At 72.3% G+C, this 55914-nt stretch carries 54 protein-coding genes (2 of these 54 only partly in view); 38 read left to right on the forward strand and 16 right to left on the reverse strand.

Features of this window, described 5'->3' with window-relative positions; genetic code table 11:
- A protein-coding gene (locus ACIQGQ_RS10415) for a helix-turn-helix transcriptional regulator (protein WP_402393122.1) crosses the window boundary here: on the reverse strand, window positions 1–319 show its 5' portion. The gene continues 665 nt to the left of window position 1, outside the view; 319 of the gene's 984 nt are visible here — the first part of the coding sequence; it begins with the start codon at window positions 317–319; the stop codon falls past the left edge of the window.
- Between the two features lie 140 nt (window positions 320–459).
- Between ACIQGQ_RS10415 and ACIQGQ_RS10420 the strand changes: the two genes are divergently transcribed.
- Together ACIQGQ_RS10420 and ACIQGQ_RS10425 are read left to right on the forward strand one after the other, a co-directional pair.
- Window positions 460–795 (forward strand): hypothetical protein, encoded by a 336-nt coding sequence (locus ACIQGQ_RS10420; RefSeq protein WP_402393124.1) that lies wholly within the window; start codon window positions 460–462, stop codon window positions 793–795.
- Complete coding sequence (locus tag ACIQGQ_RS10425; protein ID WP_352275733.1) at window positions 792–1112, forward strand: (2Fe-2S)-binding protein; 321 nt, start codon at window positions 792–794, stop codon at window positions 1110–1112. The genes ACIQGQ_RS10420 and ACIQGQ_RS10425 overlap by 4 nt, the downstream gene beginning before the upstream one ends.
- Before the next feature lie 137 nt (window positions 1113–1249).
- Here ACIQGQ_RS10425 and ACIQGQ_RS10430 read toward each other — a convergent pair whose 3' ends face one another.
- A complete protein-coding gene (locus tag ACIQGQ_RS10430) occupies window positions 1250–1654 on the reverse strand; it encodes a pyridoxamine 5'-phosphate oxidase family protein (protein ID WP_402393126.1) in 405 nt (134 codons plus the stop codon).
- A 220-nt stretch (window positions 1655–1874) separates the two neighbouring features.
- On the opposite strand from ACIQGQ_RS10430, the gene clpB reads away from it, so the two are divergent.
- From clpB to ACIQGQ_RS10445, 3 genes are all read left to right on the forward strand, one after another.
- On the forward strand, window positions 1875–4460 hold the full coding sequence (gene clpB, locus ACIQGQ_RS10435; RefSeq protein ID WP_402393129.1) for an ATP-dependent chaperone ClpB: 2586 nt from the start codon (window positions 1875–1877) through the stop codon (window positions 4458–4460).
- A 391-nt stretch (window positions 4461–4851) separates the two neighbouring features.
- Entirely contained in the window at window positions 4852–6111 is a 1260-nt protein-coding gene (locus ACIQGQ_RS10440) for an MFS transporter (protein WP_402393132.1), read from the forward strand.
- Between the two features lie 83 nt (window positions 6112–6194).
- Window positions 6195–6770 carry a YbjN domain-containing protein gene (locus ACIQGQ_RS10445; RefSeq protein WP_402393135.1) on the forward strand — a complete coding sequence of 192 codons (576 nt, stop codon included), beginning with the start codon at window positions 6195–6197 and terminating at the stop codon, window positions 6768–6770.
- 77 nt (window positions 6771–6847) lie between these two features.
- On the opposite strand, the gene ACIQGQ_RS10450 is transcribed toward ACIQGQ_RS10445, so the two are convergent.
- Window positions 6848–8017: a pyridoxal phosphate-dependent aminotransferase gene (locus ACIQGQ_RS10450; RefSeq protein WP_402393137.1), complete on the reverse strand. Its 1170-nt coding sequence runs from the start codon at window positions 8015–8017 to the stop codon at window positions 6848–6850.
- 143 nt (window positions 8018–8160) lie between these two features.
- Here ACIQGQ_RS10450 and ACIQGQ_RS10455 point away from each other — a divergent pair, with 143 nt between their 5' ends.
- The 16 genes from ACIQGQ_RS10455 to ACIQGQ_RS10530 all read left to right on the forward strand — a co-directional run bounded on the left by ACIQGQ_RS10455 (window position 8161) and on the right by ACIQGQ_RS10530 (window position 25113).
- Window positions 8161–8493, forward strand: a complete 333-nt coding sequence (locus ACIQGQ_RS10455; protein ID WP_402393140.1) for a hypothetical protein — start codon at window positions 8161–8163, stop codon at window positions 8491–8493.
- A gap of 303 nt (window positions 8494–8796) precedes the next feature.
- Window positions 8797–9318 (forward strand): DUF2617 family protein, encoded by a 522-nt coding sequence (locus ACIQGQ_RS10460; RefSeq protein ID WP_385203305.1) that lies wholly within the window; start codon window positions 8797–8799, stop codon window positions 9316–9318.
- Between the two features lie 178 nt (window positions 9319–9496).
- Window positions 9497–11095 (forward strand): polyamine aminopropyltransferase, encoded by a 1599-nt coding sequence (locus ACIQGQ_RS10465; protein WP_402393142.1) that lies wholly within the window; start codon window positions 9497–9499, stop codon window positions 11093–11095.
- A gap of 83 nt (window positions 11096–11178) precedes the next feature.
- Window positions 11179–12120, forward strand: a complete 942-nt coding sequence (locus ACIQGQ_RS10470; protein ID WP_402393145.1) for a carbon monoxide dehydrogenase — start codon at window positions 11179–11181, stop codon at window positions 12118–12120.
- A 75-nt stretch (window positions 12121–12195) separates the two neighbouring features.
- Complete coding sequence (locus tag ACIQGQ_RS10475; RefSeq protein WP_402393147.1) at window positions 12196–12996, forward strand: aldose 1-epimerase; 801 nt, start codon at window positions 12196–12198, stop codon at window positions 12994–12996.
- 71 nt (window positions 12997–13067) lie between these two features.
- Complete coding sequence (pyrE, locus tag ACIQGQ_RS10480; RefSeq protein ID WP_136326594.1) at window positions 13068–13607, forward strand: orotate phosphoribosyltransferase; 540 nt, start codon at window positions 13068–13070, stop codon at window positions 13605–13607.
- 198 nt (window positions 13608–13805) lie between these two features.
- The gene (gene fbaA, locus ACIQGQ_RS10485; RefSeq protein ID WP_402393151.1) at window positions 13806–14837 is read left to right on the forward strand and encodes a class II fructose-bisphosphate aldolase; all 1032 of its coding nucleotides are present in this window, start codon (window positions 13806–13808) and stop codon (window positions 14835–14837) included.
- A gap of 96 nt (window positions 14838–14933) precedes the next feature.
- A complete protein-coding gene (locus ACIQGQ_RS10490; protein WP_402393153.1) occupies window positions 14934–16109 on the forward strand; it encodes a MalY/PatB family protein in 1176 nt (391 codons plus the stop codon).
- Window positions 16110–16232: 123 nt separating this feature from the next.
- The gene (locus ACIQGQ_RS10495; RefSeq protein ID WP_402393156.1) at window positions 16233–17816 is read left to right on the forward strand and encodes an MFS transporter; all 1584 of its coding nucleotides are present in this window, start codon (window positions 16233–16235) and stop codon (window positions 17814–17816) included.
- A 46-nt stretch (window positions 17817–17862) separates the two neighbouring features.
- Window positions 17863–18276: a DUF3151 domain-containing protein gene (locus ACIQGQ_RS10500; RefSeq protein ID WP_366288988.1), complete on the forward strand. Its 414-nt coding sequence runs from the start codon at window positions 17863–17865 to the stop codon at window positions 18274–18276.
- A 215-nt stretch (window positions 18277–18491) separates the two neighbouring features.
- On the forward strand, window positions 18492–19340 hold the full coding sequence (locus ACIQGQ_RS10505) for a tryptophan 2,3-dioxygenase family protein (protein WP_402393158.1): 849 nt from the start codon (window positions 18492–18494) through the stop codon (window positions 19338–19340).
- Entirely contained in the window at window positions 19333–20541 is a 1209-nt protein-coding gene (gene kynU / locus ACIQGQ_RS10510; protein WP_402393160.1) for a kynureninase, read from the forward strand. Before ACIQGQ_RS10505 ends, kynU begins: the two co-directional genes overlap by 8 nt.
- Before the next feature lie 95 nt (window positions 20542–20636).
- Complete coding sequence (locus ACIQGQ_RS10515; RefSeq protein WP_402393162.1) at window positions 20637–21521, forward strand: alpha/beta hydrolase family protein; 885 nt, start codon at window positions 20637–20639, stop codon at window positions 21519–21521.
- Between the two features lie 232 nt (window positions 21522–21753).
- The gene (locus ACIQGQ_RS10520) at window positions 21754–23097 is read left to right on the forward strand and encodes a sensor histidine kinase (RefSeq protein WP_402393454.1); all 1344 of its coding nucleotides are present in this window, start codon (window positions 21754–21756) and stop codon (window positions 23095–23097) included.
- Window positions 23094–23783, forward strand: a complete 690-nt coding sequence (locus ACIQGQ_RS10525; RefSeq protein ID WP_402393165.1) for a response regulator — start codon at window positions 23094–23096, stop codon at window positions 23781–23783. Before ACIQGQ_RS10520 ends, ACIQGQ_RS10525 begins: the two co-directional genes overlap by 4 nt.
- Window positions 23784–23883: 100 nt before the next feature.
- Window positions 23884–25113: a cytochrome P450 gene (locus tag ACIQGQ_RS10530; protein ID WP_402393168.1), complete on the forward strand. Its 1230-nt coding sequence runs from the start codon at window positions 23884–23886 to the stop codon at window positions 25111–25113.
- Window positions 25114–25176: 63 nt separating this feature from the next.
- Here the strand turns inward: ACIQGQ_RS10530 and ACIQGQ_RS10535 are convergent, their stop codons facing one another.
- The 3 genes from ACIQGQ_RS10535 to ACIQGQ_RS10545 all read right to left on the reverse strand — a co-directional run bounded on the left by ACIQGQ_RS10535 (window position 25177) and on the right by ACIQGQ_RS10545 (window position 28151).
- Window positions 25177–25506 carry a hypothetical protein gene (locus tag ACIQGQ_RS10535; RefSeq protein ID WP_402393171.1) on the reverse strand — a complete coding sequence of 110 codons (330 nt, stop codon included), beginning with the start codon at window positions 25504–25506 and terminating at the stop codon, window positions 25177–25179.
- Between the two features lie 78 nt (window positions 25507–25584).
- The gene (locus tag ACIQGQ_RS10540) at window positions 25585–27231 is read right to left on the reverse strand and encodes an ABC transporter permease (protein WP_402393172.1); all 1647 of its coding nucleotides are present in this window, start codon (window positions 27229–27231) and stop codon (window positions 25585–25587) included.
- Window positions 27228–28151 carry an ATP-binding cassette domain-containing protein gene (locus ACIQGQ_RS10545; protein ID WP_402393175.1) on the reverse strand — a complete coding sequence of 308 codons (924 nt, stop codon included), beginning with the start codon at window positions 28149–28151 and terminating at the stop codon, window positions 27228–27230. Before ACIQGQ_RS10545 ends, ACIQGQ_RS10540 begins: the two co-directional genes overlap by 4 nt.
- 242 nt (window positions 28152–28393) lie before the next feature.
- Between ACIQGQ_RS10545 and ACIQGQ_RS10550 the strand changes: the two genes are divergently transcribed.
- On the forward strand, window positions 28394–28840 hold the full coding sequence (locus tag ACIQGQ_RS10550) for a MarR family transcriptional regulator (protein WP_366289156.1): 447 nt from the start codon (window positions 28394–28396) through the stop codon (window positions 28838–28840).
- Window positions 28841–28927: 87 nt separating this feature from the next.
- On the opposite strand, the gene ACIQGQ_RS10555 is transcribed toward ACIQGQ_RS10550, so the two are convergent.
- Together ACIQGQ_RS10555 and ACIQGQ_RS10560 are read right to left on the reverse strand one after the other, a co-directional pair.
- Window positions 28928–30319, reverse strand: a complete 1392-nt coding sequence (locus ACIQGQ_RS10555) for a hypothetical protein (protein ID WP_402393177.1) — start codon at window positions 30317–30319, stop codon at window positions 28928–28930.
- A gap of 48 nt (window positions 30320–30367) precedes the next feature.
- Window positions 30368–31222, reverse strand: coding sequence for a diacylglycerol kinase (locus ACIQGQ_RS10560; RefSeq protein ID WP_402393179.1), 855 nt, complete (start codon window positions 31220–31222; stop codon window positions 30368–30370).
- Between the two features lie 186 nt (window positions 31223–31408).
- Between ACIQGQ_RS10560 and ACIQGQ_RS10565 the strand changes: the two genes are divergently transcribed.
- From ACIQGQ_RS10565 to ACIQGQ_RS10590, 6 genes are all read left to right on the forward strand, one after another.
- Window positions 31409–32692: an adenylosuccinate synthase gene (locus ACIQGQ_RS10565; RefSeq protein WP_402393182.1), complete on the forward strand. Its 1284-nt coding sequence runs from the start codon at window positions 31409–31411 to the stop codon at window positions 32690–32692.
- A gap of 71 nt (window positions 32693–32763) precedes the next feature.
- The gene (locus ACIQGQ_RS10570) at window positions 32764–33450 is read left to right on the forward strand and encodes a response regulator transcription factor (protein ID WP_402393185.1); all 687 of its coding nucleotides are present in this window, start codon (window positions 32764–32766) and stop codon (window positions 33448–33450) included.
- A gap of 5 nt (window positions 33451–33455) precedes the next feature.
- Window positions 33456–34970 carry an ATP-binding protein gene (locus ACIQGQ_RS10575; RefSeq protein ID WP_402393187.1) on the forward strand — a complete coding sequence of 505 codons (1515 nt, stop codon included), beginning with the start codon at window positions 33456–33458 and terminating at the stop codon, window positions 34968–34970.
- 111 nt (window positions 34971–35081) lie between these two features.
- Window positions 35082–35534: a hypothetical protein gene (locus ACIQGQ_RS10580; protein WP_402393190.1), complete on the forward strand. Its 453-nt coding sequence runs from the start codon at window positions 35082–35084 to the stop codon at window positions 35532–35534.
- A 135-nt stretch (window positions 35535–35669) separates the two neighbouring features.
- The gene (locus ACIQGQ_RS10585; RefSeq protein ID WP_402393458.1) at window positions 35670–36572 is read left to right on the forward strand and encodes a glycoside hydrolase family 19 protein; all 903 of its coding nucleotides are present in this window, start codon (window positions 35670–35672) and stop codon (window positions 36570–36572) included.
- Between the two features lie 322 nt (window positions 36573–36894).
- Window positions 36895–37785 carry a glycoside hydrolase family 19 protein gene (locus ACIQGQ_RS10590; RefSeq protein WP_402393193.1) on the forward strand — a complete coding sequence of 297 codons (891 nt, stop codon included), beginning with the start codon at window positions 36895–36897 and terminating at the stop codon, window positions 37783–37785.
- Between the two features lie 95 nt (window positions 37786–37880).
- On the opposite strand, the gene ACIQGQ_RS10595 is transcribed toward ACIQGQ_RS10590, so the two are convergent.
- Window positions 37881–39392, reverse strand: coding sequence for a helix-turn-helix domain-containing protein (locus ACIQGQ_RS10595; protein WP_402393460.1), 1512 nt, complete (start codon window positions 39390–39392; stop codon window positions 37881–37883).
- 433 nt (window positions 39393–39825) lie between these two features.
- Between ACIQGQ_RS10595 and dnaN the strand changes: the two genes are divergently transcribed.
- Window positions 39826–40947, forward strand: a complete 1122-nt coding sequence (gene dnaN, locus ACIQGQ_RS10600) for a DNA polymerase III subunit beta (protein WP_402393195.1) — start codon at window positions 39826–39828, stop codon at window positions 40945–40947.
- Window positions 40948–40989: 42 nt separating this feature from the next.
- Window positions 40990–41823: a phosphotransferase family protein gene (locus tag ACIQGQ_RS10605; RefSeq protein ID WP_402393197.1), complete on the forward strand. Its 834-nt coding sequence runs from the start codon at window positions 40990–40992 to the stop codon at window positions 41821–41823.
- Between the two features lie 255 nt (window positions 41824–42078).
- On the opposite strand, the gene ACIQGQ_RS10610 is transcribed toward ACIQGQ_RS10605, so the two are convergent.
- On the reverse strand, window positions 42079–42513 hold the full coding sequence (locus tag ACIQGQ_RS10610) for a GNAT family N-acetyltransferase (RefSeq protein ID WP_402393199.1): 435 nt from the start codon (window positions 42511–42513) through the stop codon (window positions 42079–42081).
- Between the two features lie 66 nt (window positions 42514–42579).
- A complete protein-coding gene (locus ACIQGQ_RS10615; protein ID WP_402393202.1) occupies window positions 42580–43401 on the reverse strand; it encodes a S1 RNA-binding domain-containing protein in 822 nt (273 codons plus the stop codon).
- Window positions 43402–43687: 286 nt separating this feature from the next.
- On the opposite strand from ACIQGQ_RS10615, the gene ACIQGQ_RS10620 reads away from it, so the two are divergent.
- Window positions 43688–44062 carry a VOC family protein gene (locus tag ACIQGQ_RS10620; RefSeq protein WP_402393204.1) on the forward strand — a complete coding sequence of 125 codons (375 nt, stop codon included), beginning with the start codon at window positions 43688–43690 and terminating at the stop codon, window positions 44060–44062.
- A 73-nt stretch (window positions 44063–44135) separates the two neighbouring features.
- Here ACIQGQ_RS10620 and ACIQGQ_RS10625 read toward each other — a convergent pair whose 3' ends face one another.
- The 3 genes from ACIQGQ_RS10625 to ACIQGQ_RS10635 form a co-directional block, all read right to left on the reverse strand.
- Window positions 44136–46124, reverse strand: coding sequence for an Ig-like domain repeat protein (locus tag ACIQGQ_RS10625; protein ID WP_402393207.1), 1989 nt, complete (start codon window positions 46122–46124; stop codon window positions 44136–44138).
- A 174-nt stretch (window positions 46125–46298) separates the two neighbouring features.
- A complete protein-coding gene (locus ACIQGQ_RS10630; protein WP_402393209.1) occupies window positions 46299–46535 on the reverse strand; it encodes a DUF397 domain-containing protein in 237 nt (78 codons plus the stop codon).
- On the reverse strand, window positions 46532–47368 hold the full coding sequence (locus tag ACIQGQ_RS10635; protein ID WP_402393212.1) for a helix-turn-helix domain-containing protein: 837 nt from the start codon (window positions 47366–47368) through the stop codon (window positions 46532–46534). Before ACIQGQ_RS10635 ends, ACIQGQ_RS10630 begins: the two co-directional genes overlap by 4 nt.
- Before the next feature lie 155 nt (window positions 47369–47523).
- On the opposite strand from ACIQGQ_RS10635, the gene ACIQGQ_RS10640 reads away from it, so the two are divergent.
- Window positions 47524–47931: a hypothetical protein gene (locus ACIQGQ_RS10640; RefSeq protein WP_402393215.1), complete on the forward strand. Its 408-nt coding sequence runs from the start codon at window positions 47524–47526 to the stop codon at window positions 47929–47931.
- Window positions 47932–47949: 18 nt separating this feature from the next.
- Here the strand turns inward: ACIQGQ_RS10640 and ACIQGQ_RS10645 are convergent, their stop codons facing one another.
- Complete coding sequence (locus tag ACIQGQ_RS10645; RefSeq protein ID WP_402393217.1) at window positions 47950–49872, reverse strand: protein kinase; 1923 nt, start codon at window positions 49870–49872, stop codon at window positions 47950–47952.
- Window positions 49873–50104: 232 nt separating this feature from the next.
- On the opposite strand from ACIQGQ_RS10645, the gene ACIQGQ_RS10650 reads away from it, so the two are divergent.
- The 3 genes from ACIQGQ_RS10650 (at window position 50105) to ACIQGQ_RS10660 (ending at window position 53060) form a co-directional block, all read left to right on the forward strand.
- A complete protein-coding gene (locus tag ACIQGQ_RS10650; RefSeq protein ID WP_366289049.1) occupies window positions 50105–51460 on the forward strand; it encodes an aspartate aminotransferase family protein in 1356 nt (451 codons plus the stop codon).
- Between the two features lie 143 nt (window positions 51461–51603).
- On the forward strand, window positions 51604–52299 hold the full coding sequence (locus ACIQGQ_RS10655) for a GntR family transcriptional regulator (protein ID WP_402393220.1): 696 nt from the start codon (window positions 51604–51606) through the stop codon (window positions 52297–52299).
- A 110-nt stretch (window positions 52300–52409) separates the two neighbouring features.
- Window positions 52410–53060 (forward strand): hypothetical protein, encoded by a 651-nt coding sequence (locus tag ACIQGQ_RS10660; RefSeq protein ID WP_366289164.1) that lies wholly within the window; start codon window positions 52410–52412, stop codon window positions 53058–53060.
- A gap of 36 nt (window positions 53061–53096) precedes the next feature.
- Here ACIQGQ_RS10660 and ACIQGQ_RS10665 read toward each other — a convergent pair whose 3' ends face one another.
- The gene (locus tag ACIQGQ_RS10665) at window positions 53097–53933 is read right to left on the reverse strand and encodes an SLATT domain-containing protein (protein ID WP_402393222.1); all 837 of its coding nucleotides are present in this window, start codon (window positions 53931–53933) and stop codon (window positions 53097–53099) included.
- A gap of 348 nt (window positions 53934–54281) precedes the next feature.
- Here ACIQGQ_RS10665 and ACIQGQ_RS10670 point away from each other — a divergent pair, with 348 nt between their 5' ends.
- From ACIQGQ_RS10670 to ACIQGQ_RS10680, 3 genes are all read left to right on the forward strand, one after another.
- On the forward strand, window positions 54282–54617 hold the full coding sequence (locus ACIQGQ_RS10670) for a YbaB/EbfC family nucleoid-associated protein (protein WP_352275815.1): 336 nt from the start codon (window positions 54282–54284) through the stop codon (window positions 54615–54617).
- Between the two features lie 53 nt (window positions 54618–54670).
- Window positions 54671–55270: a recombination mediator RecR gene (gene recR, locus ACIQGQ_RS10675; RefSeq protein WP_366289060.1), complete on the forward strand. Its 600-nt coding sequence runs from the start codon at window positions 54671–54673 to the stop codon at window positions 55268–55270.
- A gap of 159 nt (window positions 55271–55429) precedes the next feature.
- A protein-coding gene (locus tag ACIQGQ_RS10680) for a DUF5063 domain-containing protein (RefSeq protein WP_402393224.1) crosses the window boundary here: on the forward strand, window positions 55430–55914 show its 5' portion. 175 nt of this gene lie beyond the right edge of the window; only the first 485 of its 660 coding nucleotides appear in the window; its start codon is at window positions 55430–55432; its stop codon lies off the right edge, out of view.

The raw sequence follows: 55914 nt of genomic DNA on the forward strand, positions 1-55914 counted from the left end.
GCGGCCCCACGGTGCTGATGTCCATGAACGGCTCGAACGATTCCGTCAGCTCGACCGAGTGCCTGCGCCGCTCCAGGATCTCGCGCTCTATGGGGTGCAGATGCTGCGCGAGAGCGGTGGACGGCGGAACGGGGCGGAGCCAGGTCGGGTCGTCCGGATCGGGATGAAGCAGCGCGAACTCCATGAGGCAGGGAGCCGGTTCCACTTCGACGCGGGCGATCCGTCCCAGTCGCAAAGCGCCGGCGTAAAGGCGTGCTCCCGCATCGCACAGTTCGGTGATCCCGTGAGGATGTGTCGGCTTTGCGTCACTTGTGGTCATATCGTCACCCCCCAGGTTCCTGAACATGCAAGAACATGATGCATCCACTTGGTGGTGCTCGCGTGCTCAGGTGAGACATCGTCTTAAGTGCGGGGGAGAAGAATCCACAAGTGAGGACGAAGCCGACTATGTATAAGCGAATGCATCGCTCGGCGCTTGCCGTCTCGTTCGTCGCGGCCCTGGGGATCGGGCTGCTGGGCGGCAGCGACATTGGCTGGAGCGAGGACCGTGCCGCCGGCGGCGACATCGGCTGGACCGTCCAGGCCACCGACATCGGTTGGGTCGCGCCTGCCACGTCGTCCGACATCGGCTGGGTCTCGCCCGCGGGGTCGTCGGACATCGGCTGGGTCTCGCCCGCGTCCGACATCGGCTGGGTCTCCCCTGCGAAGTCGTCCGACATCGGCTGGGTCGCGCCCGCCACGTCGTCCGACATCGGCTGGGTCTCCCCCTCCGTCACGGCCCGTACGAGCGCATGACCATCCCGCCGGACGACCGGACCTTCCGACGGGAGATGGCCACCGCCTACCGATCGGGCTGGCACTTCATCGACCTCGTCACCGCCGTTCCCCACCGTGGCGACTCGTTGATGGTCACTCTGTTCGGCGACCCGATCGTTGTCGCACGCGAAGAAGACGACGAAGTACGCGCCTACCGGTGTCTCCGCAAGCCGCGTGGAGCTCCGCAGCCCGTCCGCTGCGCGATCCGGTACGACATGATCTTCGTGAACCTCGACCGGCGTGACCACCAGCTGTTCGAGCCAGAGACTATTTCCGCCACCCCCCGCAGTGCCTGAGCGATCCCCCGTCGTTCCATGTCGCTCAGTCACTCCCCCACACAACGGCGCCATCGTGACCTGAACACGATGGCGCCGTTGTGCTTTTCCCGGACGGCTCCCGGACGGGTCCGGGGCGCCCCGGGGTACCGGGCCGGTCAGGCCCTGCCGAGCGCCCGGTCCACGGCGATCTCGATGACGATCCGCTCCGGGTTCGGCCTCGGCGTACGCCCGTAGCGCTCCGTGTAGCGGCGCACCGCCTCGGCCACCGCCTCCGGCTCCGTGCGCACCGTCGCGCGCCCCTCCAGCGTCGCCCAGTGGCGCCCCTCGATCTGGCAGACGGCGACCCGTGCCCCGTCCGGGCCCGCGGCCAGGACGTTGCGGGCCTTGCGGGTGTTCCGGCCGGTGATGATCCGTGCCAGCCGCGCCTCGGGGTCGTACGTCACGCCCACCGGCACCACGTGCGGGGTGCCGTCGGGGCGCGGCGTGGTCAGGGTGCACACGTGCCGCGCGCGCCAGAAGGCGAGGTACTCGGGGCCGGGGTTCGTCACGTCGACTGCCATGGGGCAGACCCTACGGCCCGCCGCCCCGGCGTTCCCGGCCGGGCGGGGCGGGCTGCGGTGGCGGGTGGCCCGTGCGGCCGGTTCACTCGGAACAGCGGAACCGTCCGGTACGGGCACGGAAGGCCCCCGAAACAAGTTGAGTGGAGTGGACTCAACATTCACTTGAGTGGGGTAGACTCAACTTTACGCACGCTGGTCGAGTCAGGAGGAGAGAGCGCACGTGGACGCCGAGCTGACCAACAAGAGCCGGGACGCCATCAACGCGGCCACCACCAGGGCCGTGAAGGACGGGCACGCCGATCTGACCCCGGGGCACCTGCTGCTGGCGCTCCTCGCGGGTGAGGACAACGCGAACATCACCGATCTGCTCGCCGCCGTCGACGCCGACCAGATCGCCGTGCGGTCCGAGACCGAGCGGCTGCTGGGCTCGCTGCCCAGCGTCACGGGATCGACCGTCGCCCCGCCGCAGCCCAACCGCGAACTGCTCGCCGTCGTCACGGACGCCGCGGAGCGGGCGCGGGACCTCGGCGACGACTACGTCTCCACCGAGCATCTGCTGATCGGCATCGCCGCCAAGGGCGGCCGTGCCGGTGAGATCCTTGCCGGTCAGGGGGCCAGTGCGAAGAAGCTGCTGGACGCGTTCGAGACGAGCAGGGGAGGACGACGGGTGACCACACCCGACCCGGAGGGCCAGTACAAGGCGCTGGAGAAGTTCGGCACGGACTTCACCGCGGCCGCGCGCGAGGGCAAGCTCGACCCGGTCATCGGGCGCGACCAGGAGATCCGCCGGGTCGTCCAGGTGCTGTCCCGCCGTACGAAGAACAACCCGGTGCTCATCGGCGAGCCCGGCGTCGGCAAGACGGCCGTCGTCGAGGGCCTGGCCCAGCGCATCGTCAAGGGCGACGTCCCCGAGTCGCTGCGCAACAAGCGGCTGGTCTCGCTCGACCTCGGCGCGATGGTCGCGGGCGCGAAGTACCGCGGCGAGTTCGAGGAGCGGCTGAAGACCGTCCTCTCCGAGATCAAGGAGAGCGACGGCCAGATCATCACCTTCATCGACGAGCTGCACACCGTCGTGGGCGCGGGCGCCGGCGGCGACTCCGCGATGGACGCGGGCAACATGCTCAAGCCGATGCTGGCCCGCGGCGAGCTGCGCATGGTCGGCGCGACGACGCTCGACGAGTACCGCGAGCGGATCGAGAAGGACCCGGCCCTGGAGCGCCGCTTCCAGCAGGTGCTGGTGGCCGAGCCGAGCGTCGAGGACACCATCGCGATCCTGCGCGGTCTCAAGGGCCGCTACGAGGCCCACCACAAGGTCTCCATCGCGGACTCCGCGCTGGTGGCCGCCGCGACCCTCTCGGACCGCTACATCACCTCCCGCTTCCTCCCCGACAAGGCGATCGACCTGGTCGACGAGGCGGCCTCCCGGCTGCGGATGGAGATCGACTCCTCGCCGGTCGAGATCGACGAGCTCCAGCGCGCCGTCGACCGGCTGCACATGGAGGAGCTGGCGCTCAGGAACGAGACGGACCCCGCCTCCCGGGAGCGCCTGGAGCGGCTCCGCCGCGACCTCGCCGACAAGGAGGAGGAACTGCGCGGCCTCAATGCCCGCTGGGAGAAGGAGAAGCAGGGCCTCAACCGCGTCGGTGAGCTGAAGGAACGCCTCGACGAGCTGCGCGGCCAGGCCGAACGCGCCCAGCGCGACGGCGACTTCGACACCGCGTCCAAGCTGCTGTACGGGGAGATCCCGGGCGTGGAGCGGGAGTTGGCGGAGGCGTCCGAGGCGGAGCAGGAGGCCGCCAAGGACACCATGGTCAAGGACGAGGTCGGCCCGGACGACATCGCCGACGTCGTCGGCTCCTGGACCGGCATCCCCGCCGGGCGGCTGCTGGAGGGCGAGACCCAGAAGCTGCTGCGCATGGAGGACGAGCTCGGCCGGCGCCTCATCGGTCAGGGCGAGGCGGTGCGCGCGGTGTCGGACGCCGTACGCCGCACCCGCGCCGGGATCGCCGACCCGGACCGGCCCACCGGGTCGTTCCTCTTCCTCGGCCCGACCGGCGTCGGCAAGACCGAACTGGCCAAGGCCCTCGCCGACTTCCTCTTCGACGACGAGCGGGCCATGGTCCGCATCGACATGAGCGAGTACAGCGAGAAGCACAGTGTGGCGCGGCTGGTCGGCGCCCCGCCCGGATACGTCGGGTACGAGGAGGGCGGCCAGCTCACCGAGGCGGTCCGCCGCCGCCCGTACAGCGTCGTGCTGCTGGACGAGGTCGAGAAGGCCCACCCCGAGGTCTTCGACATCCTGCTCCAGGTGCTCGACGACGGCCGGCTCACCGACGGCCAGGGGCGCACGGTCGACTTCCGCAACACCATCCTGATCCTGACCTCCAACCTCGGCAGCCAGTTCCTGGTCGACCCGCTGACCAAGCCGGAGGAGAAGCGGGCCCAGGTCCTGGAGGTCGTGCGGGCCTCGTTCAAGCCGGAGTTCCTCAACCGGCTCGACGACCTGGTGGTCTTCTCGGCGCTCTCCGGCGACGAGCTGGCCCACATCGCCCGGCTCCAGATCGACCGGCTCGCCAAGCGGCTGGCCGACCGCCGGCTCACCCTCGACGTCACGCCCGAGGCCCTGGCCTGGCTGGCAGAGGAGGGCAACGACCCGGCGTACGGCGCCCGGCCGCTGCGCCGCCTCATCCAGACGGCGATCGGCGACCGGCTGGCGAAGGAGATCCTCGCGGGCGAGGTCAAGGACGGGGACACCGTACGCGTCGACCGGGTCGGCGACGGCCTGCTCGTCGGTCCGGCGGTCTGAGAGGGGACGCCCCGGACAGGGCGGCGTTCGGGAACGTGGCATCCGAGGGGCCGGGTGCCACGTTCCCGCGCGTAGGGGGTGGGGCGCCGCCCGGTCGCGGAAACGGAGAATACGGCGATTTCGGGAATTCGGAGAAACGGCCCCCACCTGAAGTGATCAATTCTTCAACATCGATATCGCGCCAAACGCTCCCTCTGGTTCCGGCAGGCGCGGGCGGCTTCCCCGCCGCCCCCTCTACCCCCTCACGCCGCTTCCGACAAGGGACTTCAGGGCACGGGTCGAGGTCGTCCGCCCCGGCGGACACAAATAAACAGGACACCGCGGCCCGCCCGTGACTCCCCGCCCACAGCTGGGATTAGAGGCCGAATTGGGCAGCCGGTAGCGTGCCCGCATGAACGAGCGGATAGGCGATGAGATAGAAAATGGGCCCAAGAAGCCCCGATCCGACAATCTCTTTCACCTTGGCGAATTCCGTACCCTTTGGGCTGCTTACGCTCAGTCGATCCTGGGTGACCAACTGGCCCGTGTGGCACTGTCGTTGCTCGTTTTCGAACGTACCGACTCGCCGGGCTGGACGGCGGCGACCTACGCCCTGACCACCCTGCCCGCGCTGCTGTCCGGGGTGCTGCTCTCCGGTCTCGCGGACCGGTTCCCCCGGCGTACGGTCATGGTCAGCTGCGACCTGATCCGGATGGTGCTGGTCGGGCTGATGGCACTGCCCGGGATGCCGTTGCCGCTGCTCGCCGGGCTGCTGGTGCTGGCGCAGCTGGCCGAGGCGCCCTTCGGTGCCGCCCAGGGCGCGATGATGCCCACCGTGCTCGGCGTCGAGCGGTACGAGCGGGGCCAGCGGGTCATGCAGATCACCCACCAGGTCGGCCAGCTCGTCGGCTTCGCCGGGGGCGGGCTGCTCGCCGCGTGGCTGGGCAGCAACCGCTCGCTGGCCGTGAACGCGGCGACCTTCCTGCTCTCGGCGGCCCTCATCCGGTTCGGGGTGAAGGCCCGCCCGGTGGCGAGCGCCGAGGCCCGCACGGCGAAGCTCGGCGCCCAGGTCGGCGGCGCCACCGCACTGATCTGGTCGGACCGCAGGCTCCGTTCGCTGCTCGCGCTGGGCTGGCTCGCGGGGTTCATCGTCCTGCCGGAGGGGCTGGCCGCCCCGTTCGCGGACGAGGCCGGCGGCGGGGCGTACTCGGTGGGGCTGCTGCTCGCCTCGCATCCGGCGGGCATGGTGCTGGGCGCGGCCCTGCTGGGACGGTCCCGGGTCGGGGACGAGACCCGGCGCCGGCTGCTCGGCCCGCTGGCGATCGCCGCGAACCTGCCGCTGGTCGCCTACTGGCTCGACCCCAGTGTGGGTGTGGCGATGTTCCTGCTGCTGGTCGCCGGGGTGTGCTCGGCGTACCAGATCACCGCCGGGGCCACCTTCGTCCTGCTGACCCCGGCCGACCGGCGGGGCCAGGCGCTGGGGCTCGCCCGGTCGGGGGTGACCGCCATGCAGGGCATCGGTGTGGCGGCCGGGGGCGCGGTGACCGAGCTGACCGGCTCCTCGGCGAACACCATCGGGGCCTCCGGGCTCCTCGGGGTGGTCTGCGCCGTCCTGGTGGCGGCCGCCTGGTCCCGGGCCCGGGGGACCGGGGCGATCCCCGCGAAGGCGTAGCCCGGGGGGTCTACGCCCTGGCGGCGAAACGCGGCTAGGGTCGTCGGCAGGAAACCACGTGCGATCCACAGGAGTACCCAGCGATGTCTATCGATCCGTCCTCGATTCCGAGTTTCGGCGTCCAGCCCGAACCGCAGGCGGCAGGACCCGCGGGCCCTGTTTTCCCCGACCAGGACCTGGTCAAGCAGCTCCTCGACCAGATGGAGGTGAAGTACGGCGTCGACGGCGAGGGTGACCTCGCGGCGGTCTGGGAGGACTTCCGCGTGTACTTCATGTTCCGCGGCGAGGACGAGCAGCAGGTCTTCGCGGTCCGGACGTTCTACGACCGCCCGCACGCCGTCGACCAGCGTCCGGTCCTCCTCGACGCGATCGACGACTGGAACCGCAACACGCTGTGGCCCAAGGTCTACACCCACACCCACGAGCCCGAGGAGGGCTCCGAGGAGACCGAGGTCTCGGTCCGCCTCATCGGTGAGGCGCAGATGCTCACCGGCACGGGTGTCAGCCTGGAGCACTTCGTCTCCTCGACGGCCAGCTGGATCGGCGCCTCGATCCAGTTCGACCGCTGGCTCCAGGAGCGCCTGGGCCTGACGCCCGCCGAGGCGAAGACGGACGGCGAGGAGCAGGCGGACGGCGAGGAGAAGGCCACCGACGCCTGACCCGCCCCCGAACGCACCCCGGCCCGGGGCGACGGTCACCCGACCGCCGCCCCGGGCCGGTCCGCGTCCGCGCCCGGTCAGGGCGCCGCCCGGCGCAGCCGGCCGACCGCCTCCCGCAACACCTCGTCCCTTTTGCAGAAGGTGAACCGCACGAGGCTGCGCCCCGCCTCCGGGTCGTCGTAGAAGACCGAGTTGGGTACCGCGACCACCCCGTGGCGTTCGGGGAGGGCGCGGCAGAAGGCGAGGGCGTCCGTCTCGCCGAACGGGGAGATGTCGGTGGTGATGAAGTACGTCCCCTGCGGCCGGTGGACCTCGAACCCGGCCGCCCGCAGGCCGTCGGCGAGCAGGTCGCGCTTGCGCCGCAGGTCGGCGCGGAAGGTGTCGAAGTACGTGTCCGGCAGGCGCAGCGCCTCGGCGATCGCGTACTGGAAGGGGCCCGCGCTGACGTAGGTCAGGTACTGCTTGGCGGTCCGTACGGCGGTGACGAGCGGGGCGGGCGCGGTGACCCAGCCGACCTTCCATCCCGTGTACGAGAACGATTTGCCGGCGGAGGAGATGGTGACGGTCCGCTCGCGCATGCCGGGCAGGGAGGCCATCGGGATGTGCTCGCCCTCGAAGACCAGGTGCTCGTAGACCTCGTCGGTGACGACCAGGAGGTCGTGCTCGACGGCGAGTGCGGCGATGGCGGTCAGTTCCTCGCGGGTGAGGACGGTGCCCGTGGGGTTGTGCGGGGTGTTCAGGAGCAGGAGGCGGGTGCGCGGGGTGATCTTCGACCGCAGCTCGTCCAGGTCGGGGCGGAAGGACGGTGCGCGCAGCGTGAGCGGCACGCGCTGGGCGCCGGCCATCGCGATGCAGGCCGCGTACGAGTCGTAGAAGGGCTCGAAGGCGATCACCTCGTCGCCCGGTTCCAGCAGCGCGAGCATGGCCGCCGCGATGGCCTCCGTCGCACCGGCGGTGACCAGGACCTCCGTGTCGGGGTCGACGGCCAGGCCGTGGAAGCGCCGCTGGTGGTCGGCGATCGCGGTGCGCAGCTCGGGGATGCCGGGGCCGGGCGGGTACTGGTTGCCCTTCCCCTCCCGCAGCGCCCGGACCGCGGCCTCGCGGACCTCCTCGGGGCCGTCGGTGTCGGGGAAGCCCTGGCCGAGGTTGATGGAGCCGGTGCGTACGGCGAGCGCGGACATCTCCGCGAAGATCGTCGTGCCGAAGCCGTCGAGGCGGCGGTTGAGCAGCGGTCGTCCCTGTGTCATGACTGCCATCCTGCGCGGAAGCTCTGGAGTTGCTCAAGTCTGCTTTGACCGTTCGGGCGCGGGGCATCCCACCTCCACGCGTGCGGTGCGCGCGAGCGTGGAAGCGGGGGAGCTCGCTTCGGGGGAACGGAAGGGCGGGAGCCATGAGTGTTGTCATAGGCGCGATCGCGGCGGCCGTGGTGGTCGGGCTGATCGTGATGACGGTGTCGAGGGCACGGCGGCGGAAGGCGGCGCGCTACCGGAGCGTGCGCCGGGGCTCGGGCGGCGGCAGCGCCTCGGGCGGCAGCTGGTGGGCGGGGAACAACAGCGCCGCGGGCAGTTCCGGTGGCGGCGGCGGTACGTCCTGCGGCTCGGTGGCCGGTGACTCCGGGGGCAGCTCCGGCGGTCATTCCGGTGGGCACTCGTGCGGCGGGGGACACTCCTGCGGCGGTGGTTCCTCGTGCGGCGGCGGAGGCGGCTGCGGCGGGGGTAGCTGACCGGGGCGCAGAGCACGGCCGAAAGGTGCCTGGCGGGTGAACTCCCGCCAGGCACCTTTTTGTTGGGAGGTTCCGCGGGTCGTCCGTGAACAGATGATCCGAGGGGCCCCCGAGGGGATGGAAACCCCGGCAAGTTGGGTAAAAACGCTGTGGATGCGACTTATTCGTGGTTCCCTCGGTTGAGAGAACTTTCAGCCCTAGGACCCTAGTTGGACCTGATCGGGCGCTACCCACCTCCCACGAGCAGCACGCCAGGGGGGCGTCCCCTGTCCATGCGTCCATGCTTTCCTGCGGAGCCGACCCATGCTCACGACCCTCCAGACTGCTTATTCAGACACCCGTGCTGCCGACCTCGCCTGGGCGCTGGGGCGCGAACCGCTGCCCGCGCTGGCCGTGCTGGACCTGGACCTCGACGGTGCCAAGTTGCAGATGCGGCTGCTCGGCGCCTCCCATCAGGTGCTCCTCGAAGAAGACCGCGGGACCTGTTCCGAAACCGTCGCCTGTATCCCCGGCAGCAGCACCCCGCTCCCGCTCGGCGTCTCCAAGCGGCTCGGGGGGTGGGAGTACGAGTTCGCGGCACGCGTCGAGACGCTGTCGGCGGGCTCGTTCGCGGGGCGCGCGCAGGAGCTGCTCGCCCTGGTGGCCGACCATCCGCACGGCCTCGCCGGGACGTTCCCCGGCAGCCCGCACGCCTTCACCGCCATGCTCGCCCAGCGGACCGAGGGCCAGGTGCGGTGGCGCACCTGGCACGCGTACCCGCAGGAGGGGCAGCTGGTCGTGACGCGCACCCGGGTGGGGGTGCGGACGCCCGCGGCGGTCTTCTGACCCGGTCCGGTTCCGCGGCTTCGCGTCCTTGTCGGGATCACCTGCCCCATTGCGTCCAGGTCCGGTCGGCCTCATCGGCTCTCCCCGCTGTGCCGATCCGCCCAACTCCGTTATGAGCACGCCATTTACACCCTTGTGGGTGACAGGCTGCCACAGGTTCGTGACGTAGCGTTCGGTCATGATCGACCAGCAGGTTTCGCTGCGAGGGGGCGCGGCGCGTCTTCCCGTGCGACCGAGGACCGGTCGGTGCCTCGTCCTTGCCGCGGTCTTCGTCTGCGCCGCCTGCGGCCTGGTGTACGAGCTCGAACTGGTCGCGCTCGCTTCGTACTTGATCGGCGATTCGGTCACCCAGGCGTCCGTCGTGCTCTCCGTGATGGTGTTCGCGATGGGGGTCGGGTCGCTTCTCGCGAAACGTTTGCGCAGCCGGGCCGCCGAGGGGTTCGGGCTGATCGAGGCGGCTCTCGCGCTCGTCGGCGGCTCCTCGGCGCTGGTGCTGTACGCCTCGTTCGCCTGGGTCGGGGAGTCGCGGTTCGCCCTGGTGGGGTTCTCGCTGACGATCGGCATCCTGATCGGGGCGGAGATCCCGCTGCTGATGACGTTGATCCAGCGGGTGGACCGGCAGGACGCGGGCGGTGCCGTGGCGGATCTCTTCGCCGCCGACTACGTGGGCGCGCTGGTCGGCGGGCTCGCCTTTCCGTTCCTGCTGCTGCCGGTGCTCGGCCAGCTGACCGGGGCGCTGTTCACCGGGGCGGTCAACGCGGCGGCGGGCGGGGCGCTGGTGCTGTGCGTGTTCCGGCGGGATCTCACCCGGCGCTCCCGGCTGCTGCTGATCCTGTGCAACGTGGTGGTGATCGTGGTGCTGGCCGTCGCCACCGCGCTGGTCGGCGATTTCGAGAGGGCGGCGCGGCGCGCGGTGTACGGGGACGGGGTGCGGGTCGCCGAGCAGACCTCGGTCCAGGAAGTGGTGCTGACGGGTTCGGACCGCGACTCCCTCGACCTCTACCTGGACGGGCGGCTGCGGGTCAGCGCGCGGGACGAGTACCGCTACCACGAGTCGCTGGTGCATCCGGCGATGAACGGGCCGCACGCCCGGGTGCTGGTCCTGGGCGGCGGTGACGGACTCGCCGCCCGCGAGGTGCTGCGCTACCGGGACGTGCGCGAGGTCACCGTGGTCGAGCTGGACGCGGGCGTCACCCGACTGGCCCGTGAGGACCGGGCGCTCTCGGAGCTGAACGGCCACGCCTACCGCGATCCGCGGGTCACGGCGGTCACTGCGGACGCCTTCAACTGGCTGCGGGCGCGCCACGGCCACTACGACGTGATCGTCTCGGACCTGCCCGATCCGGGGATCTCCAGCAGCACCAAGCTGTACTCGGCGGAGTTCTACGGGCTGGTCGCCAAGTCGCTGGCGCCCGGCGGGCGGCTGGTGGTGCACGGGGGCCCGCCGCTGACCCGGCCGCGTACGTACTGGACGGTCGAGGCGTCGATGCGGTCGGCCGGGCTCGCCACCCGCCCGTACTGGATGAGCGGCCGGCCCTCCGACTCCACCGCCGGGCCGGACCGGGCCACCCACCGGCGGCGTGATGTGCGCGGCTGGGGCTTCGTCCTGGCCGGCCGGGGGAAGCGGCCGGGGCTCGGGCTCGCCACGGGGGCGCCGGTGCTGCGGTCGATGACGGAGCGGGCGCTGGCGGAGGCCGGGCGGCTGGCGGACCGGGCCCGGCCGTCCGGGCTGCCGCCGTCGACGCTGGTGCACCCGAGGTACTGGGAGGAGCGCTGAGGGGTGCGGGGCGGGGGTGCGGTGTGGGCCGCTCGGCGGTGAACCGCTGACGTGGCGGCCGGGGCTGAGTAGGCTCGGTTTCCATGGAGCATGAGGTGTTCGTTCCGGTTCCGGTCCCGTCCCTCCGGCGGACGCTCGGCGACCCCGCCCGCGTCGCCCGGTGCGTTCCGGGGCTTCAGCAGGACGCCGACGCGTCCGCGGACCCGCTGTCCGGCCGGCTCAGGATCAGGGTGGACGGCCACACGATCACGTACCGGGGCGCGCTGCGGCTCGCGGACGGGGCGGAGGCCGGTGCCGGGGACGCTCCGGTGGTTCTGGTGACCGGCGAGGGCGCCGAGGCCCGGGGCGGCGGTTCGGTGCGGCTGCGGCTCACGGTCCGGCTGACCGGGCGGGACGGCGGCACGGCGATCGGCTTCGCGGGTACGGCGGACGGCGACGGCCGGATCCTGGAGCTGGACGCGGCGGCGGCGCTCGCGGCGGCCCGGCGGCTGCTCGACCGGTTCGCCCAGCAGCTGGTGACGGAGACGCTGGCGGGCGGTGGTGAGGCCGGCGACGGGGGCGGGGCGGCCGCCGAGCGGTCCGTGGGCGAGGCCGTGGAGCAGGCCATCGAAGAGGCGGCGGAGGAGGCCGACACGACCGGGACGGCCACCGAGGGGACCCCTCCCGCGGCCGCGGACAAGGACGCGGACTCGAACGCGAACGGGGACGCGGACGGGGGCGGGAACCCTCCGGGCACCGGGGCCGTCTTCGACGCCCCCGTACCGCCGCCCTCGCTCGATCCGGTCTCCGAGGTCGAGTTCACCGTTCCCGAGGAGCCCCCGGCGGAGGCCGCGCACGCCCGGCGCACCATGATCGGCCGCAGCGCCGAGGAGGTCGACCACGCGCCGCCGCGCGGCCGGTACGCCCCCGTCCCGTCGCCCGACGCGGTCAACGCGGGCGCCGCGCTCCGCTGGGTCGTCCCGGCCGCCGCGTTCGCGGTGGCGTCCGCGGTGGTGGTGACCCGGGTGCTGCGACGGCGGCGCTGAGCGGTGCGGTCCGGGGCGCGCGAGGGCGGCGGCAAGGGTTTTCCCCTGCTCGGGCCGGGTCAGTAACCTCGTCGGGTGAGTAGCAGCGAGAAGGACGTCCGGCTGTCCGTCGGCGACGCAGAGTTGACCGTGAACCCCGCCAACGGCTGTCGCATCGACAGCCTGCGGATCGGTGGCACCGAACTGCTGAGGCAGGGGGCCCACTACGGCTGCTTCCCGATGGTGCCGTGGTGCGGGCGCACCAGGAACGGCCTGTTCCACAACGGCGACGTCCCGCACCGGCTGCCGGTGAACGCCCCGCCGCACGCCATCCACGGCACCGGCCGGGACACCGCCTGGCGCACCGCCCGAGTGGCCGAACGCGAGGCGTCCTTCTACTACGACCTGGCCGACCCCTGGCCGTACCCGGGCCGGGTGACCCAGACCTTCGAGCTGTCCGAGGACTCGCTCACCCTCGCCTTCGGCATCGAGACGTACGGCGACTCGTTCCCGGCGCAGGCGGGCTGGCACCCGTGGTTCCTGCGCAGGCTCGGCGAGGACGGCGAGGAGGTGCGGCTCTCCTTCGACGCGGCCTGGCAGGAGGAGCGCGGCGCCGACCATCTGCCGACCGGCCGCCGCATCCCGCCGCTGGACGGCCCCTGGGACGACTGCTTCGGGATGCCGGACGGGGTGGAGGTGACGCTCACCTGGCCGGAGCAGCTGGAGCTGACCGTGAAGAGCCGCACCGAGTGGGTCGTGATCTACGACGAGCAGGAGGCGGCGGTCTGCGTGGAGCCGCAGTCCGGCCCGCCGAACGGGCTGAACACCGAGCCCCGGTACGTGACCCCGATCGATCCGCTGGAGATCGCGACGACCTGGAGCTGGCGCCGGCTGTGACGGGCGGTGCTGGAAGGCTCCGGGAGGCGGCGTGAAAGTCGGCGTCCGGTGTGCCGCTTAAGCTCGTAGCCATGACTGACGTACGTGCTGAGCTGCTCCAGCAGATCAAGGACAAGGCCGTGGTACACGGCAAGGTGACCCTCTCCTCGGGTCTTGAGGCCGACTGGTACATCGACCTGCGCCGCATCACGCTGGACGGCAAGGCCGCTCCGATGGTCGGTCAGGTGATGCTCGACGCCACCGCCGAGCTGGACTACGACTGCGTGGGCGGGCTCACCCTGGGCGCCGACCCGGTCGCCACCTCGATGCTGCACGCCTCCGCCGCGCGCGGGCAGGAGCTGGACGCGTTCGTCGTCCGCAAGGCGCAGAAGGCGCACGGGATGCAGCGCCGCATCGAGGGCACGGACGTGAAGGGCCGCCGCTGCCTGGTGGTCGAGGACACCTCGACCACCGGCGGTTCGCCGCTGACCGCCGTGGAGGCGGTCCGCGAGGCCGGTGGCGAGGTCGTGGCCGTGGCCGTGATCGTGGAGCGCGGTGCGGCCCCGGCGATCGCCGAGGCCGGTCTCCCGTATGTCCACGTCTACTCGGTCGCCGATCTCGACCTGGCCTGACCTGCGGTTTTTTTGAGGGGTGGGGTGTTTCACGTGAAACACCCCACCCCTTTCGCATGCCCGTGACCGGTCGGCGGGCCGCAGGGCACACCACCGGGTGGAGCCCGGCCGAGAGTCTGGGAAGATGGGGGCGACGATGACGTCGCCCCCAGGTCAGGGAACCAGCACGCACACCCGCATATCCCAAGGAGCGGTCAGATGCCCATCGCAACCCCCGAGGTCTACGCCGAGATGCTCGACCGGGCGAAGGCGGGGAAGTTCGCCTACCCGGCCATCAACGTGACGTCGACCCAGACCCTGCACGCGGCGCTGCGCGGCTTCGCCGAGGCGGAGAGCGACGGCATCGTCCAGATCTCCACCGGTGGGGCGGAGTTCCTGGGCGGCCAGTACAGCAAGGACATGGTCACCGGCGCCGTCGCCCTGGCCGAGTTCGCGCACATCGTCGCCGCCAAGTACGGCATCTCCGTCGCGCTGCACACCGACCACTGCCCGAAGGACAAGCTGGACGGCTATGTGCGTCCGCTGCTCGACATCTCCGCCGAGCGCGTCGCCCGGGGCGAGAACCCGCTGTTCCAGAGCCACATGTGGGACGGTTCGGCCGAGACCCTGACCGACAACCTGGCCATCGGCCAGGAGCTGCTGGCCAAGGCCGCCGCCGCCAGGATCATCCTTGAGGTCGAGATCACCCCGACCGGCGGCGAGGAGGACGGCGTCTCGCACGAGATCAACGACGAGCTGTACACCACCGTCGACGACGCGCTGCGCACCGCCGAGGCGCTCGGCCTGGGCGAGAAGGGCCGCTACCTGCTGGCCGCCTCCTTCGGCAACGTCCACGGCGTCTACAAGCCGGGCAACGTCGTGCTCCGCCCCGAGCTGCTGAAGGACCTCCAGGAGGGCGTCGCCGCCAAGTACGGCAAGCCGGCCGGCAGCCAGCCCTTCGACTTCGTCTTCCACGGCGGCTCCGGCTCCACCGAGCAGGAGATCGCCACCGCGCTGGAGAACGGCGTCGTGAAGATGAACCTCGACACCGACACCCAGTACGCCTTCACCCGCCCGATCGTGGACCACGTGTTCCGCAACTACGACGGCGTGCTGAAGGTCGACGGCGAGGTCGGCAACAAGAAGGTCTACGACCCGCGCAGCTGGGGCAAGTCCGCCGAGGCGGGCATGGCCGAGCGCGTCACGGAGGCCTGCGCCAACCTGCGTTCCACCGGTACCCGGCTGAAGTAGCACCTGGTACGAAGTGCTGTCGTGGGCCCGGTATCCCGTGGGGTGCCGGGCCCCCGGCATGTCCGACACACATCTACGCAAGCCGAAGGGGTCGCTGTGGGTTCCAGCGCGCGCTATGACTTCGACACCGTCGTCGACCGCCGGGGCACCTGGTGTGTCCAGTGGGACGGGGTCGCGGACCGGTTCGGGGTGGACGGGCTGCTGCCGTTCACCATCTCCGACATGGACTTCCGCACCGCCCCGCAGGTGCTGGACGCCCTGCGCTCCCGCATCGACCACGGGGTGTTCGGCTACACGGACTGGCGGCAGGACGACTTCCGCTCGGCGATAGCCCACTGGTACGCGACCCGGTACGGCACGGAGGTGGACACCGGGCAGCTGGTCTACGGGCCCTCGGTGCTCAGCCAGCTCTCGCAGCTGCTCCAGATGTGGACCGGGGAGGGCGACGGGGTGGTCGTCCACACCCCCACGTACGACGGTTTCCGCAAGGCGGTGACGGGGCTGCGGCGGGAGCTGCGCGGGGTGCCGGTGGGGGACGCGGCCGCTCTGGAGCGCGAGCTGGCCCGCCCGGACAGCAAGGTCCTGGTGCTGTGCTCCCCGCACAACCCGACCGGCCGGGTGTGGACGGAGGACGAGCTGCGCACGTTCGCGTCGCTGGCCGCCCGGCACGGGGTCGCGGTGATCAGCGACGAGATACACGCGGACTTCGCGCACGCCGGGCGAATACACGTGCCGTGGACGCGGGTCGCGGGCGCCACCCGCTGGGCGCTGGTCACCTCCGCGTCGAAGGCGTTCAACTTCCCGGCGCTGTCCGGTTCGTACGGGCTGATCGGCGACCCGGCCGACCGGACGGAGTTCCTGCGGCGGATGGAGACCGCGGAGGGGCTGGCCTCCCCGGCGGTGCTGTCGCTGACCGCGCACATCGCGGCCTACCGGGAGTCGGCCCCGTGGCTGGACGCGGCCCGGGAGTACGTCGCCGGGAACCTGGAGCTGGTCGCGCGGCGGCTGGACGAGGAGCTTCCGGAGCTGGGCTGGCGGCCGCCGGAGGCCGGGTACCTGGCGTGGATCGATCTGCGTCCGGCCGGTGTCGAGGGCGACGCGGAGCTCCAGCGGGTGCTGATCGAGCGGGAGAAGGTCGCGGTGATGCCGGGCGGGGTGTACGGGGCGGAGGGCTTCGTACGGCTGAACGTGGGGTGCCCGCGCTCCAAGGCCGCCGCCGGGGTGGAGGCGCTGATCCGGGGCGTCCGGGCGGTGACGGGCCGGGCGGCGTGACCCGGGGCGCGGCGGCATGAGCGGTGACGGGCCGGGTGGCGCGGTGGCACGGGAGGTGTGACGGCCGGGGGCGGAACCGCCGTTCCGATGGCAGGGGCCGGGTGGAGCGGGGATGCTGCTCGTATGTCTGACGCAGCCGAGCCGGGAGCCATCCGCGTCGCCTCCGCCACCGGACGCCGGGTGGTCCTCACCACCGTCCTCGGCTCCAGCATGGTCATGCTGGACTCCACCGTCATCAATGTCGCCCTGCCCCGGATCGGCAAGGACCTCGGCACCGACCTGGCCGCCCTCCAGTGGACCGTCAACGCCTACATGCTCACCCTCGCCGGGCTGATCCTCCTCGGCGGCTCCCTGGGCGACCGGTACGGGCGGCGGCGGGTCTTCGTCGTCGGCGTCGTCTGGTTCGCCGCCGCCTCCGCGCTCTGCGGCCTGGCGCCGAACGCCGCCGTGCTCGTCGGCGCCCGCGCCCTCCAGGGCATCGGCGGGGCCCTGCTCACCCCCGGTTCGCTGGCCCTGATCCAGGCGAGCTTCCACCCCGACGACCGGGCCCGCGCGGTCGGGCTGTGGTCGGGGCTCGGCGGGGTCGGGGCCGCCGTCGGGCCGTTCGTCGGCGGCTGGCTGGTCGACGGGCCGGGCTGGCGGTGGGTCTTCCTGCTCAACGTGCCGCTCGCCGCGGTCTGCGTACCGGTGGCGCTGCGCCACGTACCGGAGTCGCGGGACCCGCGGGCGCGGGGGCGCTTCGACGTGCTGGGGGCGGTGCTCGCGGCTCTCGCCCTCGCCCTGGTGACCTACGCGCTGATCGAGGCGCCGGGGCAGGGGGCCTCCGGGCCGGTGATCGGGGCGGCCGTCTGCGGGGTCCTGCTCGGGGCGGTCTTCGTGCGGGTGGAGCAGGTCCGGGCGGAACCGATGCTGCCGCCCTCGGTCTTCGCCTCCCGGCAGTTCACCGCCGTCAACGTCATCACCCTCTGCGTGTACGCGGCGCTCGGCGGCTACTTCTTCCTGGCCGCGATCCAGCTCCAGGTGGTGGCCGGGTACTCGGCGCTCGGCGCGGGCACGGCGCTGCTGCCGACGACCGTGCTGATGCTGCTCTTCTCGGCCGCCTCGGGCGAGCTCGGGCAGCGCATCGGGCCCCGTATCCCGCTGACCGCCGGGCCGCTGATCGCCGCCGCGGGCATGCTGCTGATGCTGCGGGTCGGGCCCGGTTCGGGCTCCGTCCACGGCTACCTCACCGAGGTGCTTCCGGCGGTCGGGGTGCTCGGCGTCGGGCTGGTCACCCTGGTCGCGCCGCTCACCGCGACCGTGCTGGCCTCCGTCGACACCGCCCGGGCCGGTCTCGCCAGCGGGATCAACAACGCCGCCGCCCGCGCCGCCGGGCTGATCGCCGTGGCCGCGCTGCCGCTGCTGGCCGGCATGGGACCGGAGGCGTACCGGGACGCCGGGGAGTTCGCCGCGACCTTCCGCCGGGCGATGCCGATGTGCGCCGGGCTGCTCGTCCTGGGGGCGGGGATCGCCTGGGCGACGGTGCGTACGCCCGCTCCCGCTCCCGAGGAGCACGAGCAGGCGCGGCCCGAATGCGCGGTGCACTGCGGGATCGCCGCCCCGCCGCTGGAGCCCGCGCCCGAGGAGGACGGGAGGAGCGCCGGGCAGGCGGAGGGGAAGGAGCGCGGGCAGCGGGACGCGGGCCGGGCGGAGGACGGTACGGGCTGACCCCGCCGGGTACCCGGGCACGCGGGTGCCAGGCACACTTGAACCCATGTCGATCCACGAGAACCTGCTCGGGGGCCCGCCCCCGACCCACCTGCCCGACGACCCGGAGCCGCGCGAGCTGCTCGCGAACGGCACGCCCCCCACCGACGTCGCCGCGAAGTACCCGACCTCCTCCCTGGCCTGGGCGCAGCTCGCGGACGAGGCGTTCGAGGGCGGCCGGACCGTCGAGTCGTACGCCTACGCCCGCACCGGCTACCACCGCGGGCTCGACGCGCTGCGCCGGGCCGGCTGGAAGGGCCACGGCCCGGTGCCGTTCGAGCACGAGCCGAACCGGGGCTTCCTGCGCGCCCTGCACGCCCTGGCGCGGGCCGCCGGCGCGATCGGTGAGAAGGAGGAGTACGAGCGCTGCACGGCCTTCCTGCGCGACTCCTCGCCGACCGCGGCCGAGACCCTGGGCTAGAAAGCTCCCGGGGCGCTTTGTCGGGGTCGGGACCGGCTTGGTCCGGAACGGGGACGCCCTCGGCGCGACCTGGGCGTTGTCGCCGGACGGACCTCGTGGGGAGCGGTTGCCCACGGGGTCCGTGTTGTTCGTAGGATGCGAACAGGGGACCGGAGCTCCACCACCTCACGGAAGGGGCGGACCGCTACCCGGAAGCTTGTGTCGAGGAGACAGCGATGTCGACGATCCACCCCGACCCCGAAGCCACCGGTGCGGAGACCCCGCACCTCGACTTCGCGGGAACGACTCCGTACGAGGACTATGTCCAGGCGGATGTCCTGACCCACCTCCAGCACCCCCGCTCCGACGACCCGGGCGAGATGGTGTTCCTGGTGACGACCCAGGTCATGGAGTTGTGGTTCACCGTAATCGTCCATGAGTGGGAGACCGCCGCGCACGCCCTGCGCGAGGACCGGCTGACCGTGGCGCGCGACGCGCTCAAGCGGTCGGTGCGGGAGCTGGAGGCGCTCAACGCCTCCTGGCAGCCGCTGGCCCAGCTCACCCCCGCCCAGTTCAACTCCTACCGCGGCGCCCTCGGCGAGGGCTCCGGTTTCCAGTCGGCGATGTACCGGCGGATGGAGTTCCTGCTGGGCGACAAGTCGGCGTCGATGCTGGTGCCGCACCGCGGCGCCCCCCGGGTCCACGCCGAGCTGGAGAAGGCGCTGGCCGAGCCCGGTCTGTACGACGAGGTGCTCGCCCTGCTCGCCCGGCGCGGCTTCGCCGTGCCGAAGGCCGTCCTCACGCGCGACCTGACCCGCAGGTACGAGCCGTCGCCCGAGGTCGAGGCCGTCTGGGTGGAGATCTACGCCGAGCCCGAGCGCCACGAGGAGCTGCTCCGGCTCGCCGAGGCGCTCACCGACGTCGGCGAGCTCGTGTGGCGCTGGCGCAACGACCACCTGGTCGCCACCCGGCGGGCGATGGGCTCGAAGACCGGTACGGGCGGTTCCGCCGGGGTCGCCTGGCTGGAGAAGCGGGCCGCGAAGAACGTCTTCCCCGAGCTGTGGACGGCGCGCAGCCATGTCTGACAGCTCCTTCGCCGCGCGGGCCGCCGCGCTCGACGCCGCCGACCGGCTCGCCGGTACGCGGAAGCTCTTCGTCCTCGACGACACCGTCTACCTGGACGGCAACTCGCTCGGGGCGCTGCCCGCGCACGTCCCTGCCCGGATGCAGGAGGTCCTCACCCGGGAGTGGGGCGAGCTGCGCATCCGGTCCTGGGGCGAGAGCGGCTGGTGGACCGCGCCGGAGCGGATCGGCGACCGGATCGCCCCGCTCGTCGGGGCCGCCCCCGGGCAGATCGTCGTGTCCGACTCGACCAGCGTCAACGTCTTCAAGGCCGTCGTCGCCGCGACCCGGCTGGCCCCGGAGGGCCGCGACGAGATCCTGGTGGACGCGACGACCTTCCCGACGGACGGGTACATCGCCGCCTCCGCGGCCCGGATGACCGGCCACCGGATCGTCCCGGTCGCCCCCGCCGACGTCCCCGGGGCGCTCGGCCCGCGCACCGCGGCCGTGCTGCTCAACCACGTCGACTACCGCACCGGCAGGCTCCACGACCTGCCCGGACTGACCGCCGCCGCGCACGCGGCGGGCGCGCTCGCCGTCTGGGACCTGTGCCACAGCGCGGGCGCCCTGCCGGTCGGGCTGGACGCGCACGCGGTGGACCTGGCTGTCGGCTGCACGTACAAGTACCTGAACGGCGGGCCCGGTTCGCCCGCCTACCTGTATGTCGCCGAGCGCCATCAGGCGGCCTTCGACTCGCCGCTGCCGGGGTGGACCTCGCACGCCGACCCGTTCGGCATGACGGCCGCGTACACCCCGGCCGACGGTGCCGTACGGGGCCGGGCCGGAACCCCGGACATCCTCTCCATGCTGGCGCTCGAAGCCTCGCTCGACGTGTGGGACGGGGTGTCGGTCGAGGACGTGCGGGCCAAGTCGCTGGCGCTGACGGACTTCTTCCTGGAGTGCGTCGCCGCGTACGTGCCGGAGGGCCGGGTCGCCTCGGTGACCCCGGTCGCGCACGCGGAGCGCGGCAGCCAGGTCGCGCTGCGCTGCGCGGACGCGGAGCCGGTGATGGCCGAGCTGATCGCCCGGGGCGTCGTCGGCGACCTGCGCCGCCCGGACGTGCTGCGGTTCGGGTTCACCCCGCTGTACGTCGGGTTCGCGGACGTGGAGCGGGCGGCGCGGGTGCTGGCCGAGGTGCTGGACGGCGTACCGGCGGCGCCGTAGGGAGTCGGGCGCCGTGCGGGGACGGGAACCTTTCGTACTGGTACCGTCCCCGCAGGTCAGGCCAGTTGGGCCCAGCTACCGGAGGGTGGGGCAGCATGTCGGATTCCGCCGCGCGCGATCGGGACGCCGCCGAGGCCGAGTCGGCCTTCGCGCATCCACCGGTCGCGCCCGACTCGTCCGCCGCCTACGGCGACCACCCCGACCAGTTGATCGACTTCTACGCCCCGCGCGACGGGCGGACCGGGGCGCCCGTCGTGGTCGTGCTGCACGGCGGGTCGTGGCGGGCGCCGTACGACCGCGGCCATGTGTCGCCGTTCGCGGACTTCCTGGCCCGGCGCGGATTCGTCGTCGCGAGCGTCGAGTACCGGCGCGGTGGCGGGATCCCGGGGCAGCGGGGCACGGACCCGGTCGCGGGGCGCTGGCCGGAGACCCTCGACGACGTCGCCGCGGCGATGGACGCGCTGCCGTCGCTGCTGGCCCGGGAGGCTCCGGCCGCCGATGTCCGGCGGATCGTCGTCACCGGGCACTCGGCAGGCGGGCACCTGGCGCTGTGGGCCGCCGCCCGGCACGTACTGCCCGCGGGGTCGCCGTGGCGGCTGCCCGAGCCGCCGGAGCTGCGGGGGGTCGTCGCGCTCGCCCCGATCGCGGACTTCACCACGTCCGTCGCGCTGGACGTGTGCTCCGGGGCGGTCGGCCAGTTCCTCGGCGACGGGCCGGGCGGGGCGGAGTTCGAGGAGCGGGCCCGCCACACCGACCCGGCCGTACTGCTGCCCACCGGCATCGCGACCACCGTGGTGCAGGGCACCAGGGACACCGATGTGCCGCCGGCGGTCGCGGAGGCGTACGTCGACGCGGCGGCGCGGGCCGGCGAGACGGTGGGGCTGACCCTGCTGCCCGACGTCGGCCACTTCCCGCTGATCGACCCGGCGACGGACGCCTGCGCGGTGGTGGCGGAGGAGATCGCCCAACTCGCCTGGTGAGCCCGGGGACGGGCGGGGCGTGCGGGGTCGGTGGTGGAGCGGTACGGGGGTGTCCCCGGCGCTGCGGGGGACACGCTTCCGTTTCGCGTCGGCAGTACGGACGGATGCGGTGCGGCGGGTAGTACTTGCGACGGACGGCCCGGAATCCGCTTCACTGCGGACGCCCCGGCCCGGGGCCGCCGCCTACCGTGGTGGCGTGACCGAGACCAAGAGCAGAAGCCCGGAGTACCGGATGGCCGCGGGGGCGATGGGCGGCCTCCGGCAGGCCCTCTTCCACGAGGCGTTCGCGTACCGCCCGTTGCCGCCGATGCGTGACGACGGGCCGCTGGTCCGTCTGCTGCCCGCGCGGATACGGGCCCGCGCCGTGTGGACCCCGCACGCGCTGGTGGTGCTGACCGCGCTCGTGGTCTTCCTGGCCGGGATGTCCCGGTCGGACTACCCGATCGCCCAGCTGCTCACGCTCGTCCCGGCCATTGCCGTGGCGATGACGCTGATCAGGCCCGTCGGGGCGTTCTGGGTGTCGCTCGGGACGACCCCGGTGATCGCGGTCTTCGGCGACCACGGGTGGCCCTGGGGGCCGACCAACTTCTTCGCGCACCTGGTCGTGCTCGTCGTCGTCGCCGCCCGGACCCGGCCGCGCACCGCCGCCTGGATGTGGACCCTGACCGTGCTCCTCGGCACGTTCATGGAGAACCTGATCTGGCGGCCCGGCACCACCACCGTGGCCATGGGCGTCGTCTCCGCGTTCGCCCTGCTCGTCGTCGCCCTGGTGCAGACCCGCCGGGACGCGGAGCGCGAGGTGACCGTGCAGCGCACCGTGACCGCCGTCGAACGAGACCGGCGCACCCTCCTGGAGGAGCGCACCACCATCGCCCGGGAACTGCACGACGTGGTCGCCCACCACATGTCGGTCGTCGCGATCCAGGCCGAGGCCGCCCCGTACCGGGTGGAGAACCCGCCGCCCGAGCTGGAGCAGGCCTTCGCCACGATCCGGGAGAACGCCGTCGCCGCCCTCACCGAGCTGCGCCGGGTCCTCGGAGTCGTACGGGCCGAGGACTACCAGGCCCCGGACGCCCCGCAGCCCACCCTCGCCCAGCTCGACGGGCTCCTCGCCAATGTGCGCGAGGCGGGTCTGGAGACGGAGAAGGCGATCACCGGCGCGGTGCGGGAGCTGCCGCAGGGGGTCGAGCTGTCGGCGTACCGGATCATCCAGGAGGCCCTCAGCAACACGCTGCGGCACGCGCCGGGCGCCACCGCCCGGGTCGAGATCGGTTATGTGCTCGGCGGGGTCGGGCTGCGGATCGTCAACGGGGCGCCGACCGGTCCGGTGAAGCCTTCGCAGGGGGCCGGGCACGGCATCACGGGGATGCGGGAACGGGTCGCGATGCTGAACGGGGAGATGACGGCCACGCCGACCGGCGAGGGCGGTTACGAGATCGCCGCGTTCATCCCCGTGCAGGCCGAACCCGAGCCCCGCGACCAGGACGGTGCGCGCACCGTGGTGCTCGACAAGACCGGCCCCGCGGCCACGGCCACGGCCACGGGCGCGTCGGTGGAACAGGCGGGCCGGGCATGAGCACCCTCTCCACCGGCTCCGCCACTCCGCCCATCCGGGTGCTGATCGTCGACGACCAGATGATGGTCCGCGAGGGCTTCTCGGTGCTGCTCAACGCCATGCCGGGGATCGAGGTCGTCGGCGAGGCGGTCGACGGCCGGCAGGCCATCGCACAGGTCGCGGCGCTCCGCCCCGACGTGGTCCTGATGGACATCCGGATGCCGGAGCTGAACGGCATCGAGGCCACCCGCGAGATCGTCGCCGCCGACGCGGACGCCAAGGTCCTGGTGCTGACCACCTTCGACCTCGACGAGTACGTCTACCAGGCGCTGCGCGCCGGGGCCTCCGGCTTCCTCCTGAAGGACGCCTCCGCCCGCCAGCTCGCCGACGGGGTACGGGTGGTGGCCGCCGGGGAGGCACTGCTCGCCCCGACCGTCACCAAGCGGCTGATCAACGAGTTCTCGAAGCTCGCCGACGCCCCGCGCTCACCGGCGCTCGCCCGGATCGGCGACCTCACGGAGCGCGAGACGGAGGTGCTGGTGCTCATCGCGCAGGGCCGCTCCAACGCCGAGATCGCCTCGCACCTGGTGGTCGCCGAGTCCACCATCAAGACGCATGTGAGCCGCATCCTGGTGAAGCTGGGGCTGCGCGACCGCACCCAGGCGGCCGTCTTCGCCTACGAGGCCCGCCTGGTCACCCCGTCCTGAGGGCGGCGACCGGGACCGGGGCGACAGAGGCCGAGGTGTACGGGACCGGGGTGTCCGGGGCGGGTGGTCGGCCACGGCGGGGTGCGGTTAGCGTCCGGTCATGCGCCCTTCCCCCCGTTCCGCGGCCGATGCCCCCTTCGACCCCTGGTCCCCGGCCTTCGTCGCCGACCCGTACCCCGCCTACGCGGCGCTGCGCGCCACCGGCCGGGTGCACCGCTTCGAGCCGACCGACCAGTGGCTCGTCCCGCACCACGCCGATGTGTCCGCGCTGCTGCGCGACCGCCGGCTGGGGCGTACGTATCTGCACCGCTTCACCCACGAGGAGTTCGGCCGGACCCCGCCGCCCGCCGCGCACGAGCCCTTCCACACCCTGAACGGGCAGGGGCTCCTCGACCTGGAGGCCCCCGACCACACCCGTATCCGGCGCCTGGTCTCCAAGGCGTTCACCCCGCGCACGGTCGAGGGGCTCGTCCCGACCGTACGGCGGCTGGCCGCCGAACTCGTCGACTCCTTCGTCGAGGCGGGCGGCGGCGACCTGCTCACCGCCGTCGCCGAACCGCTGCCGGTGGCCGTCATCGCCGAGATGCTCGGCATCCCGGAGTCCGACCGGGGCCTGCTGCGGCCCTGGTCGGCGGCGATCGTCGGGATGTTCGAGCTGAATCCCTCCGAGGAGACCGCCGACGCCGCCGTCCGCGCCTCGCTCGAATTCTCCGCCTACCTGCGCGAGCTGATCGCCCAGCGGCGCGAGAACCCCGGTACGGATCTGATCTCCGCACTCATCGCCGCACACGACGAGGGCGAGCGGCTGACCGAGCAGGAGATGGTCTCCACCTGCGTGCTGCTGCTCAACGCCGGGCACGAGGCGACCGTCAACACCACGGTGAACGGCTGGTGGACGCTGTTCCGCCACCCGGAGCAGCTGGCCGCCCTCCGCGCCGACCACGGTCTGCTGCCGACGGCGATCGAGGAGCTGATGCGCTACGACACCCCCTTGCAGATGTTCGAGCGCTGGGTGCTGGACGACATCGAGATCGACGGCACGGTCGTTCCGCGCGGCTCGGAGGTGGCCCTGCTCTTCGGTTCGGCCAACCGCGACCCCGCCCGGTTCGCCGGACCGGACACCCTCGACCTGGCCCGGCGGGACAACCCGCACGTCACCTTCGGGGCGGGCATCCACTTCTGCCTGGGCGCCCCACTGGCCCGGGTCGAGCTGGCCGCCTCCTTCGGCGAACTGCTGCGCCGCGCCCCGGACCTGCGCCTGGCCGCCGAGCCCGAGTGGAACCCGGGCTATGTGATCAGGGGCCTGAGGGAACTCCGCGTCGAACTGTGACGAGCGGGGCGCGGGGGAGCCGGTGCCCCGCCCCGGACCGGCGACCCGGCGCCCCGTGTCCTCTCAGCACCCCGGACCGCAGGCCAGGGGCGGCCCCTCCAGTACGTCGAAGGCCACCCCGAATCCGGCGAGGGCCGCGAGCGCCGTCGCCGCCCCGAGCGCGCGCCGCCACTTCCGCCCCGCGAGGGCGGCGAGGGTGAGCCCGGCCGCCATGCCGCCGAGCGTCATGACGGGCAGCCCGAGCCACAGCACGTTCCACTCCTTCGCCCCCTCGAAACCACTGACGAGGCCGTGTCTGCCGTACGGCGTCCAGGCCAGCATCCCGGCGACGCCGCCCGCGGCGACGACCAGGCATCCGGCGACCCCGCGGAACGCTTCGCTTCGGTTGTCCATGATCGGTGTGACGCTCGGCCGCCCCGGCGAGGTTGCACCGCCGGGGCAGCCGTCCCGTCCGGCCGGGACGGGCCCGGCTCAGCTCAGCATGTCCCGTCTGCGCAGGGCCGCCGCCCCGGCCCCGACCAGGGCCACCGCCACGGCGGTGAGCGCGAGCACCGGACCCCAGGCCATTCCCGCGCCGCCCGGAAGTCTCGGCAGATGCGTGAACGGGGACAGGTCCATCACCAGTCGCGGCAGGTCGAGCGCGGGCCCGAGCCACCCCAGCACCAGGCAGATCCCGGCGACGCCCCAGGCCGCCACCGCCGCCTTCGGGACCGCCCCGTGCAGCAGGACCGCCACCCCGCCCAGCAGCCAGACCGCCGGAAGCTGCACCAGCGCCGCCCCCAGCACCGCCGGGAGATCGTGGCCGTACCCCGCCGCGAGGCCGAGCCCGCCGACCGTCATGAGCAGGGCCGCGCCGCCGAAGGCGATGACCAGATGACCGGCCGCCCAGCCGATCCGGCCGACCCCGCCCGCCAGCACCGGCTCGGCACGCCCGGCGGTCTCCTCGCCGTGCAGCCGCAGCACCGACGCCACGATGTACAGCGACGCGACCATCCCGAGCATCGAGACCATCGTGGCGAGGAACGCGTCGGTCAGGCCGGACTGCCCGCCCATCCGCTCGACGATCTCCCTGGTCCGTTCGTTGCCGCCGACGAGATCGGCCGCCCCGTCGGCCAGCCCGCCGAACGCGACCCCGACCACGGCGAAGCAGAGCGTCCACCCGGTCAGGGCGCCGCGCTGGAGCCGCAGCGCGAGCCCCGCCGCCGTGCCGATCCGCCCCCGGGCCGGCCCCGGTCTCGTCGCCAGGAAGCTCATGCCGAGGTCCCGCCGCCCGGCCAGGGTGTAGGCGAGGACGGCCTGGGCCGCGACGGCCGCCGCGAGCAGGAGCAGCACCCACCAGCGCTCGTCCGCGTAGGCCCGGACGTTCTCCGTCCAGCCGATGGGGGAGAGCCAGGTCAGCACGGACGAGCCGTCGTCCGCCGCCGAGTCGCCCGCCGCCTTCAGGACGAACGCGGCGCCGATCACCGCCGCCGTGAGCCCCTTGGCCAGCCGGGCGCTCTCGGTCAGCTGGGCGGCGATCGCGGCCGTGCAGGCGAACAGCGCGCCGGTTCCGGCGACCGCCAGTGCGAGGGCCACCGCTCCCGCCCCGCCCGCCCCGGAACCCGCCAGACCCGCCGCGATCACCAGCGCCAGCGCCGCGTCGGCGACCAGCGCGGTGAGGAGCGCGGCGGTCAGCGGGGCGCGGCGCCCCACCATCGCGGCGGAGAGCATCTCCTGACGGCCGGTCTCCTCTTCCTCGCGGGTGTGCCGGACGACGACGATCAGACTCATCACGGCCGCCAGCACCGCCCCGAGCGAGGCCATCCGCCAGCCGACCAGCCCGCCGACCGAGTCGTCGAAGACCGGCCCGTACATCGCCCGGATCGAGCTGTTCGCGTTCATCGACGCGGCGAGGTCGGCGCGCTGGGCGGCGGTGCCGTACAGCGAGGCGATCGAACCGGCCACCGAGGAGAAGGAGCCGCCGAGCGCCAGCACCCAGACCGGCAGCATGATCCGGTCCCGCCGCAGGGCGAGCCGCAGCAGCACCCCCGTACCGGCGAACCGGCCCGTCCCGGCACCGCTCCGGCGCCCGCTCCGGCTTTCCGCGCCGGCCGGGGCGGTCGTGGCCGCGGCGCTCATCGCGCGGTCACCCCCTCGGGGGCGGTGTCCCCGGGGGCGTCCGCCGCGTAGTGGCGCAGGAACAGCTGCTCCAGGGTGGGCGGGCTGCTCGCCAGCGTCCGAACGCCCGAGGCGGTGAGCGCGCGCAGCACCGCGTCCAGCTTGTCCGTGTCGACCTGGAGGGTCACCCGGTGCCCCTGGACGTCCAGGTCGTGGACCCCGGGCAGCCCGGCCAGCCCGTCGGGCGCACCGGCCAGCTCGGCGGCGATGCTCGTCCGCGTGAGGTGGCGCAGGTCGGCCAGCGAGCCGGTCTCCACCGTTCTTCCCTGGCGGATGATGCTGACCCGGTCGCAGAGCGTTTCGACCTCGCTGAGGATGTGGCTGGAGAGCAGCACCGTGCGCCCGCGCGCCCGCTCCTCGGCGACGCACTCCTGGAAGACCTCCTCCATCAACGGGTCGAGCCCGCTGGTGGGTTCGTCGAGGATCAGCAGCTCCACGTCGGAGGCGAAGGCGGCGACCAGGGCCACCTTCTGCCGGTTCCCCTTCGAGTACGTGCGCCCCTTCTTGGTCGGGTCCAGCTCGAAGCGGTCGATCAGCTCGGCCCGGCGGGTCGCGTCCAGCCCGCCGCGCAGGCTGCCGTACAGATCGATCACCTCGCCGCCGGAGAGGTTGCGCCACAGCGTGACGTCACCGGGGACGTAGGCCACGGAGCGGTGCAGCTCCACCGCGTCCCGCCAGGGGTCGCGGCCGAGCAGCTGAGCGGCGCCGGAATCGGCCCGGAGCAGGCCGAGGAGCACCCGGATGGTGGTGGACTTCCCCGACCCGTTCGGCCCGAGGAAGCCATGGACCTCGCCGGTCTCGACGGTGAGGTCGAGACCGTCCAGCGCATGCGTCCGGCCGAACGACTTGTGCAGTCCGGCCACGGTGATCGCCCTAGTCATGTTTCTGAATGTACGCTACGTTCACAAACTTGTGAAGTTAAGGAAGCGTATAAAGTTGGCGTCACGGCGGGGGCCGGAAGGACAGGGGAGACGATCGGGCCATGACCAGCGAGACCGAACAGACGGCGCGTGCGGAGTCCGGGCGGCACGAGTCCGGGCAGGGCGGCGAATCCGGGCGGGACCATGGACCCGGGCGGGACGCGGAGGCCGTGTCCCGGTTCGTGGAGCGGTTCGCGGCCGAGATGACCGAGGCGGGGATGCAGCGGATGGCGGCCCGGGTCTTCGCCGCGCTCCTCGCGGACGACGACGGGTCCATGACCTCGGCGGAGCTGGCCCTCGCGTTGCAGATCAGCCCGGCCGCCGTGTCCGGCGCGGTCAGCTACCTCACGCAGGTCAGCATGGTCGGCCGCGAGCGCGAGCCGGGTTCGCGCCGCGACCGGTACCGCCTGCACGACGAGGTCTGGTACACGACCTTCGCCAACCGGGACCGGGTGCTGACCCGCTGGGAGAACACGCTCAGGGACGGTGTCCGCGTCCTGGGCGAGGACACCCCGGCCGGGTCCCGGCTCGCCGAGACCGTGGCGTTCTTCGAGTTCCTCCAGGCGGAGCTGGTCGGAGTGATGGGGCGCTGGCAGGAGCACCGCAGAACGCTCGGTTTCCCGCCCCACGAGGAGCACACGAGCGCCTGACGGGCGGCCATCGGCCGGGCCTCGGCCACCGGGGCGGCCCGCGTCAGTCGCCGGGGTGTGCCTGCCCCGGCCCCGCCCCGGGAGCCGTCACATGGGCCCGGGCAGCAGCTCCGCCACCTTGCGGAGGGCCTCCGGGTCGGACGGGCCGACGGCTTCGTACGGGGTCTGGGGCCAGTACGGCCGCCCCTCGATCCAGGCGACGACCAGTGGTTCCCCGTCGATCCACCCCCGCAGCCGGACCGTCCCGGTGGGTGCGGGCAGCCCCTCCCAGGGGCGTTTCTCCGATCCCGGTGGCAGCAGCCGCAGCATCCCCTCCGGCAGGTCGTCCCCGCTCGCGTCCCCCTCCCCGGCCGGGAAGACCAGGAGCAGCGGACCGGCCTCCGCGTCGTGCCGGTCGGACAGCAGGGCGTAGCGCCGCGTCCGGGACTCCGGTGCCGTGGCCGCCCGGGCCATCCGGCGCGCGAGAGGAATGCCCGAGCGGAACATCCGCCAGCCGAGGTAGATCCCTGCGGGTCCGCTGAGCAGCGCCAGCGGACCCGCGAATCCCGAGACGGCCTCGGCCCCCACGGCCCCGTAGAGCACCACGATCAGGGCCGTGTACGCCAGCAGCCCGGTGGCCACACCGAGCGCGGAGAGCCGCCGCAGCGCCCGCACCCGCCACCAGGTCACCGGCCGGTCCGGACCGGCCGGCAGGGTCCCGTCCGCCTCCGCCCCTGCGTTCGCACCCTTCCCGGGCCGGTCCGGCCCCCGCAGTTCGCCGTGGCGCTCCGCCATGGCGGCCAGTACGGAGTGGCGCAGGTCCGCCTCCCGGATGCCGGCCCCGGCGTTCTCGTCCCCGTCCGGAGGCGCCGGCAGGGCCGCACCGCCGACGGGCACCTGCGGTGCCACGGGCATCGGGCGGGTGCGCAGCGCGCCGATCTCCGGCCTGGCCACGAGCCTGCGGGCCCGGCGCCCCCGCAGCGGCCCGGCCCAGAGCAGCTGCCCGCCACCGGGCGGGGCCAGTACCCCGCCGGTACGCGGGTCGCCGCACCACCACAGCACCCCGGCGGGCCCGCTCAGCAGTGAGAACCGCCACTGCGCCGTGAGCGGCCGCAGCGGCAGCAGCTCGTCCGCCGAGTCCCCGCCGCCCAGTACGACCGCCGCCCCGCTCATCCCGGACATCACCGCGACCGAGGAGCGGGCCTGCCACGGCCGCGCCTCCAGCACCCCGCGCATCCGCCGGGCCCGCCGCCGCACCAGCACCCCGGTCAGCGCCGCTGCCAGGCCGCAGCCGACCGCCCCCGGAAGCATCGCCCGGAACGGCCCGCCGACGAACATGGCGAGCAGTACGCACACCACCACCCACGCCATGCCGACGGCGACCCAGAGCCACGCCGTGCCCCGGTACTGCTCCAGCCCGAGCGCCGTCTCCGGCACGTCCAGCGCCACGGGCGTGCCCGCACCCCCGTCCGCGCCCGCGCGGACATCCGCGTCCGGCACGCCCCCACCCCCGTCACGTTTTCTCCACAACCGTGTCGCTGCCGGACGCTACCGCTCCTTCGCCGGAAGCATCAGCCCCCAGGCGCCTTCCCGCACCGTCCAGGTCCGCGTCCGGACCGGCCCGCCGACCTGTATGTCGGCCCGGTAGCGGAAGTCGGCGCCCGAGACGGTGACGGCCTTCGCCTCCGTCGTCTCCGGGGCGGCCGACGGCGGCCGGATCACCACCTCCGCGAGCCCCCCGCCGGCACGCGGGGTGACGGTCACCGACTCGACGGGCCGGTCCAGGCCGTTCAGCAGGGCCCCGTCCGCCTCGACCCGCAGCCGGTGCACGGGCGGCGGGTCGGCGGGCGCCGCCGGAGCCGGGCGCACCAGCGTGCGGACCAGGTTGCGGCAGGTGTCCCACACGGCGGTGACCCCGGTGTGCGCGGCCGCCGCGCCCGGCAGCACGCTCGGGGCCGGGATGCGCAACGCGTCCAGCACCACCCCGTCGCTGTCGTCCACCAGCAGGTCCAGCCGCCGCGCGGCGCCGTCCAGCGCGGTGCGCGCCGCCACCACCGCGCTCCGGGGCACCCCCAGCGCGTGGGCCAGCTCCAGCGTGCCCGCCCGGCCCACCGGGACCAGCGCCAGGGCGCCGCCGGACGGCTCGCGCTCCCGGTGCAGCTGGGCCACGGCCCGCCGCAGCGCGCGGTCGTCGCCGACCACCACCGGCCGCCGACCACCCCGACGGGCGAGCGCGCGGGCAAATTCCTCGGGCCCGTCGGGCAGGCAGATCTTGGCGTGCGATCCGGCGCTCAGGACGTCCTTCGCGATACGTACGGACTCGCCGTCGGTCCGGCGGGCGACCGGGTCGATGACCACCAGCAGCTGGTGCGCACCGTCGCCGGGGGGCTGGGCAGCCGACACCTCGGTCCTTCCTCGGGTAGCATCTTGGTGCAAGAGCCCCTTGCGCTATTGCGCCAGGGGCTTCGTCTATTCCGGGGCAACCGGTTCGACGGTTCAGGCCGTGTCGTACATCGTCGTACGGCATGTACGACGTTCACGTACGCCCCCTGACCTTGGACATGCCCCGCCCGGAAGGGGTGTACGCCTGTGCCCGCACTTGTGCTGCTCGGTGCTCAGTGGGGTGACGAGGGCAAGGGAAAGGCCACCGACCTCCTCGGTGGATCCGTGGACTACGTGGTGCGCTACCAAGGCGGCAACAACGCCGGCCACACGGTGGTGGTCGGTGACCAGAAGTACGCACTGCATCTCCTCCCCTCCGGAATCCTTTCACCGGGTTGTACCCCGGTCATCGGAAACGGTGTCGTCGTCGACCCGGCCGTCCTGCTCTCCGAGCTGAGTGGGCTGAACGACCGCGGCGTGGACACGTCCAAGCTTCTGATCAGCGGCAACGCCCATTTGATCACCCCGTACAACGTCACGATGGACAAGGTGACGGAACGGTTCCTCGGGAAGCGGAAGATCGGTACGACCGGCCGCGGCATCGGCCCGACCTACGCCGACAAGATCAACCGCGTGGGCATCCGCGTCCAGGACCTCTACGACGAGTCGATCCTGGAGCAGAAGGTCGAGGCGGCTCTGGAGCAGAAGAACCAGCTGCTCGCCAAGGTCTTCAACCGGCGCGCGATCGAGTCCGGGAAGATCGTCGAGGAGATGCTCCAGTACGCGGAGCAGATCAAGCCCTACGTCGCCGACACGACGCTGATCCTCAACGACGCGATCGACGCCGGGAAGGTCGTCCTCTTCGAGGGCGGTCAGGGCACGCTGCTCGACGTCGACCACGGCACGTACCCGTTCGTCACCTCCTCGAACCCGACCGCGGGCGGCGCCTGCACCGGCGCCGGGGTCGGCCCGACGAAGATCAACCGGGTCATCGGCATCCTCAAGGCGTACACCACCCGCGTCGGCGCCGGTCCGTTCCCGACGGAGCTGCACGACGAGGACGGCGAGGCGCTGCGCCGGATCGGTGGCGAGCGCGGTGTCACCACCGGCCGTGACCGCCGCTGCGGCTGGTTCGACGCGGTCATCGCCCGGTACGCGACCCGGGTCAACGGCCTCACGGACTTCTTCCTCACCAAGCTGGACGTGCTGACCGGCTGGGAGCAGATCCCGGTCTGCGTGGCGTACGAGATCGACGGCAAGCGCGTCGAGGAGCTGCCCTACAGCCAGACGGACTTCCACCACGCGAAGCCGGTCTACGAGATGCTGCCGGGCTGGTCCGAGGACATCACGAAGGCCAAGACCTTCTCCGACCTGCCGAAGAACGCGCAGGCGTACGTGAAGGTGCTGGAGGAGATGTCCGGCGCCCCGATCTCCGCGATCGGCGTCGGCCCCGGCCGCACCGAGACCATCGAGATCAACTCCTTCCTCTAGAAGTACCTGGAAGACCCTCCGAGGGGCCGCCACGACATGTGGCGGCCCCTCGGTGCTCCTACCGTGGAGACATGCGGGTGCTGGTGGTGGAGGACGAGGTCCGCACGGCGGAGCTGCTGCGCCGCGGCCTCACGGAGGAGGGGTACGCGGTCGACGTGGCCGCGGACGGGCCGGAGGCCGTCCGGCAGGCCGCCGGGGTGCCCTACGACCTGATCGTCCTGGACGTGATGCTGCCCGGCTTCGACGGCTTCGAGGTCTGCCGCCGGCTGCGGGCGGACGGCTGCTGGTCCCCCGTCCTGGTGCTCACCGCCCTCGGCTCGGTCGGCGAGCGGGTGCACGGCCTGGACGCCGGGGCCGACGACTACCTCGCCAAACCGTTCAGCTTCGCCGAGCTGTTCGCCCGGCTCCGGGCCCTCGTGCGCCGGGGCGCCCACCCGAGACCGGCCATGATCACCGTGGGCGATCTGCGTCTGGACCCGGCGAGCCGCCGGGTCTGGCGGGGCGAGCGGGAGCTGAACCTGTCGCCCAAGGAGTTCGCGCTGCTGGAACTCTTCCTGCGCAACCCCGGTGACGTACTGACCCGCACCCGCATCCTGGAACACGTCTGGGACTTCCCCCTCGACGGGGTCTCCAACGTCGTCGACCAGTACGTGGCGTACCTGCGCCGCAAGGTCGACCGGCCGGACGAGCCGTCCCACCTGGAGACGGTCCGGGGCGCGGGCTACCGGCTGCGGGCCGGGGCCGTACGGGGCGGCTGAGCGGCATGCCGCTGCGTCTGCGGCTCGCCCTGGTCTTCGCCCTCGGCACCGCCCTGGTCATCGCCGCCGCCGGACTCCTCTTCCTGAGCCGCCTGAGCACCGGCCTCGACGCCTCCCTGGCCGAGACCCTGCGCGCCCAGGCCGACGCCGAGGCGGTCCGGCTGGATGTGGCGGGCCCGCTCCCGCCGCTGCCGCCGCCCTCCGCGCACGACGCCGACCAGGACCACGACACGGGCGCCGGGGCGGAGAAGGTCGCCCAGGTGCTCGCCCCGGACGGCCGGCTGCTCGCCTACACCGACGGCGCGGGCCGCACCCCGCTGGCCGACCCGGCACAGGCCGCGGCCGGGAACCGGAAGGAGGTCTGGTTCACCACCTCCGTGCAGGGCCAGGAGTACCGGATGCTCGCCGTCCCGGCCACCAACGCGGGCCACGACGTCGTCGTCCTGGTCGGCGCCTCCACCCGGCTCGTGGACACCGCGACCGCGCACACCCGGAACGCGCTGCTGATCGGCGGACCGCCCGCCGTGCTCGCCGCCGGGCTCGCCGCGTACTGGCTGGCCGGTTCGGCGCTGCGCCCGGTGCACCGGATGAGCGGCCGGCTCGCGGAGATCACCGGGCAGGACACCGGGGCGCGGCTGCCCGTGCCCGCCACCCGCGACGAGATCGCCACCCTCGCGGTCACCATGAACGACGTGCTGGACCGGCTGGCCGACGCCCTGGCCCGGCAGCGCGGGTTCGCCGCCGACGCGGGCCACGAGCTGCGCACCCCGCTGACCGCGCTCAAGGCCGAGCTGGAGCTGGCGGCGCAGCCCGGCCGCACCCGGGAGGAGCTGGCCGCCGCGGTGGCCGCCGCCGCCCAGGACACCGACCGGCTCATCCGGCTCTCCGAGGATCTGCTGCTGCTGAGCCGCACCGACGAGGGGCGGCCGGTGGTGCGGCCCGAGCCGATGGACCCGGCCGGGCTGCTGGCCCAGGCGGTACGGGCCGCCGCCTCCCGGGCCGCGCCCCGCGACGTACGGATCCGGCTGCGCGCCGACGGGCCCGTCGCGATGGTCGCCGACCCCGACCGGCTGCGGCAGGCCGTCGACAACCTCCTCGACAACGCCCTGCGCTACGCCCCCCGGGGCAGCGAGGTCGACGTGGGGCTCACCGTCCTCGGTACGGGGGCCGAGGCCCGTGCCGTGATCGAGGTCCGCGACCGCGGCCCGGGGTTTCCGCGGGCCTTCCTGCCCCTGGCCTTCGAGCGGTTCCGGCGCGCCGACGCCGCCCGCAGCCGCGACGGCGGCGGCGCGGGCCTGGGGCTGGCCATCGTCCGGTCCATCGCGCAGGCGCACGGCGGCACCGCCACCGCGGACAACGCCCCGGGAGGCGGCGCACGGGTCCGGCTGGACCTGCCACTGACGGGCCCGGGAACACCGGATCCCGAACCACCGGCCCCGGACGGGCGGCCCCCGGACACGGAGACCCCGGACACCCCGGGCCGGGAGGAGGCGGCCCCGCCGGACGCGCCCGGATCCTGAACATGTCAGTACTCACATCCGGAGTACACGTTCGCCTCACCGACCGCCGCGCACCCTGGAGGCAACGGCGCACCGGAGCGCCGGAAGGCACACAGCGCGAGGTGAACACACATGAACGCGAAGGTCTCCACGAAGAAGGGCCTCCGGATGCGCGGCCGGGCGGCGGCGGTCGGAGCGGTCTGCGCGGCCATGCTCGCCGGTGGCGCGGGCGCGGCGATCGCGGCCCCGTCGACCGTACCGACGGTCCATCCGGCGACGGTCGCCGCCGCGACACCGACCCCGACCAAGACGGCCTCCATCACCGCCCACGCCAAGCCCACCTCGGTCAAGGCCGGCGGGAGCGTCGTCATCTCCGGGAAGACGATGGACATCAAGACCGGTAGCAGGCTCGGGGTGCGCCACCTCAACAGCAACGGCAAGTGGACCCCCCTGCACGCCAGCGCGACCGTCCGGCACGGCGGTGTCTACGCCGTGCACGTGAAGCTCCACCACAAGGGTGAGCAGCAACTGCGCGTGGCCCACGGCAAGACGATGTCGCCCGTCGTGAAGGTGAACGTCACCTGACCAGGACTCCCTCCGGAGCACGAGAGCCCCAATGGTCTGGACCTTGACAGGTCCAGACCAGCGGGGCTTGAGTGGCGGGACGTCCCGACGGCCCGCTGAGGTGCTCGGCGTGCCCCGCCGAAGGAGTGAGCAGCGCTGAAACGCATCAAGAGCCTCCTGGTCGTGCTGAGTTCCGTCATCGCCGCAACGGCCTTCCTCCCCGCCTCCGCCTCCGCCACCACCGCGTCCGCCACCACCGCGTCCGCCGCCGAACCGGCCGCCCGGTGCGCACCGTTGTGGAACTCCACGACGGCCTACACCCAGGGCGGTACGGTCTCCCACCACGGCCGCAACTGGACCGCCAAGTGGTGGACGCAGAACGAGAATCCGGGCGCCACGGGCGTCTGGGCCGACCAGGGGGCCTGCGTCGGAGGGGTCTCGGACTTCGTCGTCAGCGAGGCGCAGTTCGACGCGATCTTCCCGGACCGCAACCCCTTCTACACGTACCAGGGCCTGATCGACGCCCTGCACGCCTACCCGCGCTTCGCCAACACCGGCACCCCCACCACCCGTGCCCAGGAGGCCGCGGCCTTCCTCACGCATGCGGACTTCGAGTCGGTCGGGCTCCGGTACGTGAAGGAGATCAACGAGGACAACTACTGGCGCAAGTGCGACTACAGCCGGCCCTACGGCTGCCCCGCCGGGCAGAAGGCGTACTACGGCCGGGGCCCCATCATGTTCAGCTGGAACTTCAACTACAAGGCGGCCGGTGACGCGCTCGGACTCGACCTCCTGAACGACCCCTGGCTGGTCGAGCGGGACCCGTCCGTCGCCTGGCAGACCGCGCTCTGGTATTGGAACACCCAGAACGGCCCCGGCACCATGACCTCGCACGAGGCGATGGTCGGCGGTGCCGGATTCGGCGAGACGATCCGCTCGCTCAACGGCGCCCTGGAGTGCGACGGCGGCAATCCCGCCTCGGTCGCGGCCCGGGTCGCCGGGTACGAACGGATCACCGGCGTCCTCGGCGCCGCCCCGGGCTCCCGGCTGGGCTGCTGACCGCAGGTCGTCGGCGTCCATTTGTCGAGGGATGCCGTCCCGCATGCTGGACGGGCCCGGAGGTTTTACCTTCGGGTCCGTCCGTGTCGTGCCCGCCGTTCCGGACGAACGCCCTCCGGAATTACCCCTGTTGAGGCAGTGGATAGCGGTGCGAAACATCGCGCGGGGAGAGGCGTGGGCGTCTCGTTGCGAACAGTTTCCCTAATGGTCCAGACCTTGACAGGTTCAGACCAGCGACGCTTCAGTGGCCGTCAACCCCCCTCTCGCGGCGCACCGTTCGGCCCGCCGGTCCGTTGTGCCGCACCGAAGGAGTAGTGATCGCATGATCAGACGCATCATGGGCCTGCTGGCAGCGCTGGGAGCGGTCGTCGCACTGGTCGTCGCGCTTCCCGCGACCACCGCCGCGGCGGCCGACTGCGCGGCACCCTGGAACTCCTCCTCCGTCTACACCGGCGGCATGACGGCCTCGTACAACGGGCACAACTGGTCCGCCAAGTGGTGGACCCAGAACGAGACCCCCGGCAGCTCCGACGTCTGGGCCGACCAGGGCGGTTGCGGCGGTGGCGGTACGGACCCGGGCAACCCGGACCCGTCCGGCTTCGTCGTCAGCGAGGCGCAGTTCAACCAGATGTTCCCGAGCCGGAACCCGTTCTACACGTACAGCGGGCTGACCGCGGCGCTGAGCGCCTACCCGGCCTTCGCGAACACCGGCAGCGACACCGTCAAGCGCCAGGAGGCGGCGGCGTTCCTCGCCAACGTCAGCCACGAGACGGGCGGCCTGGTGTACGTGGTCGAGCAGAACACGTCCAACTACCCGCACTACTGCGACGCCTCCCAGCCCTACGGCTGCCCGGCCGGCCAGGCCGCCTACTACGGCCGCGGCCCGATCCAGCTCAGCTGGAACTTCAACTACAAGGCGGCCGGTGACGCGCTCGGCATCGATCTGCTGAACAACCCTTACCTGGTCGAGCAGAACGCCTCGGTCGCCTGGCAGACCGGCCTCTGGTACTGGAACACCCAGAACGGCCCGGGCACCATGACCGCCCATCAGGCCATGTTGAACGGGGCCGGGTTCGGCGAGACCATCCGCTCCATCAACGGCACTCTGGAGTGCAACGGCGGCAACCCCGCCCAGGTCCAGAGCCGCATCGACCGCTACAAGGCGTTCGTGGCGATCCTCGGCACCACGCCCGGCAACAACCTGAGCTGCTGACCCCCGTACCCCCTGGGTACGCGCGACCCCACCCGACGGGGGCGTGTCCGGCTTCGGCCGGGCGCGCCCCTTCTCGGTTTTTCCGGGGCGGTGGTTCAGCCGTCCGGGGTGTCCAGGGACCGGAGGGCGAGCCAGAGGTCGTAGCGGGCGCTGGGCGCCTGGAGCAGCGAGCGGCCCAGTACGGATTCGAGCCGGGTGAGGCGCTTGCGCATCCCTGGTACGGAGATGCCCAGAGCCTCGGCGGCCGGGGCTAGCTGGGCCTCGTGGCGCAGCCAGACCCGGAGGGTGTCGAGCGGGTCGGCGGTGTTCCGGGGCGTCCCGGGACCGCCGGTGAGCGGGCGCAGCTGCTGGGCGGCCCACTCCCGTACGGCGGGGGCGTGCAGGAGCTCGTCGAGGTCGGGCGGTGTTCCGCCCGGTGTCCGTTCGCCGGGTCGGTGGGGGGCGCGGGGCTCGGTGGGGGTGGCGCGGATACGGAGGGCCAGGTCGAGGGTGGCCTGGTCGCCGACCCGGTTCAGGTCGAGCCCGAGCAGTTCGCCGATGAGCCGGAGCCGGGCGGCCAGGGTGTTGCGGTGGATCTTCAGATGGTGGGTCGCGTGCGAGGAGAAGGCGAGCCAGGAGGCCAGCGTCGCCGAGAGCTCCTGGCTGCCCGGGTCCTGGGCGCGCCGCGGCAGATGGGCCAGCAGCGGGTGCAGCAACTGGTCGGCCCACTGCGCCCCGGCCGCCCCGGTGGCCACCGCCGGGTCGGGCGTCGAACCGAAACGGGAGTGCCGGTCCGGCAGGGTGCGGGCCACGGCCAGTGCGTGGAAGGCCTGGCGGTAGCCGGTCGCGGTGTCGGGCAGCGGCAGGTCCGCGCTGATGCCGACGACGCATTCGGGCACCGCCTCGGCCACCCGCAGCCCGAGCCGGAGTTCGGCGGCATCCGCGTCCGTGCCGGGGCCGGAGTCCGCGCCCACACCCGTGTCCGTCGGGACGATCAGGATCAGGTGGCGGGCGTAGACCGGGCAGCGGACGATCCAGGACCGGCCGCCGGACAGCTCCGTGCAGATCCGGGCCACCTCGTCCCGGCGCCCGTTCGCGCACTCCACGACGTACACCCGGACCGGGTCCGGCAGCGGGGGTCTGAGGGCGCCCGCCACCTGGTGCGCTATCGACAGCTGACCCGTCATGAGCAGGTGCAGCACCGCCTCCCGGCTGCGGGACTCCGCGAGTTCGACGCGGCGCCGCTTGCTCTCCACCTCCTCCGCCGTCCAGCACAGGGCGAGCGGCGTCGCCACGTCGGAGAGCAGCCGGGCCAGCCCGTTCGGCGGCGGGCTCGACGCGACCACGGCGAGGATCGGCCCGGCGGAGCCGTCCGGTCCGTCCAGCGGGAGGAGCAGGGCGGTGTGCTGCTCGTGGTCGAAGGAGAAGGCGCGCGCGTCGAGCCCCGCGATGTCCTTGGCGTACGCGCCCGCCAGCGCGGCCGCAGCGGTGCCCGTACCGTCCGTGCCCCGGTCCACGGCGTGCAGCACGGTGCCGTCCCCGTCGAGCAGCCCGGCCCAGCCCGCCGCCCGGCCGGACACCCAGTGCAGGAGTTCCCGCGAGCCGCCCGACCGGGCCAGCCGGTGCATCCGCATGACGTCATCGGCCCGTTCCCGCGCGCGCACACATCCTCCATCCACCTGAACGTTCAGTCGAACGTCTGTCCGGATCCGGCTCCGGAGCCGCCGGCCGAAACGATCGGCCGGCGGCGGCTGCCTGTGACCGTCCCACGGTTAAGCGGAATCAAGGCTGCCGGTTTGATTGTGCGTGCTGATACCCGCAGCGGTCCACACCGTGCGAATTGAAGCTTTCGGCCATCTACCCGAAGACTTAAAGTCCGAACACGGTTGCGGCACACCCCTTGGGGGAGGGGTTGGGGGGGCGACGGCCGCGGCTTACGGGGGTGGCCGCTGTCGTCGGCCGCAGCCGTTCTCTCTTCATCTCTCCGTTGTCAGTGCCGACTTCTAGGGTCGGGCCACGCCTTCGCGTACGCGAGCCGAGCCGACCGGGAGAAGCCGCACCATGGAGTTCCGCATTGACCGCGCCACCTTGACCGATGCCGTGGCCTGGGCCGCCCGGGTGCTGCCCACGCGTTCACCCGTTCCGGTGCTGGGCGGCCTGCTGCTGGAGGCGGCAGACGGCCGGTTGCGTGTCTCGGGGCTGGACTACGAGGCCTCCGCCCGTATCGAGGTGGAGGCGGAGACCGTACTGCCCGGTCGGGTTCTGGTGCTGGGCCGCCGCCTGTTCGACATCTGCCGGGTGCTGCCCGAGCAGGTGGTGGAGTGCGCGGTGGAGGGCTCGCGGTTCTCGTTGACCGGAGGGGGTGCGCGTTTCGGCCTCTCGGTGCTGCCGCTCGACGACTACCCGGCCCCGCCGCCGGTGCCGGAGGCGCTCGGCGAGGTGGACGCGGCGGAGTTCGCGGCGGCCGTCTCCCAGGTGGCGGTGGCGGCGGGCCGGGACGACGCGCTGCCGACCCTCACCGGCATCCGGCTGGCGCTGGACGGTGACGCGATGACCCTGGCCGCCACGGACCGCTACCGGTTCGCGGTGCGCACCCTCGCCTGGAAGCCCGGCCGGGACGGGGTTCTCGCCGATGTCGTGGTCCCGGCCCGCAGGCTCACCGAGATCGCCCGCTCGCTCAGCCCGTCCAGCCCGGTCCGGCTCGCGCTGGACGGTGGTTCGGCCGGCTTCGAGCAGGCCGGTACGCGGACGACGGTGCGCCTGTTCGACGGCCGGCTGCCGCGCCACGACAAGCTGTTCGCGCTGACCGGCGCGGCAACCGCCGAGATGGAGCGGGTGCCGCTGCTCGCGGCCGTGAAGCGGGTCGCCGTCGTCGCGGACGGAGGCAGTCCGCTCCACTTCACCTTCTCCGGCGATTCGGCCCTGCTCCAGGCGGGCTTCGACGACGACGTGGCTTCCCAGCGCCTGCCCGCCGTGTGGGGCGGTGCCGGTGAGCTGACGGTCGCCTTCAACCCGGCCTACCTGATGGACGCCCTGGGTTCGTTCGACGCCCCGGTGATCAGGTTCGGGCTGATGGGCCCCGGCCAGCGCGCGATGGTCACCGGCCGGACCCCGGACCGGGAATCCCCGGACCGGGAGACGTCCCACCAGCACCTGCTGATGTCGGTCAAGCCGCTGCTCTGACGTACACACGCACCCTGCCCGGGACTTGGCAGGATCGGCGGCATGACTGCTGCTGAACGGTGGAGCACCCACGTGATCGAGATGCGCGGCGATCTCGTGACGAAGCGGTACGCGAAGGGGGACGCCCATGCGCTTCTCGACCGCGAGTGGCGGGCGCTGACCCTGCTGGACGCCCACGCCCCGGGCCTGGCCCCCGTACCGGTGGCCGTGGACCGCGACGCCGATCCACCGATGGTGGTGATGTCCCGGATCCCGGGGGTTCCGCTGCGGGGGAGCCCGGTGGACGGGGCGCGGACGGCGGCGATGGCGAAGACTCTTGACGCGTTGTACGGAGCGGTCCCGGGCGAGCGCCTCGCCCGGGTCCCGGTCCGGCCGGGCCACTGGGCCGGGCTGGCCGTGCGGTTGCGCGACTGGCACGGGCGGGGGCCGGGCCCGGCGGCCGGGGATGCGGTGCGTGCGGCCCTGGACGAGGGCATGGCCTGGCTGGACCGCCCGGGTCGGGCAGCGGGCCCCGGCACGTCCGGCCCGCCCGTGTTCGGGCCCGGCGACGGGAATCTCGCCAACTACCTCTGGGACGGGACCACGTCCCGGGTCGGGGTGGTCGACTTCGAGGACTCCGGCCGGAGCGACCGCCCCTTCGAACTCGCGGAGATCACCGAGCATGTCTCCGGCTGGATCGACGGAGGCTTCGACGCGGCTTCCTTCCTCGACTGTTTCGAGCTCACCGCCGACGAGTGGTCCCGGTTGCGGGAGTGCCGCCGTCTGCTCGCTCTGACCTGGACGTTCATTCTCTCGTTCGACGATCCTGAACGGCCCAGGAACCCGCCCGGCACGGCCGCGCGCCAGGCGGAACGGCTCCGGGCACTGCTGGGCTGACCGGCACGGTGGCTGCGGGCCCCGCGGCCGGTCCGGGGGCTCAACGATGCTGCGGGGGCGAGGTAGCGGCGGGCGTGCGCGTGCAGCGGGGCTTCCTGGTCGAGCAGCGCGCTGCGCAGCAGGAACGCTCGCCGGAGGCCTTCGGTGGCGGCCAGATCCGGGCCCCTGCGGTTCGCCGCCCTCTTCAGGTGGTGAAGCCGAACACACAAGAACTGCGTGCGGGCGCCCGTCGAGGCGCCCGCCAGGCACTCCCTCTCACTGCTCGGCGCTGAGGGTCATGAAGGTCTCCGGGTCCGGCACGGCGATGAATCCGGCCTTCGCGTAGACCGCGTGCGCGTCGAGGGTGGTGAGGAGGATGCGCTTGAGCCGATAGGGGGCGAGGTGGTCGCGGACCGCTGTCGCAAGCCACGTCCCGAGCCCCCTGCCACGATGGTCCGGGGCGACGTAGACATCGCAGAGCCAGGCGAAGGTGGCGCGGTCGGTGACCACACGGGCGTAGGCGGCCTGGGTGCCGTCGGCGTCGTAGATGCCGAAGTTCAGCGAGCCGCGCACCGCGTCCTCGACCGTCTTCCGGCTGCGTCCCAGGGCCCAGAACGCGTCCGTCGAGAGCCAACGGTGCACCCGTTCCACATCGAGCCGATCCGGGTCCGTCGAGAGCTCGTACCCCTTGGTTCCGCCGCTGGTGACCATGGAGCGGCAGCGTATCCGTGACACCCGGCTCTTCCAAGGTGCCGCCATATCGGACGAGATGACGTCTCAGCTTCTGTCGGCCCCGTCGACGAGGGCGAGCCGTACCCGGTGACGCGGGAGATCGACCTCGGTGACCTCCACGGTGATCGGCTCGCCCTCGTCGACGAACTGCTCCGGGGTCCGGTCCGGCTCGGCGGTCAGCTCGGAGAGGTGGAGGAACCCCATCACGTCGGGGGCGAGCCGCACGAACACACCGAAGGGAACGATCCTGGCGACCGTTCCGGTGAGGACGCGGCCGAGCTGATCCGCGAACCGGATGAGTGGGTCTTCCTTCAGGGCCTTCAGGGAGAGCATGACCTGTCCGGAGCGTGTCTCCGCGATGACCACCTCGGCGGCGATCCGCCGGCCGGCTTCGACTGCCTCGGAGGGGTGGGTGATCCACCCCCACGTCAGGTCCGGCACCCGGATGAAGCCGGTGCACAGACCGTCCGGTTCGCCGTCGACGTGGACGAAGACCCCGAAGTTGTGCACCGAGGCGACCGTGCCGGTGACGACCTGCCCGGGGGAGAGTGCGAGGAGGAAGGACCGCAGGGCCGGAATCTCGCATGCTTTGGCGGAGAGATGAAGCTGCCCTTCCTGCCAGCGCCCGATCTCTTCGGCGCTGATCTCCTGGCCCACCTCGAACAGCTCGGACGGGTGCCCCGTCCGGCGCATCGACGCTTCGTGTTGAGGAATCCGGCCGATCTCGGCCGCCTCCCCTTCGGCGTCCACGAGCCGCACCAGAACGTCCGCTCCGTCGAACCCGACGACCTCCACCGTTCTCACGGCCCCCGGCCGCAGGCGGTCGGCCAAGGACCGCAGGCGGGGGTCGGAGGCCGGGTCGGACATGGAGGTGAGTCTACGGGCCGCCCCGCCCGCCGGTTCTACGCTGCCGCACCCGTCAACATCCGCTGGGCACAACGCTGTTGTTGTGGCCGGCTCGCTCGCGTAGGGTCACTCGACGTGAACACCGGACCGGCACTACGCCACGCACGGATGGGCCACCCGGTGGAGGGCTGATCCCCCAGCGGGTGCGGAGAACGCACCCCCTCGGTTCCGCACGCGGACCTCCCGGCACTCGCGCATCGCGAGTCCCTCTCCATATTCCGCGTCGAACACCAACGAGGTCAGCCGAATGACAGCCACGTTCAACCACACCATCATCGCTTCCAAGGACCGCAACGAGTCGGCCCGGTTCTTCCGTGAGCTGCTCGAACTCTCGGAGGCGCCGTCCTGGGGCCCGTTCACCAATGTCCGGTTCGACGACGGTGTCCTGCTGCAGTTCGCCGAACCGCCGGTGGAGATCCAGATGCAGCACTACGCGTTCCTGCTCGACGACGAGCTGTTCGATCGCGCGTATCAGCGGCTGTGCGAGCGCGGGATCGAGCACTGGGCCGACCCGCAGATGCGCCGCTCGGGCGAGATCAACAACGAGCACGGCGGCCGGGGCGTGTACTTCAAGGACCCCGCCGGCCACGCGATCGAGCTGATCACCCGCCCGTATCTGTAAACGGGCCGGACGGACGGGTGCGGGGCCGGGTGGATCACCCGGCCCCGCGGTCGAACGACGTTCCGCCGTACTTCTACTTGGTGAAGTAGAAGTACTGCCAGGAGCTGTGCGTGGTGGAGTTCACCGAGTCGCCCGAGCTGCCGTTGATGTAGGAAACCCGCATACGCATCCGGTACCCCGTCTCATGGGTGCCCTTCAGCGTGATGATGGTCTTCCCATTGGTGCCGAGCTTGAAGTAGTCCGAGCCCGCGTCGTACCACTTGCCCTGGTAGTTCAGCTGGAGCGACAGCTTGTGGGCGCGGTTCTTGTAGTACGTCATCGACGTCGTGAAGACCGGGTCGGTCTTCTTGTGGAAGTACTTGTACGACGTGTTGCCGATCTTCGCCGTCTTGTACTGCTTGGAGATGGAGGTCGAGACCTTCACCTTCGCGTACGAGGTCGACTTGACCGTCTTGCCCGCGTACCGGCCGTCACCCTTGAAGACCGCGGTGACGGTGGTGTCCCGGGTCATGGCGATGACGGCGGACAGGTTGCCCTTGGAGTTGACCTTGCCGGTCTTCAGCAGCCTGTTCGGCTTGTCCGCGCCGAACGGGTCCGCCCACAGCTCGACGGTGCGGTTCTTGTACGTCTTGCCGAGGTGCGCGGTGAACGTCACGTTGGCACCGTACGAGTACAACGCCTTGTTGTGGTTCAGGGTCAGCGAGGGCACCGTCCTGGGCACCGCGACCTTCGCGGAGCCGGAGCCCGCGGAGTGGGTCGCGTCGCCCGCGTACGTCACCTTGTACGTGACCTGGCCGCCCGCGGTCGGGGTGTCGGTGAACGAGAAGCTGCCGTCCGACTTCAGCGCCACGGCGGGCAGCGCCTTGCCCTTGGGCGACTCGACGTCGGTGCGGGTGACCGTGGCCTTCGCGCCGGCCGGGAAGGGGCTCGCCGAGCCGGCCTTGCCGGTGACGGTCAGCTTCTTGTTCAGCGCCGACTTCTCCGGAGCCTTGACCGTGACCGTCGTCGGCGACTTCATCGCCTCGGTCAGCACCCGCAGCGAGCGGACGCCGTAGCTGTTCTCGGTGACCGCGAACAACCGGCTGTTGTCCGGTGCCCAGGCGAGCCCGGCCGAGGCCAGCGTGTCCGCACCGCTGGTGTTCCCGGTGTTGGGGAAGTCGTACGTCCGGATCGCCTTGGTGGAGTCCTGCTTGTAGACGTACACGTCCGGGCTGTAAATGCCGTCGATGCCCGCCGCCACCGTGCCGTCCGGCGCGATGTCCACGGCGTTGGGGTACGAGTTGGACGGGTAGGCGATCCCCGGCGTCAGGTCCGAGGTCTTGTACGACTGGTGGTTGTACGGGTACCCGCTGGCCACCACGACCTGCGAACCGTCCGGCGTCAGCGCCAGGTCACGCAGGTTGCTCCCGTCGGTGCGGGTCTGCGCGGTGCGCGCGGCCGTACCCGAGGCGACGTCGTACACGGCGATCTGGACGGGGCTCTGCCCCTCGATCCCGGCGGCCAGGGTGTTCGGGGCGCCCGGCGTGGACGCCAGGGTCGGCGCCGCGTACCAGGTACGGTCCGGGTCCTGGTCCAGGGCGACGACGGGCTCCTCGCCGGACAGGTCGACCGAGCCGATGTTGCCCTCGGTCGCCGCGCCGTAGCCGAACCAGAGCTTGCCGCCCGCCAGCGCCGGATAGGCGGGCTTGGTGTTCTCACCGGTCGCGTACCGGGCGGACTCCACCAGCGCGGCGGTGTCGATCACGGCGATGGCGTCGGCGCCGGGCACACCGGCGTACAGCGTGCCGGAGTCGGCGGAGAGTTCGAGACCCTTCACGCCGGGCAGCGACGGGATGGTGCCGACCACGTTGCCGCTGTAGTCGGTGGCGAGGACCTTGCCGGTGACCGGGTCACTGATGAAGACCCGGTGGTGCACGCCGTCCGCGACGACATCGCCCACGGACGAGACGGGAATGGTCCTGCTGGAGTCGGCGGCGGCCGGATTCGCCGCCCCGCCGACCAGAACCACTGAGCTGAAGAGGACCGCGAGCGTGGTCGCGGTCGAGATTCTGCGCGTACGCAAAATGAATTACCCCCACGGTAAGAGGGGGGCCGAGGCATCCGTCGACAAGAGACGGGACGCGACCCCACGCACGCAGGGTATGACATGTACGTCCACAGGTCGCACACATTTGCGGTGCCGGGGTCCGGATCACCGATCCCGACCCCGCGAACCGTTCCGTTCTGTCCGGTTCGCTCAGTCCGCCCAGGTGAGGAACGCGGCCCAGGCCCCGGGAGCCACGGTGAAGGCGGGCCCGTCGGTCACCTTGGAGTCCCGGACGTGGACGGCGTGCGGGCAAGTGGCCACCTCGACGCAGTCACCACCGTTGGCCGCGCTGTACGAGGACTTGTGCCAGTCGAAGGCCACCTCGACGCAATTGCCGCCGCTGCTGTCGCTGTAGCTGGACTTGAACCACCGGAGGGGCTTACTCATTCCTCTACTCCTGCCAACCGCGCGATCAGGCCCAGCGATTCACGAGGATCCAGAGCCTGTGCCCGAATCTTCGCACAGCACTGAGAGCGAGCGCTCACCTTGGCAGGATCGCTGATCAGCAGACTCTCGCCTTGGACCTCAAGGAAGAGCAGGCGAGTGTGATCCGGAGTCTCGATCAGATTAATGTCGCCTCGGTCACCCGCGTGTTCGCCACTCACTCCGCAGTCCATGGGCAACACCTGAAGGGTGACGTTGCGTCGCTGCGCGCACTCGGCCAAGTACAGCAACTGTTCGCACATGATCTCTTTGCTGCCGATGGTCCGCCTGAGAGTCGATTCCTCCAGGACGATCTCGATCAGAGCCGCCGGGTCCCGGTCGAACAGGGCTTTGCGCGCCATCCGGGCGCTGACCAGTTCTTCCACGCGCTCGTGGGGCAACGGTGGAAAGCCGCCCCCGATCAAGGCCCGTGCGTATGCCTCTGTCTGGAAGAGTCCGTGGATCACGAACCCGGCGTACAGCTGGAGCATCACCGCCTCCTGCTCCAGCAGTGCGTAGTTCTTGAACTGCTCCGGGTAGGTCTCCAACCGCATGTACCGGCGGCAGCGGTTGAAGAATTTCGTCTCCTCGTGGAACACCTGGTCCAGCCCCACCAGCATCTCGTCGCTGGCGGGCTGGGCGCAGGTCTCCATCGCGCTCACGGCTGCTGCGGAGTAGCCGAGCTCCTCGCCCAGCCGGGTCTGCGTCCAGCCCCGTCCGGTGCGCAGATCACGGGCCATGTCGGCGACGATCCTGGCCATGACACTGGCCGTTTCCTTGTTCTCCGCTCGCGCCATGTGCGATCCCCTTTCGACTCAACCGGTCTCAACCGGTCACTACTCGAATCAGCCCGACTCGACTGGAATTCAGAGGAGTTCGCGCAGGTCAACGAGTGTGCGACGCCTCTGTGTGGCCTGAGGAAACGCTAGCCAGTCAGGGGAAGACTGGTCCTGTGAATGCAACGAAAAGTGCGGTCGGATTCGGGTGGATTCCATACTCCGGATTTCAACTGCGCAAAACAGGAGTCCAATTCGACGCCGTGCGCTTCGACGGGGACGAAGGGCGTCGGCTCGCCCTGATGATGGAGGCGGTCACGGGCGGTGAGCCCGGCCCGGTGGTGGCCGAGGCCAGCGGTAAACGGTCGGTGTACTTCCTCGTCCCGGCCGGGAGCACCGAGGGCAAGGCATGGCCGGACGGGGCCGTGGTGCTGAACGCGGCGCCCGGCCGGGTCAGCTACGTACCGGTTCCGGCTCTCCACGGCCGTACCTGGCCGGTGTCGTGGTACTTCCCGCCCACCGCTCCCGGCAGGTTCGTCCACGCGTTGCTGCTGCTCAGCACGGCCACGGCGATACTGAACTGAGGGCGTGGGGCCGCGAGGTCAGCCCCCCTTGGTGTAGGTGAGCCGGTCGCCGCTGGCGCTGTTCTCGCGGGTCAGGGTGCCGTTCGGGTGCAGGGTCAGTGTGGTGGCGCCGCCGGCGGTGCAGGACGTCATCGGCTTGCCCGACTCGACCTCGGACGGACCCACCCTGACCGGGCCGCCCTCGGCGGGCTCCGCGGCGAGGTTGGCCCGGAAGACGCAGCGGTACGTGTTGCCGTTGTCGAGCGGGCCCTCGGCGGTGAGGGTCAGGACGGCCTGGCCGACCGAGCCCTGCTGGATGACGAGTTTCCGGGTGGAGCGCCCGGCCGGGTTGTCGATGGTGCCGGTCCAGGTGCCGAGGTAGCCGGTGGGGACGGCGCCGTCGCCGTTCTTCCCGTCCGCACCCGGGGACGGGGCCGGGCCGCCCGCGTCCGGGGAGGTCGGGGCGGTGGTGGAGCGGTCGGGGCGGTGGTGGTCCGTCGGCTCCTCGTTCATGAGCGTGTAGACCGAGCCGCCCGCGCCGATCGCCACGAGCACGGCGACGACGACGAGCGCGATGGTCGAGCCCTTGCCGCGGCGGGCCGGTCCGGGCTCGGGGTGGGGGTTGCCGGGGTGGGTGGGGCCGAAGGGGGGCGTGGGCCCGAAACCGGTGTGCGGGTACGGCGCCTGCTGGTGCTGCGGCGGGTAGCCGTACCCGGTGGGGGGCTGCGGGGCGCCGAAACCCTCGCCGGGGTGCGGCTGGGCGGGCGGCGGATAGCCGTAGCCGGGGGCCGGGGTCCGCGGCGGGTAACCATAGCCGGGGGCCGGGGTCGGGACGGGGGTCTGCTGCGGGTAGCCGTGGCCGGGGGCCGGGCCGTAGCCGGGGGGCGGGGTCGTCCGGGGGTGCTCCCGGGACCGCTCCCCGGGGAAGCCCGACAGATCCTCCGGGCCCTCGGACTCCTCGCGGGCCCCGGCTTCCCCGGGTCCCGCGGCCCGGCCGGCCTGTGCATCCTGCGCGGACTCCTCAGGGTCCTCCGGATCCTCGGAGTCCAGCAACTCGACGGCGTGACGGCCGAGTTGGGCGATGAGCGCGCCCGGAAGCCACGGCTCGGCGGGGTCGGCGTCCGCCAGCCGGTCCAGGATCGCTTCGGTCGTCGGGCGGGCGGCCGGGTCCTTGTGCAGGCAGTCCCGCACCAGGTCGACGAGGTCCACCGGGACCCCGGTCAGATCCGGGTCCTCCTGCGCGATCCGGAACATCTGCGCGTGCACCCGGCTGTCGCCCGTACCGAACGGGAGCCGGCCGGTCGAGGCGTACGCCAGCACCGTGCCGAGGCAGAACACGTCGCACGCCGGGGTCACCCGCTCGCCGCGCACCTGCTCCGGCGCCATGAACCCGGGCGAACCGACCAGGGCACCGGTGCGGGTGACCCCGCCGTCGGTGGCGGTGTCGAAGGCGCGGGCTATGCCGAAGTCGATGACGCGCGGCCCGTCGATCGTCAGCAGGATGTTGGAGGGCTTCAGATCGCGGTGGATCAGCCCCGCCGCGTGGATGGCCCCGAGGGCGTGGGCGAGCCCGGACCCCAGGATGTGCACCGAGCGCTCCGGCAGCGGACCGTACGCCCCCGAGGGCGCCCCCGCGACGCGCGGGCGGCCGGTCACCGTGGCGTGCAGCGAGGGCCCGGCGACGTACCCCGTGGCGACCCACGGCACGGCGGCCTCCGTGTCCGCGTCCAGCACCGGGGCCGTCCACGCGGAACCGACCTGGCGGGCGGCCCGCACCTCCTGGCGGAAGCGGTCCCGGAACTCCTGCTTCTCGGCCAGTTCACCGCGGACCAGCTTGATCGCGACGGTCCGGCCCCGCTCGGACCGGGCCAGATAGACCTGGCCCATGCCTCCGGCGCCGAGCCGCCCCAGCAGCCGGTAGGCGCCGATGGTGCGCGGATCTTGCGGTGTCAGGCTCTGCATTGACGCTGACACGTCCTTCCCCCAGGAATCGGCACTCTGCCCGTCCGGGCCCGGTCTGGCCCACCCGATGCCCGCACGATCATAGGGATGCACGCGGGGCGTGCCCGGAGCGGTTGCGGTTCCGGAACCACCGGAAGCACTTCCGGCGACCCGACACCCTGCACAGCGGAACGCCCCACGCCATACAAGGTGGTCATGTCGGGACGCTCCCGGTACGGCCTACGCTCGCCGCATGACCCCTCATGTCGACCCCGCCGCCGGTGCGGCCGTCAAGGCCGCCGACCGAGCGCACGTGTTCCACTCCTGGTCCGCCCAGGGCCTGATCGACCCGCTCGCCGTCGCCGGCGCCGAGGGGGCGTACTTCTGGGACTACGACGGTAACCGCTACCTCGACTTCACCAGCGGCCTCGTCTACACCAACATCGGCTACCAGCACCCCACCGTCGTCGCCGCGATCCAGGAGCAGGCGGGCAAGCTCGCCACCTTCGCCCCCGCGTTCGCGATCGAGGCGCGCTCCGAGGCCGCACGCCTCATCGCCGAGCGCACCCCCGGCGACCTGGACAAGATCTTCTTCACCAACGGCGGCGCCGAGGCCGTCGAGAACGCCGTCCGGATGGCCCGGCTGCACACCGGCCGCACGAAGGTCCTCTCCGCGTACCGCTCGTACCACGGCGCCACCTCCACCGCGATCAACCTGACCGGTGACCCGCGCCGCTGGCCGTCCGACAACGGCTCGGCGGGCGTCGTCCGCTTCTGGGCGCCGTTCCTCTACCGCTCGCCGTTCTACGCCGAGACCGAGGCCGAGGAGTGCGCCCGCGCCCTCCAGCACCTGGAGGACACCCTCGCCTACGAGGGCGCCGCCAACATCGCCGCGATCATCCTGGAGACCATCCCCGGCACCGCGGGCATCATGACCCCGCCGCCCGGCTACCTCAAGGGCGTCCGCGAGATCTGCGACCGGTACGGCATCGTCTTCATCCTCGACGAGGTCATGGCCGGCTTCGGCCGCACCGGCAAGTGGTTCGCCGCCGAGCACTTCGACGTGGTGCCCGACCTGATGACCTTCGCCAAGGGCGTCAACTCCGGTTACGTGCCGCTCGGCGGCGTCGCGATCTCCGCCGAGATCGCCGCGACGTTCGACACCCGCCCCTACCCGGGCGGACTGACGTACTCCGGCCACCCGCTGGCCTGCGCCGCCGCCGTCGCCACCATTCGGGTGATGGAGGACGAGAAGGTCGTCGAGAACGCCGCCCGCATCGGCGAGACGGTCCTCGGCCCCGGTCTGCGCGAACTCGCCGAGCGCCACCCGTCCGTCGGCGAGGTCCGCGGCCTCGGCGCGTTCTGGGCGCTCGACCTGGTCCGCAACAAGGAGACCCACGAGCCACTGGTCCCGTACAACGCGACGGGCGAGGCCAACGCGCCGATGGCGGCCTTCGGCGCGGCGGCCAAGAAGAACGGCCTGTGGCCCTTCATCAACATGAACCGCACCCACGCCGTGCCCGCCTGCAACGTCACCGAGGCCGAGGCGAAGGAGGGCCTCGCCGCCCTCGACGCCGCGCTCTCGGTGGCCGACGAGCACACCGCGTGACGCACTCCGTGACGCACCCTTCGTGACGTGATGGCGCCCCTCCCCGTCCCTCCGGCACCGCCCAGGTGCCCCTTCTGCCCGGATACGGGCATGGCGGCCCTCGATTAAGGTGACCGCAGGCAACAGGAACGGGGAGGGGCGCCATGCGCGCGAGCGGAGCTGTGACCCGCAGCACACTGCGGCAGCAGATCGCGGACGCGCTCCGTGACGAGGTCCTCGCCGGACGGCTCCAGCCGGGGCGGGAGTTCACGGTCAAGCAGATCGCCGATCAGTACGGGGTGTCGGCGACCCCCGTGCGCGAGGCGCTCTTCGACCTCTCCGCCCAGGGGCTCCTGGAGACGGACCAGCACCGGGGCTTCCGGGTGCGGGAGTTCACCGTCGCCGACTACCGGTCCCTGGTCGAGGCCCGCAGCCTGGTCATCGACGGCGTGGTCCGCAGCGTCTACTTCGGCGGCGGGGCCCCGGTCGTGCCCCCCTCGGCGTACCTGGACCGCCTGGTCGCCGTGCGCCGCCGGGCCCAGGAGGCAGCGCGGGCGGCCCGCGGCGGCGACCTGGACATCCTCATCGGCTACGACCTGCGGTTCTGGCGCGAGCTGGGCGCCCTCGTGGGCAACGCGTACATCAACGAGTTCCTGCACCGACTCCGCGTACAGGCCTGGGTGTTCGCGGTGCCGTACCTGCGCCGCGACACCGGTGACCGGGACGCGCTCTGGAACGGGCACGAGGACCTGGTCGCGGCGATCACGATCGGCGACCCCGGCGCGGTGCGGACCGTGCTGGACGACTACCAGAACCATGCGCTGGGCTGGGCGGACCGGCTCGCGACGGAGAACCGGTAGCACGCGGGGGCGCGGAGGCGCGGGGCCACTGTGCGTGGCGCGCGCACCGCATTACGCTGTCCCGACCATCCCGAACATTCCGATGCGCACCCGTGGGAGAGCGAGACCTCGTGGCCTGTGACCTGTGGCTGGTCCCCCTCGTCGATGTGCTGTGCCACAGCCCCGACAACCCGTTCGCCGAAGAGATCGCCGCCTACGACAGGGCGTTGGGCGAGGCCGGACTGCCGTCCGTCCCGGTGTACGCCTACATGCCGGGCCTGACCGGCGAAGTGGCCCCCGTCGCGGGGTTCGACTACGACGCGCTGCACTGCCTGCGCCGCGCCCACCTGCTCCAGCTCAGCGGACTGGCCGTCACCCCGGTCGGTGAACTCGGCAGCGACTACGAGCAGTTGCTGGAGATGTTCGAGGAGGCGGCCCGCCAGTCCCACCTGGTGTGGCACTACGACCACGCCGGGGCGTACGTCCCGCTGGACTTCGCCGCCCCGCTCGCCGCCGACGACCTGCTGGAGGGCGGCGGCCCGCTCGGCTCCTCGCACGGGCTGCTGAGGGAGCTGGAGTTCGTCGCCCCGGCCATCGGCATCGACCCGGCGAACCCGCCGGCCGCGCCGCTGCCGCCCGCCGCGCCGACCTCCCTGGAGGAGCCGTCCGCGTCGACGCCGTACGACGACGGCCCGTTCGCCCGCGAGCGGCACGTCTGGCTCGGGCTGCACGCGGCGGCGACCCGGAGCCTGGCCCAGGGCTCGATGATCGTCTTCGGATAGGCCTGCGGGCCCGGGGGCCGGAGAGGCCCCGGGGTGTCAGCGGGGGGACTCCGGCGGGCGCTGGCGCGGCATGTTCGGCCGGGCCAGCGTCTGCAGCGGGAACCGCCCGGACAGCGTCCCCGGGTCCGGGCGCGCGGTGCTCCCGGCGTTCGACGACAGGGCCTGCATCCCCATCGGCGCGGGGCCGGCCCGGAACTCCACCATCCAGTCCGCCGTCTCCGTGCGCACCAGCTCCGCGACGTCCTCCGAGAACCGCCGCAGCACCCCCAGGCACCGCTCCGCCGCCTCGCTGGCCGTCCCCTCGGTCGGCCCGAGCATCTCCCGCACGCACTCCGACGCCCAGTCGAACTGGAGCACCTGGAGACGCCGTTGCACGGCCTGGGCGGTGGCGAGATTCCTTATCCAGCCCGAGGTGAGCCCGAAGTACCGGTCGCAGGCCATGCACGCGGCGCCCAGCAGCAGCGACAGATAGCCCCAGCCCGCCACCCCGCGCATCGCCCCGGTCAGATCGAGCAGCGGCAGCGCGGCGCCCGCCACCGCCCCGAGCGCGGTGCCCATCCGCAGCGTCCTGGCCGCCCGGCGCTTGCGCACCCGGTCGCCCAGATACCACTCGGCGGTGCGCAGCGCGTCGGCCTCGACCCAGCGGTAGACCTCGTCGAGGCGGTCGGAGGGCTCGCTCCAGTCGCCGAGCGGGAACGGCGCGGCGGTCAGGTCCCCGCGCCGCCCCCGGCCTCCCCGAACCGCCCGGCCCCGGTCGTCCCGTTCGCTCCGGCCCCGATCGTCCCGGCCCCGATCGTCCCGGCCCCGTGAGCCGGAGCCCGGACCGGGCTCGTTGCGGGGCGGCCCCTCGGGCTGCATCTCCGGCTGGCTCACCGGGTACTCCTCTGCGTAGCGACGCCTGACATGGCGATGGGCGAGACGGGGCGGGTGCGCACTGCTCTCCGGCATGGCCGACAGTACCGTTGTGGTGACAATGAGTGACGGCCGATGTGCCTGGGTGTCCTGATGTGTATGCCCTTCCTATCGCCGAACGGTGGGCCATGGGGGAGAAAACGCGTTATTACCGGTTGCGCCGGTCCTGTGATCAGGTATACGAGCGCGGCACGGGCCGCCTGAAACTCACCCGAAAGAGTTGCCCACGAGTGAGTGGGGCGCGTTGTCCGGGGAGCACGTAGGCTCGGCATACCGAAGCTTTTTGTCGTCGAATTGCCAGGAGTGACCGTGATCCCCGGTGGCGGGCAGCCCAATATGCAGCAGCTGCTGCAGCAGGCCCAGAAGATGCAGCAGGACCTCGCCGCGGCCCAGGAGGAGCTGGCCAGGACCGAGGTCGACGGCCAGGCGGGCGGCGGTCTCGTGAAGGCCACCGTCACCGGCTCCGGCGAGCTCCGCAACCTGGTGATCGACCCGAAGGCGGTCGACCCCGAGGACACCGAGACGCTCGCGGACCTCGTCGTCGCCGCGGTCCAGGCGGCGAACGAGAACGCGCAGGCGCTCCAGCAGCAGAAGCTGGGCCCGCTGGCCCAGGGCCTGGGCGGCATGCCCGGCCTCCCCTTCTGACCCGGCCCCACCGGGAAACCCGACGACGCAGGTAGGAAAGGAAGGCGTTCCCGTTGTACGAAGGCGTGGTTCAGGACCTCATCGACGAGCTGGGCAGGCTGCCCGGCGTCGGTCCCAAGAGCGCGCAGCGGATCGCCTTCCACGTCCTCCAGGCCGAGCCGACCGATGTGCGCCGGCTCGCCCACGCGCTCCTGGAGGTCAAGGACAAGGTGCGGTTCTGCTCGGTCTGCGGCAACGTCGCGCAGCAGGAGCAGTGCAACATCTGCCGGGACGCGCGCCGCGACCCGTCGGTGATCTGCGTGGTCGAGGAGCCGAAGGACGTCGTCGCGATCGAGCGGACCCGCGAGTTCCGCGGCCGTTATCACGTGCTGGGCGGTGCGATCAGCCCGATCGAGGGCGTCGGCCCGGACGACCTGCGCATCCGCGAGCTGCTGGCCCGCCTCGCCGACGGGTCGATCACGGAGCTGATCCTGGCCACCGACCCCAACCTGGAGGGCGAGGCCACCGCGACGTACCTCGCCCGGATGGTCAAGCCCATGGGCCTGCGGGTCACGAGGCTGGCCAGCGGTCTGCCGGTCGGCGGCGACCTGGAGTACGCGGACGAGGTGACCCTGGGCCGTGCCTTCGAGGGGAGGCGCCTGCTCGATGTCTGACACCGCCGGTGCGGGTGCCGGAGCCGGAGGCGATGCGCCCTTCGGTGTTCTTCCGGCGGCCGTTTACCCGATCGGTGCCGCGACTCACGGCAGCTTTACGTTCAGCGACGCTATGTTCTACTCACCGTTTGCGACCGTGCCCCGCGGGAGGTCCCCTCGATGTCCGACGCCACGCTGAACTCCGTCACGCAGGACCCGGACGACTTCGCCGTCCAGATCGCCGACCAGATCAAGACGTTCATCGTCGCGGTCACCGAGGTGTCCAGGGTCGAGGAGCCCGAGGAAGCCGTTCCCGTCCTGCTGCTCCAGGTGTCCCAGCTCCTGCTGGCGGGCGGCAGGCTCGGCGCGTACGAGGACATCGTCCCCGACGAGCGCTACGAGCCGGACCTGGGCGCGGAGCCGGACGTGGACGGGCTGCGCGAGCGGTTCGCCGTCCTGCTGGAGCCGATCGACGTCTACTCCGAGGTCTTCGACCCGTACGAGCCCCGCAAGGCCCCGGTCCCGGCCCGGATCTCGGACGACCTGGCCGACCTGGTGACCGATCTGCGCCACGGCCTGGCCCACTACGAGGAGGACCGCACCACCGAGGCCCTGTGGTGGTGGCAGTTCTCCTACTTCTCCAACTGGGGCTCCACCGCCTCCGC

Origin of the sequence: Streptomyces sp. NPDC092952 (genome assembly GCF_044754785.1) — a bacterium.
Classification (GTDB): Bacteria; Actinomycetota; Actinomycetes; order Streptomycetales; family Streptomycetaceae; genus Streptomyces.

Coding starts and splice junctions, on each gene's coding strand:
- fbaA (WP_402393151.1), top strand. CDS start 13,806: ATGCCCATCGCAACCCCCGAGGTCTACGCCGAGATGCTCGACCGGGCG.
- ACIQGQ_RS10465 (WP_402393142.1), top strand. CDS start 9,497: ATGATCGACCAGCAGGTTTCGCTGCGAGGGGGCGCGGCGCGTCTTCCC.
- ACIQGQ_RS10535 (WP_402393171.1), bottom strand. CDS start 25,506: ATGGACAACCGAAGCGAAGCGTTCCGCGGGGTCGCCGGATGCCTGGTC.
- ACIQGQ_RS10540 (WP_402393172.1), bottom strand. CDS start 27,231: ATGAGCGCCGCGGCCACGACCGCCCCGGCCGGCGCGGAAAGCCGGAGC.
- ACIQGQ_RS10445 (WP_402393135.1), top strand. CDS start 6,195: ATGTCTATCGATCCGTCCTCGATTCCGAGTTTCGGCGTCCAGCCCGAA.
- ACIQGQ_RS10550 (WP_366289156.1), top strand. CDS start 28,394: ATGACCGAGGCGGGGATGCAGCGGATGGCGGCCCGGGTCTTCGCCGCG.
- ACIQGQ_RS10650 (WP_366289049.1), top strand. CDS start 50,105: ATGACCCCTCATGTCGACCCCGCCGCCGGTGCGGCCGTCAAGGCCGCC.
- ACIQGQ_RS10610 (WP_402393199.1), bottom strand. CDS start 42,513: ATGGTCACCAGCGGCGGAACCAAGGGGTACGAGCTCTCGACGGACCCG.
- ACIQGQ_RS10450 (WP_402393137.1), bottom strand. CDS start 8,017: ATGACACAGGGACGACCGCTGCTCAACCGCCGCCTCGACGGCTTCGGC.
- ACIQGQ_RS10420 (WP_402393124.1), top strand. CDS start 460: ATGCATCGCTCGGCGCTTGCCGTCTCGTTCGTCGCGGCCCTGGGGATC.
- kynU (WP_402393160.1), top strand. CDS start 19,333: ATGTCTGACAGCTCCTTCGCCGCGCGGGCCGCCGCGCTCGACGCCGCC.
- pyrE (WP_136326594.1), top strand. CDS start 13,068: ATGACTGACGTACGTGCTGAGCTGCTCCAGCAGATCAAGGACAAGGCC.
- dnaN (WP_402393195.1), top strand. CDS start 39,826: ATGGAGTTCCGCATTGACCGCGCCACCTTGACCGATGCCGTGGCCTGG.
- ACIQGQ_RS10515 (WP_402393162.1), top strand. CDS start 20,637: ATGTCGGATTCCGCCGCGCGCGATCGGGACGCCGCCGAGGCCGAGTCG.
- ACIQGQ_RS10575 (WP_402393187.1), top strand. CDS start 33,456: ATGCCGCTGCGTCTGCGGCTCGCCCTGGTCTTCGCCCTCGGCACCGCC.
- ACIQGQ_RS10425 (WP_352275733.1), top strand. CDS start 792: ATGACCATCCCGCCGGACGACCGGACCTTCCGACGGGAGATGGCCACC.
- ACIQGQ_RS10505 (WP_402393158.1), top strand. CDS start 18,492: ATGTCGACGATCCACCCCGACCCCGAAGCCACCGGTGCGGAGACCCCG.
- ACIQGQ_RS10525 (WP_402393165.1), top strand. CDS start 23,094: ATGAGCACCCTCTCCACCGGCTCCGCCACTCCGCCCATCCGGGTGCTG.
- ACIQGQ_RS10430 (WP_402393126.1), bottom strand. CDS start 1,654: ATGGCAGTCGACGTGACGAACCCCGGCCCCGAGTACCTCGCCTTCTGG.
- ACIQGQ_RS10500 (WP_366288988.1), top strand. CDS start 17,863: ATGTCGATCCACGAGAACCTGCTCGGGGGCCCGCCCCCGACCCACCTG.
- ACIQGQ_RS10530 (WP_402393168.1), top strand. CDS start 23,884: ATGCGCCCTTCCCCCCGTTCCGCGGCCGATGCCCCCTTCGACCCCTGG.
- ACIQGQ_RS10460 (WP_385203305.1), top strand. CDS start 8,797: ATGCTCACGACCCTCCAGACTGCTTATTCAGACACCCGTGCTGCCGAC.
- ACIQGQ_RS10440 (WP_402393132.1), top strand. CDS start 4,852: ATGAACGAGCGGATAGGCGATGAGATAGAAAATGGGCCCAAGAAGCCC.
- ACIQGQ_RS10590 (WP_402393193.1), top strand. CDS start 36,895: ATGATCAGACGCATCATGGGCCTGCTGGCAGCGCTGGGAGCGGTCGTC.
- ACIQGQ_RS10595 (WP_402393460.1), bottom strand. CDS start 39,392: ATGCACCGGCTGGCCCGGTCGGGCGGCTCGCGGGAACTCCTGCACTGG.
- ACIQGQ_RS10580 (WP_402393190.1), top strand. CDS start 35,082: ATGAACGCGAAGGTCTCCACGAAGAAGGGCCTCCGGATGCGCGGCCGG.
- ACIQGQ_RS10545 (WP_402393175.1), bottom strand. CDS start 28,151: ATGACTAGGGCGATCACCGTGGCCGGACTGCACAAGTCGTTCGGCCGG.
- ACIQGQ_RS10495 (WP_402393156.1), top strand. CDS start 16,233: ATGTCTGACGCAGCCGAGCCGGGAGCCATCCGCGTCGCCTCCGCCACC.
- ACIQGQ_RS10630 (WP_402393209.1), bottom strand. CDS start 46,535: ATGAGTAAGCCCCTCCGGTGGTTCAAGTCCAGCTACAGCGACAGCAGC.
- ACIQGQ_RS10615 (WP_402393202.1), bottom strand. CDS start 43,401: ATGTCCGACCCGGCCTCCGACCCCCGCCTGCGGTCCTTGGCCGACCGC.
- ACIQGQ_RS10470 (WP_402393145.1), top strand. CDS start 11,179: ATGGAGCATGAGGTGTTCGTTCCGGTTCCGGTCCCGTCCCTCCGGCGG.
- ACIQGQ_RS10620 (WP_402393204.1), top strand. CDS start 43,688: ATGACAGCCACGTTCAACCACACCATCATCGCTTCCAAGGACCGCAAC.
- ACIQGQ_RS10455 (WP_402393140.1), top strand. CDS start 8,161: ATGAGTGTTGTCATAGGCGCGATCGCGGCGGCCGTGGTGGTCGGGCTG.
- ACIQGQ_RS10520 (WP_402393454.1), top strand. CDS start 21,754: ATGGCCGCGGGGGCGATGGGCGGCCTCCGGCAGGCCCTCTTCCACGAG.
- ACIQGQ_RS10655 (WP_402393220.1), top strand. CDS start 51,604: ATGCGCGCGAGCGGAGCTGTGACCCGCAGCACACTGCGGCAGCAGATC.
- ACIQGQ_RS10635 (WP_402393212.1), bottom strand. CDS start 47,368: ATGGCGCGAGCGGAGAACAAGGAAACGGCCAGTGTCATGGCCAGGATC.
- ACIQGQ_RS10605 (WP_402393197.1), top strand. CDS start 40,990: ATGACTGCTGCTGAACGGTGGAGCACCCACGTGATCGAGATGCGCGGC.
- ACIQGQ_RS10570 (WP_402393185.1), top strand. CDS start 32,764: ATGCGGGTGCTGGTGGTGGAGGACGAGGTCCGCACGGCGGAGCTGCTG.
- ACIQGQ_RS10645 (WP_402393217.1), bottom strand. CDS start 49,872: ATGCAGAGCCTGACACCGCAAGATCCGCGCACCATCGGCGCCTACCGG.